Here is a 55,889-nt window from a genome sequence, read left to right as displayed (position 1 = left end):
GGAGCGCGACGCGTTTGCGGGCGGCGGGGGCGAGTTGCCAGGCCGCCGCGGCGGCGAGCACGCTGCCCTGTGAGTGGCCGGAGATGACGAGCCGTCCGCCGGTGGTCCGGGTCCAGGTCGCCATCCGCCAGGTCAGGTCGGGCACGGCGCGTTCGGCGTAGCAGGGCGGGGCGAAGGGGTGGGCGGCGCGCGGCCAGAAGGTGCCGACGTCCCAGAGGATGCCTATGGTGCGGCGGGCCGCCGCGTCCTTGTAGGCGCGCCGGCCCCAGGTGACGAACAGTATGAAGCCGAGGCCGATCAGCCAGGAGCCGAGGGCCTGGGCGGTCTCCGCGGCGCCGTGGACGACGGGGTAGGAACCCTGCGCGGCCTTCCCGGGTGTCTCGTCGGTGGTCAGGGCGCCCACCAGGGCTCCGGCGCCGAGCAGCAGGGTGACACCGGAGGTGACGGCGACGACGCGGGGTCCCCGGTCGGTGAGCGCCGCCATCGCGCGGGTGTAGGCGATACGGCGGGTCCGGGCGCGGTCCTGGGCCTCGTCCGGGTAGTCCCGTGCCACGGCGTCGCGCTCGGCGCGGGCGAGCTGCCAGGCGCGCCGGCCCAGCCAGCCGAAGAGCACCAGCAGCACCACGATCAGGGGCGGGATGACGGAGGCCTGCCAGGTCAGCAGGACCGGTGGGCCCTCGATCGACGTGCCGGTTCCGTCCAGCCAGTCGGACACGCGCTGGGACACGCCGCCGGACATCACCCCGCCCAGGGCGCAGGCCAGCATCGCGACGGCCGGTCCGCCGAGGCCGCGCAGCACGGCCCGCCGGTCGGGGTCGGTGCGATGCAGGGCGTGGGCGACGACGGCGAGGACGAGCACGAGCAGCCCCTGCACCAGGGCGATGCCGCCGAAGGTCATGTCGCCCGGCAGCCGCCCGGCCGACTCCCAGCCGGGGCGCTCCCACCCCGCGTACAGCAGGGTGAGACCGAGCAGGACGAGCGCGGCGACCGGCAGGCGTCGTACACAACGTTCGTCGAGTTCCCGGTCGAGGCGCCTCTCGCTGCGGCCCCGGCGGCACACGACCCACACCACGGCGACCGCGCAGGCCGCGAGGGCCGCCTCCAGGAGCAGGCCCAGGATGTTCAGTACGGCGGGGCCGCCGGGCTCGCGGTCGCGGCGGGCGGCGGCGCCGGCGACCGCGGCGGCGACGGTGATCAGTCCGGCGGCGGTGTGCGCGGCGCGCAGCCGGGCCACCAGCCGGCGTCCGTACCAGAACCCGGGCCGGCCCAGCGCGGTCGGGCTGCCGTCGTCGGGCTCGGGGGCGCGTTCGATCGGCTGCTGGGACTCGTAGTCGGTCCAGGTGCGCTTGGACAGGTACCACAGCAGCGCGGTCAGGGCGGTGGGGACGAAGGCAGCGAGGGCCAGCCTGCGGCCGGGGCTGCTCCACCAGCCGCCGTCCGAGACGGTGGGCGAGAGGAAGCCCAGCCAGGAATGGCGGTCGGCGCAGGCGGTAGTGCCGGCGCACTGCCAGGCCGCCAGGTCGAGGGCGACCTCGCAGGCCGCCGCGACGAGCAGCACCGTCAGGGTGAGCCCGGCCAGCCGTACGAGGAGGCCGTAGAGGCGCACCGTGCGTCTTCGGCCGCGGGCGGTGGGGCGCATCCAGTGGGCGAGGTTGACGACCATGAACGGCAGCAGCAACAGCCACAGGGCGCGGGTGCCGTTACCGGAGGTGAGGTTGCACCAGACGTAGGCCTCGGGCACGGGTCCGTCACGGCGGTGGGCGTCGGGGCTGGTCTCCGCGTCGACGTCGTCGGCGCGCCGGAAGACGGCCGCGATGTTGTCGCCGGTGATCCGCACCGTCCGCGGATCGTTGAGCATGTCCTGCGGCGTGGTGCCGCCCACGCCGTGGACCAGGAGTTCCAGGGCGGTCCCGGTCTCGCCGGGCCGCCCGCCGGGCTGGTCCGGCCCGCCGGTAGAGACCTGTTCCTGCGCACGTTCCACTGATTCGCACTTCCCCCGTGACACGCCGTCGGCTCTGTCCGTGCGGGCACAAGGATCTCCGCTTTCGGGGCGCCGCACACCTCCTGTCACGGAATCTCCCCGATCCGTGACCCTGGGAAGCGACGGATGAGCCACAAGTGACATGTGCGCGACGAGCAGTCGGTGGCGCCGCCGACTCCGCGACATGCGAGGATGAGACGTCCGCGCATCGGCGCCCGGGGAGAATGTCCTAGTGGGGGCGGGTGTGCCGGGCGAGTCGGACGGCATTGAGGCGAAAGGACCGGAGCGTACGTGAGCGAGAATCAGAACCTCCTCGCGGAGCAGCGGCGATCCCTGATCCTCGACGAGGTCCGCCGCCGGGGCGGCGTCCGGGTCAACGAGCTGACCCGCAAGCTCGGCGTGTCGGACATGACGGTCCGCCGCGATCTCGACGCGCTGGCCCGCCAGGGCGTTCTGGAGAAAGTGCACGGCGGCGCGGTCCCGGTGGTCGAGGCGAGTACGCACGAACCGGGCTTCGAGGCCAAGTCGGGCCTGGAGCTGACCGCCAAGGAGGACATCGCGCGGGCCGCGGCCAAGCTGGTCGCGCCGGGCGCGGCGATCGCCCTGTCGGGCGGTACGACGACCTTCGCGCTCGCGCACCAGTTGCAGGACGTGCCGGATCTGACGGTGGTCACCAACTCGGTGCGGGTGGCGGACGTCTTCCACGCGGCGCAGCGCACCTCGGGCCCGAGGCAGGGCGCGGCCACAGTCGTGCTGACCGGTGGTGTGCGCACTCCGTCCGACTCGCTGGTGGGGCCGGTGGCCGACCAGGCGATCGCGGCGCTCCACTTCGACCTGCTGTTCCTCGGTGTGCACGGCATATCGGTCGAGGCCGGTCTGTCGACGCCGAACCTCGCGGAGGCCGAGACGAACCGGCGGCTCGTGCAGTCGGCCCGGCGGGTGGTGGTGGTCGCCGACCACACCAAGTGGGGCAAGGTGGGCCTGAGTTCGTTCGCCTCCCTGGAGCGGATCGACACACTCGTGACGGACGCCGGTCTGCCGGACGAGGCCCGCGGCGTGGTCGTGGAGCATCTGCGGCGGCTGGTGGTGGCCGGGGAGCCCGAGGACGGGGCAGACAGCTGACGGACCGCCAGCTAGGGTCTGCCTGACAAATCCCCGTCGTCCGCCCGAAGGACGGGCTCCGCGGCGTCTGGTGCGTGCGATCGCAAGGCGCCGGAGCACCATCGTGGCGGAGCCACGTGGGCGTTTCGGCAACGCGGCGAGCGTGCGTGCCAGACGCCGCGGAGCAGGCGGGGGTTTGTCAGGCAGACCCTGGGGTGACGCTTCCGGTCATCGCCCGTTCCGTGCGAGGAGGGCTTCGTCCATGGCTCACCGTCTGCGCCCGGTCGGGCTCGACTTCGCCGGGATCGCGCCCGTGCGGCATGTCTCCGAGCTGGTGATCTCGGCTCCGGTGGAGGCGGTCTACCGCGCGCTGGCGGACGTGCCCGGCTGGGTCGACTGGTTTCCGCAGGTGACGGTCGCCCGCGCGGTCGACGGGGGCGCCGGCCGCGACATCACGCTCAGCGGGGGCGTCCGGTTCCGCGAGTCCGTCATCGCGGCGGAGGAATCCGAGGTGTACGCCTACCGCGTCGACGTCACCAACGTGCCCGGGGTGCGCGCGATCGTCGAGGAGTGGCGGCTCGCGCCCGCCGGCGACGGCACCCGGGTGCGGTGGACCTTCGCCACCGACGGGACGGCGGCGTACCGGCTCGCCATGAAGCCGATACGCATCGGCCAGGCGCGTGCCTTCCGGGACGCCGTCTCCGCGCTGGAGCGGAGGCTGGCGGCCTGACTCTGGGGCCCCTGGCGGCCTGACTCCGCGGGCCCGGCCTCAGTCGGGCCAGACGCCCGTCTCCAGCAGCGAGTCGATCGCGGTGGTGTAGGGCGCGATGTCCAGCCCCTGGGCGGCCAGCCAGGTGTCCGAGTAGTACTTGTCGAGATACCGGTCCCCCGGGTCGCACAGCAGGGTCACGACACTGCCCTGCCGGCCCTCGGCCACCATCTCGGCGACGATCTTCAGCGCGCTCCACAGACCCGTGCCCGTCGAGCCGCCCGCCTTGCGGCCGATGGCGCGCTCCAGAGCCCGTACGGCGGCGACACTGGCCGCGTCGGGCACCTTCATCATCCGGTCGATCGCGCCCGGCACGAAGCTCGGTTCCATACGGGGCCGGCCGATGCCCTCGATACGGGAGCCGGAGTCGCACGCGACGTCCGGATCGCCGGTGGTCCAGCCGGCGAAGAAGCAGGAGTTCTCCGGGTCGGCCACGCAGACGCGCGTGTCGTACTGCATGTAGTGGATGTAGCGCGCGAGGGTCGCGGAGGTGCCGCCGGTGCCCGCCGTGGCGACGATCCACGCCGGCTCGGGATACCGCTCCAGGCGCAGCTGGCGGAAGGTGGATTCGGCGATGTTGTTGTTCCCGCGCCAGTCCGTGGCCCGTTCGGCGTAGGTGAACTGGTCCATGTAGTGGCCGCCGGTCTCCGCAGCGAGACGGGCGGACTCCTCGTACATGGTGCGAGGGTCGTCCACGAAGTGACATCGTCCGGAGTGGAACTCGATGAGGCGGATCTTCTCGGTGCTCGTCGTGCGCGGCATGACGGCGATGAAGGGAACGCCGATGAGCTTCGCGAAGTACGCCTCGGAGACGGCCGTCGAACCGCTGGAGGCCTCGATCACGGGCCGGCCCGGCCGGATCCAGCCATTGCACAGGCCGTAGAGGAAGAGGGAGCGGGCGAGCCGGTGCTTGAGACTGCCGGTGGGGTGGGTCGACTCGTCCTTCAGATACAGGTCGATGCCCCATCGCTCCGGCAGGGGGAACTGGAGCAGGTGTGTGTCGGCCGAGCGGTTGGCGTCGGCCTGGACCCTGCGGACGGCTTCTTTCAGCCACGCGCGGTAGCCGGCGTCGCTGTGGTCGACGTCGAGGGTCACGCCGGTCCGGGTCTTCTGGGGAGTGCTCACGAGGTGCTCCTAACGGTGCGCGCCGACGGCACGTCGCGCGGCCGACACCTCGATGATAAGCAGCTTCCACACGCTTCTCACCTGCATAAACGCATCTTTGAGCCCCCCAAAGCGCCCCCAGGGGCAGAGGCCGGGGCAAGGGGGCGCGCGGTCCCGGGGGCGCATTCGCGTGTGTGCTGCGGGCGCCCCCCGGCGAGGGGGTCGCACGTACTGGTGCTCGACGCCGGGTGCGGGCAGACTTCACCGCGGGACCGAGGACCCGCACGGGATACCGGCTAGAGGTACCGAGGGGTACGACGCACCGCCGGAGCAGGCTTCCGAGGCACACTGGATCAGGGCAGAGCCCGTACCGGGCGCCGCGGGGAGCGCGGGCCGGTACACCGAGCGCACAAGGGGGCGGGTGGCATGGCGGAGCCGGAGTTCAAGGCCACGGGCGTGCGGATCGGGAAGCGGCTGCGTTCGCTCACCCGGGCCGGGCAGGTCCGGATCAGCGACGGCCGGGTCGAGCTGCTGACCAGCTACGGCAGTGAGATCGACAGCGCGCCGGTACAGGCGGTGCGCGCGTCCAAGCCCTGGTTCGGTCCCGACGACCGGGCCACGGCGGATCTCAACGGCAATCGGTACCTGCTCACCCTGGGCGATCACGACCCCGCCCCGGGCGAGCCGGGGCCGCCCGCGGCACGGCGGTTCATCGAGGCCGTGCGCCGAGCGGCGGGGCGTGGCGACTGAGATGTCCGCGAGTTGCGGTACCTCACCCCCTGCGTCACTCTGGTCTCACGTCACTCTGGGTTTACCGGCGATAACGCTGCGAACCAGCCCGCCGGCCACGACAGCGGGCGGCAGCGTCCTGAAGGCGCCCTGCTGGATCCGAACTCCGTGTTCTTCCGGACCTCACGTCGGGGAGTCGCAGCCGTGATCAGCTACCCAAACAGACACTGCACGGTGGAGCTCCAAGCTCTGCCGTCGCGGATCGGCCAGGTCCGCAGAATCGTATCTGCGCAGTTGCGCTACTGGCATCTGGACGCCCTGATCGACCGGGCCTCGCTCGGCGTGACGGAGCTGTTGTCCAACGTCCACCGGCATGCCCAGCCCGACAAGACCTGCACGGTGGAGATAGAGCTCCTCCTCGACCGGCTCACGGTCTCGGTGCACGACCACGACCCGCGGATGCCCGTGGTGGACGACGCCGAGCCGCTGGCGACCTGCGGGCGCGGGCTGGCGATGGTGGCCGCCATGAGCGAGAGCTGGGGCGTCCGCCCGGACGGCGAGTCCGGCAAGGTCGTGTGGTTCACCCTGCCGACCGCCGTCGTGGCGGCACCCTCGCGCCGGGCCCGCCGCCCGGTGCAGGAGAAAACGGCGCGCAGGTTCGCGGAGGTCGGATCCTCCACCGACGGGCTGCGGCCCGACCATGCTCCCGCCCGGTCCGCCGTTGCCGGTTGACCGGGCGGTGACCACCCTTCGCACGGCGGTCACGCCGAGTTGACTCGTTCGGCCAGCATGCTCAGGCACCACCGCCCTTGGCCGAGCGCCCGAACTCCTCGTTCAGCACGGACAGCCGGCGCCAGTACTCGTCCTCGTCGATCTCGCCCGAGGCGAAGCGGTGGCCGAGTACGGCGATGGGTGAGTCGTTCGCGACGGCGGGCCGCCGCCAGGGTCCGCCGCCTCGACGGCCTCGCCACACGGTGCGGCGCAGCAGCACGACGGCGCCGCCGATCACCAGCGCCCAGATCAAGGGCAAGAACAGGATCCACGGGCCGGGCCCGCCGCCGTCGCCGAAGTTCGCCAGGGTCTGCATGTCGTCCAACTCCTCTGATGCGTTGCCGCGATGTTCTTTCCGTGCTTCCGAGAGTGACCCCGCGAGGGGTCACCGGTCGTCGTACGGCCAGCGGCAGTCTGCGTACTTCGTGGGGAGTAGGCGTCGAGTAGCAGGCCTCGACGTCTGTAACTACTGGTATGTACAGTAGAGGGCATGAACACCCCGGAACGGCTGATCGAGTCCACCCGTGAGCTGCTGTGGGAGCGCGGCTATGTGGGCACGAGCCCCAAGGCGATCCTGGAGCGCGCGGACGCCGGGCAGGGCAGTATGTACCACCACTTCAAGGGCAAGCCCGATCTCGCGCTGGCCGCGATCCGGCGGACGGCCGAGGAGATGCGGGCTACGGCCGAGGGAGTGCTCGACGGCCCCGGAACGCCGTACGAGCGTGTCGAGGCGTATCTGCGGCGCGAGCGGGATGTGCTGCGGGGGTGTCCGATCGGCCGGCTGACCATGGACCCGGATGTGATCGCGAGCGACGAACTGCGGGCCCCGGTCGAGGAGACCCTGGACTGGATCCGGGGGCGCATCGCCGGGATCGTCGAGGAAGGCAAGGAGCAGGGCCAGTTCTCGGCCTCGCTGGACGGGGCGGAGATCGCGGCGGCGGTCGTGGCCACGGTCCAGGGCGGTTATGTCCTGGCCCGTGCGTCCGGATCCCCCGCCGCTTTTGACGCGGGGGTGCGGGGGTTGCTCTCGCTGCTGGCATCCCGTCCCGCCTGAGGAGGATTCCGTGCACGCCATGCAGTACGAACTCACCTTGCCCGCCGACTACGACATGGGCGTCATCCGCGACCGGGTCGCCCGGGTGGGGCGGCTGCTCGACGACTGGGACGGGCTGGGCCTCAAGGCCTATCTGATGCGCGAGCGCGGCCTGCGTGGCTCGCCGGTCAATCAGTACGCGCCGTTCTATCTGTGGAACACCGTGGAAGGCATGAACTCCTTTCTGTGGGGCGGGGGTTTCCAGCGGCTCGGTGACGACTTCGGGCGGCCGTCCGTGCGGCAGTGGACGGGGCTCACGTACGAGGAAGGGGGCGGGTCTCGGGCGCGGTTCGCGGTGCGGCATCGCCGACCGGGCCCCGATGGAGGGCTGTTGGCCGATGTCGTGGCGGAGGCGGTGAGCGAGGCCGAGCGGCTGGCGAAGGAAGACGGGGCCCTGCTCGCGGCTGCCGCCGTCGACACGAGCCGGTGGGAGCTGGTGCACTTCTCGCTCTGGGAGCACGACACGCCCAAGGCCGACGGTGAGGTGTTCGAGGTGCTGCATCTGTCGGCGCCCGGCCGGGAGCGGCTGCCCCGGGGGCGCCAGTGGTGAGCGCGATACGCACGGTGCTGGGGGACGTAGGCCCTGCGGACCTGGGCGTGTGCGACGCCCACGACCATCTGTTCTTCGGCAGTCCCCGGCTGCCCGGCCAGGAGCTGCGCAGCGTGGTGGCGGCGCGGGCCGAGCTGGCCGCGTTCCGGGAGCAGGGCGGCGGGGCCGTGGTGCAGTGGACGCCGTACGGGCTCGGGCGAAGGGCCGCCGATCTGCCGCCGCTGTCCCGGGAGACCGGTGTGCACGTGGTGGCGGCGACCGGTCTGCATCAGGCCGTGCACTACGACGAGGACACACTCACCGGGCTGCGGGGGCGGCTCGCCGATGTCTTCGTCTCCGAACTCACCCAGGGCATAGGGGTGTCGGGGGTGCGGGCCGGGCTCGTCAAGGTCGCGGGCGGGTTCCACGCCCTGGACGCGCACGCCCGCTGGACGATGGAGGCGGCGGCCGAGGCGCATCACGCGACGGGGGCGGCCATCGCCGTGCACCTGGAGCAGGGCACGGGCGCGCTCGACGTACTGGACCTGCTGTGCGGGGAGTTGGGGGTGCCGCCGCACCGGGTGGTGCTCGGGCATCTCAACCGGTCCCCCGACCTCGTGGCGCACCGGCAGGCGGCGGAGTCCGGCTGCTATCTGGCCTTCGACGGGCCGTCACTCGCCCATCACGCCACGGACTGGCGGATGCCGGACGCCGTACGGGCCCTCGCCGACGCCGGGTTCGGCGACCGGGTGCTGCTGGGCGCGGACACCACCACGGCCGCCGCCCGCTCGGTGGGCGGCGGCCCCGGGATGCCGTATCTGCTGCGCCGGGTGCGGCCCCGGCTGGTCCACGCCGTGGGCGAGGAGCTGGTGGGGCGCATCCTCACGGAGAACCCGGGCCGGGCGTTCGCGGTGGAGTGGCCCTGACCGGAGTGGTCGGCGGGATCAGCCTCCGGCCTGGTCGCTGTCCTTCAGCTCGCCCCAGCCGTGCCAGCGGTCGACCTCGATCCAGGCGCTGACCCGGGGGCGTACGCGGTCCGGGTAGGGCTTGCCGATGTAGTGCCCGGCGAGGCGGTCGATGTCGGCCAGGCCCTCGTCGTCGTACATCTCGGTGACCCGGCCGATGAGGGTGACATGGGTGTACCAGTTGTCGTCGGCGAGGACGGTGAGGGTGACGCGCGGGTCGCGGCGCAGGTGCTTCAGGCGTACGCGGCCCTCGTCGAGATTGATCAGGACACGGCCGTCCTGCCACAGGTACCAGGTGGCGGTGGAGACGGGAGTGCCGTCGGAGCGCAACGTGGCCATGACGCACGGGTTGGGCCGGCTCAGCAGGGCGTCGGCCTCGGGCGGCAGCGGCGGCTTGGACATGCGGGGACCTCCTAGGAGTTGGGCTTCTCGTCGAAGCTGGCGAAGTAGGCGGCGACCATGTCCTCGTCGGCGTGGCCCTGGGCGGCGGCGCGCTCCATGCGGGTGGCGGCCGCCTCGGCGACGTCCAGGCGGACGCCGTTGTCGGTACCGGCCTTGACGATCAGGCGGGCGTCCTTGGCGGCGGTGGTCACCGAGAACTGGGGCGGTGTGAGCCGGTCGTCGAGGACCAGCTCGGACTTGGCGCGCAGATAGCCCATGTCGAGCGGGCCACCGGCGACGAGGTCGAAGAAACCGTGCGGGTCGACGTCGAGGGCCTTGGCCAGTGCCAGGGCCTCGCCGGCGGCGGCCGTGACGGCGAGGACCCAGCTGTTGGCGACGAGCTTCAGCCGGGTGGCCCCGCCCGCCGCCCCGTCCTCGCCGGTCCACACGGTGCGGGCGCCGACGGCGTCGAAGACCGGCGTCACCCGGTCCCGCCCTTCGGCGGGCCCGGCGGCGAGCACGGTCAGCTGCCCGGCCTCGGCGGGCTGACGGGTGCCCAGGACGGGCGCGTCGTAGAAGACCAGGCCGTGCTCGCTGGCGAAGGCGGCCAGGTCGGCGATGCCCTCGATACCGGCGGTGGTGGACTGCACCCAGGCGGTGCCGGGACGCAGGGCCGGCGCGGCCTCGCGCATCGTCTCCAGGGCGGCCGGACCGTCGTAGAGCATGGTCAGGACGACATCGGTGTCCTGGACCGCCTGCGCTGGGGTGTCGTCGATGTGCACGCCCTCGGCGGCCAGCGGCTCGGCCTTGGCACGCGTGCGGTTCCAGGCGCGGACGGTGTGTCCGGCCCGGGCGAGGTTATGGGCCATGGCGGCGCCCATGATGCCGGTGCCCAGGACGCTCACGGTGAGCTTGTCGGTCATTGCGCGTCTACTTCCTCGGTGGTGCGGTGCGGCGGGCGTACTGCCTGCGAACCAGCCTGCCCGCTCGGGGCTCGCCTGCCCGGGAGCGGCGCGGGCACTCCTATGGGGCGTGCCCTCTAGGCCAACGCCCCCAGCGGATCGTCCAGTACCGGCTGCCACGCCAGTTCCGCCGCGCCGACCAGGCTGTTGTGGTCGAGGGTGCACGGGAGGATGGGGACGCCGCCGCTCTGACCCCAGAGGCTGCGGTCGGCCACGACGGCGCGGAGGCGGTCGGGGTCGGCGTCCAGGAGGGTGCGGTGGAGGCCGCCGAGGATGATGCGGTCGGGGTTGAGGATGTTGACCAGGCCGGCGAGGCCGAGGCCGAGGCGGTCGATGAGGGTTTCGGTGGCGGTGCGTACGCCCGGGTCGTCGTAGTGGTGGCGGACGAGGTCGATGGACTGCTGGAGCAGGGAGACCTCGGGGCCGGGGGCGCGGTCCGCCGCCGTGAGGAAGGCCAGGGGGTCGGTCTCGACGTCGAGGCAGCCGCGGCTGCCGCAGTGGCAGGGGCGGCCCACGGGGTGCACGGTGAGGTGTCCGACCTCCAGGGCCAGGCCCGAACTGCCCCTGTGGAGGCGGCCGTCGAGGACGAGCGCGCCGCCGACGCCCCGGTGGCCGGTGGCCACGCACAGCAGGTCGCGGGCGCCCCGGCCGGCGCCGTGCCGGTGCTCGGCGATCGCGGCGAGGTTGACGTCGTTCGCGGCGAAGGCGGGTCCGTCGATGCCGGCCGCGCGCACCTGTTCGGCGAAGATGTCGCGGACGGGCGCGCCCGCGGGCCAGGCCAGGTGGAGGGGGTTGAGGGCGAGGCCCTCGGGTTCGGCGACCGCGGAGGGGACGGCGAGTCCGGCACCCACGCATCGGCGTCCCGTCTCGCGCAGCAGTTCGGCGCCCGCCGTGACGACGGAGGCGAGCACCTTCGCCGGGTCCTCGTCGACGACCTCGCAGCCGGGCGCGGTGGCGACGATGCGGCCGCCCAGCCCGACCAGTGCCGCCCGGAATCCGTCGGCGTGCACCTGCGCGGCGAGCGCGACGGGCCCCTCGTCGGCGACGGACAGCTTGTGCGAGGGCCTGCCCTGCGAGCCGGCCGCGGCGCCCGGGCGGGCGTCGACGCGGATCAGCCCGAGCGCCTCCAGTTCGGCGGCGACCGCGCCGGCCGTCGCCCGGGTCACTCCCAGCTCGGCGGTGAGGACGGCCCGGGTCGGCGCGCGTCCGGTGTGGACGAGTTCCAGCGCGGGTCCGAGCGCCGCGCGCCCCCGGTCCAGCCGCGTCCTCGAGGTGCTCCCGTCCCCCGCCTGCCGGGGGTCCGCCTTCCCGCTCATGAGGGCGAGTCTCCCATGATCCGCCGGACCGGCGGCCTACAGGCCGCTGACCCGGAGCGTGATGTTGAGCCGTCCGGTCAGACCGAGACCGGGCGGTGCCGTGCCCCCGTGTACCCGGGGAACGCCGTGGTAGGCGAGCCGGGAGGGGCCGCCGAAGACGAACAGGTCGCCGCTGCGCAACTCGACGTCGGTGTAGGGCCGGGTGCGGGTCTCGGTGTTGCCGAAGCGGAAGACGCAGGTGTCGCCGAGGCTCAGCGACACCACCGGGGCGTCGGACTTCTCGTCGCCGTCGCGGTGCATGCCCATGCGGGCGTCGCCGTCGTAGAAGTTGATCAGTGCGATGTCGTAGGGAGCCGGTATCGGGGTGCCCAGGGCGTCCCGGACCGCTCGGCGGCCCAGGTCTCCGAGCCACTCGGGGAACGGCTTGACCGGGGTGCCCTCGCCGTCGGCCACCGTGCGGGCGTAGGCGTACGGGTACCAGTGCCAGCCGAGGCACACCTGCCGGGCGGTCATCGTGCCGCCGCCGGGGGTGCGGACCGTGCGCAGTCCGGCGGGTGGGCGGGCCCATGCGCGGCAGGCGTCGAGCAGCGCGCGCTGGTGTTCGGCGTCCAGCCAGTCCGGCAGGTGCACCGCGCCGGGTGCCACCTGCGTCCGGGCCCTGGGGAACAGCTCGCCGTCCATGCTTCCCATCCTGCCCGACACGGCCTGAGCTGCGGCTCGGCTAGCCTTGACGCACGATGAACGACCGTATGACGACACCGTGGGGCGAGTTCGCGCTGACCCGCTTCCCCGAGGATCCGCGGGACAGGCTGCGTGCCTGGGACGCTTCCGACGAGTACCTGCTGAGGCATCTGGCGCAGGAACGGGTCCCGCTGTCGGGCACGGTCGTGGCCGTCGGGGACCGGTGGGGCGCGCTGGTGACGGCGCTCGCGGAGCACGGGCCGACGCAGATCACGGATTCCCATCTGACGCAGGAGGCGACCCGGGCGAACCTCGCGCGGCACGGCGTGGAGCCCGGCGCGGTCGGGCTGCTCACCACGCAGGATCCGCCGCCCGACCGCGTCGACGTCCTGCTGGTGCGGGTGCCGAAGAGCCTGGCGCTGCTGGAGGACCAGTTGCTGCGGCTGGCGCCGGCGGTGCACGCGGGGACCGTGGTCGTGGGCACGGGGATGGTGAAGGAGATCCACACCTCGACGCTGCAGTTGTTCGAGCGGATCCTCGGCCCGACCCGCACCTCGCTCGCCGAGAAGAAGGCGCGGCTGATCTTCTGCACGCCGGATCCCGCGCTGGAGCGGCCCGCGAGTCCATGGCCGTACGTCTACACGCTGCCGGACGGCATCGGCCCGGCCGCGGGAGGCACCGTCGTCAACCACGCGGGTGTCTTCTGCGCCGACCGGCTCGACATCGGCACCCGGTTCTTCCTCGGGCATCTGCCGGGCAGCGGGGGTCGACGGGTGGTGGACCTGGGATGCGGCAACGGCGTGGTCGGTACGGCGGTGGCGCTGGCCGACCCGGAGGCCGAGGTGCTGTTCGTGGACGAGTCGTTCCAGGCGGTGGCCTCGGCGGAGGCGACGTACAAGGCGAACGGGGTGCCGGGGCACGCCGAGTTCCGGGTGGGCGACGGGCTGGACGGGGTGCCGTCGGGCAGTGTCGACCTGGTCCTCAACAACCCGCCGTTCCACTCCCACCAGGCGACGACGGACGCCACGGCCCGGCGGATGTTCACCGGGGCGCGGCGCGCGCTGCGGCCGGGCGGCGAGCTGTGGGTGATCGGCAACCGGCATCTGGGCTACCACGTCACGCTGCGGCGGATCTTCGGCAACAGCCGACTGGTGGCCAGTGACTCGAAGTTCGTGGTGCTGAAGGCCGTCAAGCGGTAGCCGGGCCTAGGGCCTTAGGGTCCGCAGGGCTCTACGGTCCGCAGGGCTCTAGGGTCCGCAGGGCTCTGGCCACCGCCCGTGTCATCGCCTCTCGCGCCACCGTGAGGTAGCCGCGCGGGTCGACGGCGTCGGGGCGCTCGGCGAGGAAGTCCCGGATGGCGCCGGTGAGCGCGATGTTCAGGGCGGTGCCGATGTTGACCTTGGCGATGCCGCCCGCGACGGCCGCGGTGAGTTCGTCGTCGGGGACGCCGGAGGAGCCGTGCAGGACGAGCGGGACGTCCAGGGCGGCCGAGAGGCGTTTGAGGAGGGCGTGGTCGAGGGTCGCGGTGCGGGTGGTCATGGCGTGGGTGCTGCCGATGGCGACGGCCAGGGCGTCCACGCCCGAGTCGGCGACGAAGGCCCGGGCCTCGTCGGGGTCGGTGCGGGCGCCGGGGGCGTGCGCGTCCAGCGGGGGCCTGCCGTTCTTGCCGCCGATCTGCCCCAACTCGGCCTCGATCCAGAGGCCTTGCGCGTGCGCCCAGTCGACGGCTGCCCGGGTCGTGGCGAGGTTCTGGGCGTAGGGCAGCCGGGCCGCGTCGTACATCACGGAGCTGAAGCCGGCCTCCGCCGCCTGGTACAGCAGGGCGTCGCTCTGTACGTGGTCGAGGTGCAACGCGACCGGGACGGCTGCGCGTTCGGCCTCGGCGACGGCAGCGCGGGCGAGCGGGAGCAGCCGACCGCCGCGGAACTTGACCGCGTTCTCGCTGACCTGGAGCACGACGGGGGCGTGTACGGACTCGGCGCCCGCGATGACGGCCTCGACGTGTTCCAGCGTGATGACGTTGAACGAGGCGACGGCCGAGCGGGCGGCGACGGCGCGGGTGACGAGCTCGCCGGTGGTGGTGAGGGGCACGGTGCCTCCGGGGTCAGTGGACGAGGGTCACCGAGGTCAGTGGGTGAGGATGACCGAGCGGGTGAGATGGCGGGGGCTGTCCGGGTCGAGGCCGCGTGAGGCGGCGACCGCGACGGCGAGCCGCTGGGCGCGGACGAGTTCGGCGAGCGGGTCCAGGGCTCCGGCGATCCACAACGCGCCCGTGCCGCGCACCTGTTCGGCGAGGCCGTCCGGCGCGTCCCCGAACATCCAGGTCGCGGTACCGCTGGTGGTGACGCTGATGGGCCCGTGCCGGTACTCCATCGCCGGGTAGGCCTCGGCCCAGGACAGCGACGCCTCGCGCATCTTCAGTCCGGCCTCGTTGGCCAGGCCGACGGTCCAGCCGCGCCCGAGGAAGGCGAACTGGGCGCATTCCACCAGGCCTTCGGGCAGGGGCTCCGCCAGGGCCGTGCGCGCGTCGGTGACAGCCTCGTCGGGGTGGAGTCCCAGATGGGCGCGGAGCAGGGTGAGGGCGGTGGTCGCGAACCGGGTCTGCACGACGGAGCGTTCGTCGGCGAAGTCGAGCACCGCGAGCTCGTCGGCCGCCGACTTCACGGGCGTGTCCGGGTCGGCGGTGATCGCGGTCGTGCGGGTGCGGCCCTTCAACCGGCCCAGCAGGTCCAGGACTTCGGTCGTGGTGCCGGAGCGGGTGAGGGCGACGACCCGGTCGTAGGCCCTGCCGTAGGGGAACTCCGAGGCGGCGAACGCGTCGGTCTCGCCCTGGCCGGCGTCCTCGCGCAGGGCCGCGGCGGCCTGCGCCATGAAGCACGAGGTGCCGCAGCCGACGATCGCGACCCGCTCCCCCGTCGCCGGCAACACCTCCGCGTACCCCGCCGCCTCCGACGCGGCGCGGGTCCAGCACTCGGGCTGGCTGATCAGCTCGTCCTCGACATGCGTCATGCCACACACTCCGCTCTGATTGTTCCTGCAAGATATCGCCACCTTTCGAGCAACATCAAGCATCGGGGGAGATCGGGTGCGCTAGGGTCGCCCGGAGATCGAGACGTGGAGGTGCGGATGTCGCGCGACGCCCGCTGGAAGGCGCTGCTGGACCTGCTCGTGGAGCGCGGCCGGCTGGACGTCGAAGAGGCGGCCGGGGAGCTCGGGGTGTCGGCCGCGACGATCCGCCGTGACTTCGACGGGCTGGCCGAGCAGCAGATGCTGGTGCGGACCCGGGGCGGCGCGGTCGTGCACGGTGTGTCGTACGAGCTGCCGCTGCGCTACAAGTCGGCCCGGCACGCCTCCGAGAAGCAGCGCATCGCGAAGGCGGTGGCGGATCTGGTCGCCCCCGGCGAGGCGGTGGGACTGACCGGCGGGACGACCACCACCGAGGTGGCGCGGGCCCTGGCCGTGCGCGGTGACCTGACGTCCGGGTCGCCCGCTCTCACCATCGTGACGAACGCGCTGAACATCGCCAACGAGCTGGCCGTCCGGCCCCAGTTCAAGATCGTGCTGACCGGCGGGGTGGCCCGGGCCCAGTCGTACGAGCTGGTCGGGCCGCTCGCGGACGGGGTGCTCGGGCAGATCACCGTCGATGTGGCGGTGCTCGGCGTGGTCGCCTTCGACGTCACGCACGGGGCGGCGGCGCACGACGAGGCGGAGGCCGCGATCAACCGGCTGCTGTGCGAGCGGGCGGAGCGCGTGGTCGTGGCCGCCGACTCCAGCAAGCTGGGGCAGCGGGCCTTCGCCCGGATCTGCGCGGCCGAGGCCGTGGACACGCTGGTGACGGACACGGCGGCCGACGCGGAGACGCTGCGCCGCTTCGAGGAGGCCGGGCTGCGGGTCGTCACGGTGTGACACCCGGCCGCTTCCCCTCGGCGGGCCTAAGCTGAAATCCAGGCGCTCAGCGGGGCAGGGAGGCTGCCATGCCGAGAACAGCGGACGGGCGGCGGTATCTGCCGATCGCCGAGCACGGGCTGATCGGTGATCTGCGCAGTGTGGCCCTGGTGGGGACGGACGGCACGATCGACTGGTACTGCTGCCCGGCCTTCGACGCGCCCAGTGTGTTCGCCTCGATCCTGGACGCGGAGCGCGGCGGCTGCTTCGAACTGGCGGCGACCGTGCCGGCGCGGACCAAGCAGTTCTACTTCCCCGACACCAATGTCCTGATGACCCGGTTCTTCACCGAGGACGGGGTCGGCGAGGTGCAGGACTTCATGCCGGTGGACGGCGAGCCGGCCGAGGCCGAGCGGCACCGGCTGATCCGGCGGGTGGTGTGCGTCCGCGGCTCGGTCCCGTTCCGTACCCGTGTCGCTCCCCGCTTCGACTACGGCACCCGGCCGCACACCGTCCGGCTGAACGGTGAGTCGGCGCTCTTCGAAGCCGACGGGATGGCGCTCGCGCTGACCGCGACCGTGCCGCTGGAGGTGGACGGCCTTGACGTGCGCGGGGACTTCAAGCTCGGCGAGGGCGAGTCGGCGGTGTTCGCGCTGGACAAGGTCGGGGGCGAGGTGTCGCCCCGGCGGTGTGCGCGTACGGAGGCGGAGGAGCAGCTCGCGGCGACGGTGACGTACTGGCGGACCTGGCTGGCGTCGTCGCGGTACCGCGGCCGCTGGCGGGAGATGGTGCACCGCTCGGCGCTGACGCTGAAGCTGCTGACGTACGCGCCGACCGGGGCGATCGTGGCCGCGCCGACGACGAGCCTGCCCGAGCGGCTCGGCGGCGAACGCAACTGGGACTACCGGTACGTGTGGGTGCGCGACGCGGCGTTTTGCGTCTACGCCCTGCTGCGGCTGGGCTTCACCGGCGAGGCCGAGGCGTTCATGGACTTCGTGACCCGGCACATCAGCCCGGGCGACGGCAAGCACTCCGGCCCGCTGCAGATCATGTACGGCATCGACGGGCGTGCCGACCTGCCCGAACGCACCCTCGACCATCTGGAGGGCCACGAGGGCTCCGCACCGGTACGGGTCGGCAACGCGGCGGCCGACCAGCTCCAGCTCGACATCTACGGCGCGCTGATCGACTCCATCTACCTCTACGACAAGTGGGCCAAACCCATCTCCAGCGGCCAGTGGGACGATGTGACCGCGCTGGTGGACTGGGTGTGCGCGCACTGGGACCAGCCCGACGAGGGGGTCTGGGAGACCCGGGGCGGCCGCAAGAACTTCCTGTACTCGCGGCTGATGTGCTGGGTGGCGATCGAGCGGGCCATCCGGATGGCCACCCGGCGCGGACTGCCCGCCGATCTGCCGCGCTGGCGGGAGTGCCGCGACACCATCTACCGGCGGATCATGAGCCGGGGCTGGTCCGAGGAGCGCCGGGCCTTCGTCCAGCATGAGGACGGCGATGTGCTGGACGCGGCCGTGCTGATGATGCCGCTGACGAAGTTCATCGCCCCGACGGATCCCAAGTGGCTGTCGACGCTGGACGTCCTCACCGAGGAGCTGGTGTCGGACTCGCTGGTCTACCGCTACGACCCGGAGTCCAGCCCTGACGGGGTGCGCGGCGACGAGGGCACGTTCTCCATCTGCTCGTTCTGGTACGTCGAGGCCATGGTGCACGCCGGCCGGATCGACGAGGCCCGCCTCGCGTTCGAGAAGATGCTGACGTACGCCAACCATCTCGGCCTGTACGCCGAGGAGATCAGCCACACCGGGGAGCAGCAGGGCAACTTCCCGCAGGCGTTCACCCATCTGGCGCTGATCAGCGCGGCCTTCAACCTGGACCGGGCGCTCGGCTGAGGGTCAGTGCCCGTGACCGTCGCCTGCATGCCCCTCAGGGGTACCCGGCCTGTCGGACGGGGCTCCGCCTGCCCGGACCGTGAACGCCGCCGTGTGGACCTTTCCGTCGTGCTTGAAGTCGAGGAACAGGCGGTAGGAGCCGGTGCTGGGTGCCGTGGCCGTGAACGAGACGTCCGGGCCGGGCCGGGTCTTTCCGTCGCCGGGTTCGCCGTTCGGGTGGACGTGCAGGTAGGCGAGGTCTCCGGAGCGCAGGGCGACCAGGTGGCCGTAGGCGCCGAGGTAGGGCTGGAGGTCGGTGACGGGCCGGCCGGCCCGGGAGACCTTCAGTTTCAGTTCGCTCGCCTTGCCCGGGCGCAGGGCGCCGGCCAGCTCGACGTCGTAGCCGTTGGTCTCGGCCGTGGTGCCCGGTGCGGGGAGTTTCTGCGGCTGGTACGGGCCGGAGGCGGCGAGGTCCGCGCCGAGGGTGAGGTTCCGGGCGTTCTTCTTCGCCGGGGTGAAGTCGGCGAAGACGCGGTAGCCGCCCGCGCGGGGCAGGTCGACGGGGATGCTCCAGGTGCCGTCGGCGGCGCGGGTGGGGTGCAGGTGGCGGTAGGTGACCAGGTCGCGTGAGGCCACGATGAGGTGGAGTTCCTTGTCGTGTTCGCGCTGGTAGGCGGTGACGGCCCGGCCGCCGCCGTCCCGGACGGTGAAGCGCAGGTCGGCCCGCTGTCCGGCGGTGACGCGCGGGGTCTCGAGGTCGAGGGTGTAGCCGCCCTCGGAGATCTGGAGTCCGCCGGCCGGGGGTGTTCCTCGTCCGGCGTGGCCGCCGCCCTCCTCCGGCTCCGGTGCGGGCCGGGTGTGCTCGTCCTCCTCGTGTTGCGGCGGGGCTTCGGCGACGACGGGGTCGATGCCCTGTCCGACGCCGTAGGCCGTGCCGAACGTGGCGGCCAGGGCGGCGGCGAAGGTGGTGATCTTCAGTCCGGTGTTCATGGCCGTCGGCTCCTTCGGCTGCCGGGGCTCGCGCTCGGATGCGGGGCCTCCATGCACTTCACCATACCCCTAGGGGGTACCCAGTCAAGCTGTCGCCGCACTTGCCGATGATACCCCTAGGGGGTATACAGGGAGCATGACCACCGGAACGATCGGCACCGACACCGAAGTCGAACTCGTCATCGGAGGCATGACCTGTGCCTCCTGCGCGGCGCGCGTCGAGAAGAAGCTCAACCGCATGGACGGGGTCACCGCCACCGTCAACTACGCCACCGAGAAGGCGAAGGTCAGCCACTCCGGTGACGTCTCGGTCGGGGATCTGATCGCCACCGTCGAGGCCACCGGGTACACCGCTCACGAGCCGGCGCCGCCCGAGCGCCCCACCGAGCCCGAGGAGACCGACGAGCTCCGTCCGCTGCGCGAGCGGCTGGTCACGGCCGTGGTGCTGGCGGTCCCCGTCGTGGCCATGGCCATGATCCCGGCGCTGCAGTTCGCGTACTGGCAGTGGCTGTCGCTCACCCTGGCCGCGCCCGTCGTGACCTATGCGGCCTGGCCCTTCCACAAGGCGGCGTTCACCAACGCCCGGCACGGTGCGGCCACCATGGACACGCTGATCTCGGTGGGTACCTCGGCCGCGTTCCTGTGGTCGCTGTGGGCGCTGTTCCTCGGCACCGCGGGCACGCCGGGCATGACGCACCCCTTCGAGCTGACCATCGAGCGCACGGACGGCGCGGGGAACATCTACCTGGAGGCCGCCGCGGGCGTGACGGCCTTCCTGCTGGCCGGGCGGTACTTCGAGGCCCGTGCGAAGCGCACGGCGGGAGCGGCGCTGCGGGCGCTGCTGGAGCTGGGCGCGAAGGACGTCACCGTGCTGCGGGACGAGGGCCGCGAACAGACCGTTCCGGTAGCGGAGTTGAGGGTCGGTGACCGCTTCCTGGTCCGGCCCGGCGAGAAGATCGCCACGGACGGGACGGTCGTCGAGGGCTCCTCCGCCGTGGACGCCTCGATGCTCACCGGCGAGTCCGTACCGGTGGAGGTCGGCATCGGCGACCCGGTCACGGGCGCCACGCTCAACGTCGGCGGGCGGCTCGTCGTACGCGCCACCCGGGTCGGCTCCGACACGCAACTGGCACGCATGGCCCGGCTGGTGGAGGACGCGCAGAACGGCAAGGCCGCGGCGCAGCGGCTCGCGGACCGGATCTCCGCCGTGTTCGTGCCGGTCGTGATCGCCCTCGCGCTGGGCACGCTGGGCTTCTGGCTGGGCAACGGCGTCGGTCTGACGGCCGCCTTCACGGCCGCGGTCGCCGTCCTGGTCATCGCCTGCCCGTGCGCCCTCGGTCTGGCCACGCCGACCGCGCTGATGGTCGGCACCGGGCGGGGCGCCCAGCTCGGCATCCTCATCAAGGGCCCGGAGGTGCTGGAGTCGACGCGCCGGGTCGACACCGTCGTCCTCGACAAGACCGGCACCGTCACCACGGGCCGGATGACCCTGCTGGCCGTGCACACCGCCGACGGCACCGACGAGGCCGAGGTGCTGCGGCTGGCCGGGGCCCTGGAGCACTCCTCCGAGCACCCGATCGCCCGTGCCGTCGCCGACGGGGCGCTGGAGCGGCTGGGCGGCGCGCTGCCCACGCCGGAGGACTTCGCCAATGTGCCCGGACTCGGCGTGCAGGGCGTCGTCGAGGGCCACGCCGTGCTCGTCGGGCGGGAGCGGCTGCTGGCCGACTGGTCGATGGAGCTGCCGGAGAGCCTGACCGAGGCCAGGGCGGTGGCCGAGAAAGCCGGACGCACCGCCATCGCGGTCGCCTGGGACGGCGAGGCGCGTGCGGTGCTGGAGGTCGCCGACGCGGTGAAGGAGACCAGCGCGGAGGCGGTCGAACGGCTGCGTGCCCTCGGGCTCACCCCCGTCCTGCTGACCGGCGACAACGAGGCGGTGGCCAGGTCCGTCGCCCGCGAGGTCGGTATCGCCACGGAGGACGTCGTCGCCGAGGTACTCCCGCAGGACAAGGTCGATGTCGTCAAGCGGCTTCAGGCCGAGGGCCGTTCGGTGGCGATGGTCGGTGACGGTGTCAACGACGCGGCGGCCCTCGCCCAGGCCGATCTGGGGCTGGCCATGGGCACCGGCACGGATGCCGCGATCGAGGCCGGGGACCTGACCCTCGTGCGGGGCGACCTGCGGGCCGCGGCGGACGCCATCCGCCTCTCCCGCCGCACCCTCGGCACCATCCGCTCGAACCTGTTCTGGGCCTTCGCCTACAACGTGGCGGCCCTGCCGCTGGCCGCGGCCGGACTGCTCACGCCGATGATCGCCGGGGCTGCGATGGCCTTCTCCTCGGTCTTCGTCGTCGGCAACTCGCTACGGCTGCGCACCTTCCGAGCCGCCGGCTGAGCACGCGGGTCAGCGGTGGTGCCACACCAGCGTGCAGCGCCAGAACAGGCGGCGGCGCAGACGGGCACCGGGCAGGACGGCACGGGCCTCGCGGAGGATCTCGGGGAAGGTCATGTCCGCCGGTCTCGTGGGGGCGGTCATCGAGGCCGGGCGTGCTGCCCGGCGGCCGCGGTTCTTGACCAGGGCCATGACGATGTTGAGCGGGATCGACGCGATGCCGAGGACGTGGTCGACGGGGGTCCGTTCCCGGGAGACCCCGACGACGACCAGCGTGCCGCCGGGGGCCAGACGCTCACGGAAGGCCTTGAGCGTCTCCGCGAACGGCAGGTGGTGGAGCACGGCGACGCAGGTGATGACGTCGTACGGCCCGTCGGAAAGCCCGGCCGGCGCGTCGGCCACCGCGTAGGTCACCGGGACCGCCGCCGGGGTCAGCTCCCGCGCCCGGGCCGTGATCGCCGGGTCGGCGTCGATCCCGTGCACCTGTTCGGCCCGGCCGGCCAGCAGCCGGGCGAGGTCACCGCTGCCGCACCCCACGTCCAGGGCGTTTCCCGCACGCGCGGGGAGTTGCCGCAGGATCCAGCGATGGAAGTGGGCGTTGTGGTCCCAAGGGCGGGCGGAGTGGAAGCGGTCGAGTGCGCGCAGGGCCCGGTGGAGCGGTGACGTCATGCCGCAAGTTCAGCAGGTCGCCCGGGCGGCGGTGCCGGGGCCGGCTCACGGATGGCCGTCCGCCGCGTGGGCACTCGGCGGGTACCGGCCCGCGGGGGCGCCGAGCGTGCGCCCGGCGTGAGCCGGTACCTTGCTGGGGAAAGGCCACTGCGGGGAGAAGCAACATGACCGATCCGACGATCACAGACGCGGACGCCCCCCGTCCGCTGCCGAGCGAAGGGAAGCCCGCGAGCGGACCCGGCCGGCTCCTGGCCGCCGCACTCGGCGATCTCAGGGCCGTGGACGGCGCCCTCTACGCGGCCGTGGCCGCCACCCCCACGCCCACCCTCGACCGGACGCTGCGCCATCTGTCCCACGCGGCGGACCACTCCAAGATCTCGTTCGGCATCGCCGCCGCCCTGGCGCTGGCCGGGAAGCGTCCGCGCCGGGCCGCGGTCGTCGGCGTCGGGGCGATCGCCGTGGCGTCGGCCTCCGCCAACCTGCTCGGCAAGCGCTTGGTGCGCCGGGCCCGGCCGGACCGGGAGGCGGCCCGGGTGACGGTGGACCGGCATGTCCGGATGCCCACGTCGGCCTCGTTCCCGTCCGGGCACACCGCGTCGGCGGTCGCGTTCGCCACCGCCGTCGGTGTGGTCCTGCCGCCCGCCGCGGTGCCGCTCGGGGCGCTGGCGAGCGCCGTCGGCTACTCCCGTATCCACACGGGCGTGCACTACCCGGGCGACGTGGCCGCCGGCGCGGTCCTCGGCATCGCCAGCGCCGCGGCGGCACTGGCCGCGGCGGCGGCCACTCCCTCGGCACGGACCCAGGCCCTGCTGACGGCGGCTCGGTCGTGGCCGCGGATCAGCATCGGTTCCATCGGCCGTTGAGGTTCCGGAGATCCTGGACGGGCGGAGACCGTTGAGGTTCCGGAGATCCCGGACGGCCTGAGACCGTTGAGGCGCCGGAGACCTTTGAGGCGCCGGAGCCCATCCGTGCGCTGCGAGCCGTTGAGGCGCCATGGGCCATGGACGCGCCTCAACGGCCCCTGATCTCAGGAACGTTCCAGGAGAACCACAGCCGACCGGCGCACATCTACGGCCGTGAGCGCCATGGCCAGCGGCCCCGGGGCCAGGAAGGCCAGGGGCAGCAGCATCCAGGCGCACAGCGCGGCCGTCGCCACGGCCAGCAGGACCAGCCCGCTGCCGCCCACGTCCGCCACGGCGTCCCGGGCCGCCCCGCGCACCGCCGCGCGCCAGTCGGTGAGTGACTCGGGGCGTGCGCAAGCTCGCAGGCCGATCACCAGCGCGCCGGCGCCGATGGCGGCGGCGGCCACCGCGAACAGCCGCGCCCCCGGCAGCCCCGCCCCGGCCAGCGCCAGATCGGCCGCGAGGAGCAGCAGGCCCGCCAGGGCGACGAAGCCCGCCAGCAGGTCACCGGCCCTGAGCCGCCGTCGCAGCAGGGCGACGTACCGCCCCGCCGTGACGGGCCGGTCCTGTCCCGCGCCACGCAGTACGGCGCAGGCCGTCGACAGCGCGGCCGGTGCGGTGAGCAGCGGGAGACAGGCCGCCGCCGTGGCGAGGCCGACACTGAGCACGTCGGCGAAGAGGGCCGTGCGCGGTCCGAACACCTCGCCGGGCTCACGGGTCCGCACCCCGCTCATCCCTTGACTCCGGAGCTGGCCATGCCCTCCACCAGGAACCGCTGGAAGGCGAGGAAGAACAGCACGATCGGCAGCAGCGCGATCACCGACAGCGCGAACATCGGGCCGAACGCGGAGGTGCTGGAGGCGTCCACGAAGGAGCGCAGCGCGAGGGTCAGTGTGAACTTGTCCGGGTCGAAGAGGTAGATGAGCTGGGTGAAGAAGTCGTTCCAGGTCCAGATGAAGGTGAAGATGGCCGTGGTGATCAGGGCCGGGCGGGTGAGCGGCAGTACCACCTGGAAGAAGCTGCGGAAGGGCCCGCAGCCGTCGATCCGGGCGGCCTCCTCCAGTTCGCGCGGCAGTCCGCGCATGAACTGCACGATGAGGAAGACGAAGAACGCCTCGGTGGCGAGGAACTTCGGCAGGATCAAAGGCCAGTAGGTGTTCACCAGGCCGAGCTGGTTGAAGATGATGTACTGCGGGATCAGCACCGCGTGGTGCGGCAGCATGATCGTGGCGATCATGAAGGCGAACAGCGGCCCGCGGAAGCGGAACCTCAGGCGCGCGAAGGCGTAGGCGGCGAGCGAGCAGCTGAGGACGTTGCCGAGGACGGCGCCGCCCGCGATCAGCAGGGAGTTGGAGAGCAGCCGCCAGATGGAGACGTCGTTGACGCCGTCCAGGGCGGTGGAGTAGTTCGACCACTCCAGGTGACCGGGCAGCAGGTTCAGGCTCGCGATGACCTCGTCGGCGGGCTTGAGCGAGGTGGCCAGCAGCCAGGCCAGCGGGTACAGCATGACCAGCAGCGCGGCCAGGCAGCCGAGGTGCACGGCGACACGGCCCCAGCGAACGGGCTTGTGGGAAAGGGCAGTCGAGGTCATCGGTCCCCCTCGGAGGCGTAGAAGACCCAGGAGCGGGAGGTGCGGAACAGCACCGCCGTGACGACGCCGATCACGACGAGCAGCACCCAGGCCATGGCGGAGGCGTAGCCCATGTGGGAGGCGACGAAGCCCCGGTCGTAGAGGTACATGGTGTAGACGAGAGTCGAGTCGGCGGGCCCGCCCTTGCCGCCGCTGACCGCGAAGGCGGGCGTGAACACCTGGAAGGCCTGGATGGTCTGCAGGACCAGGTTGAAGAACAGCACCGGGGACAGCATCGGCACGGTGACCGACAGGAACTGCCGCCACTTCCCGGCCCCGTCCACCGCCGCCGCCTCGTACAGCTCGGCGGGGATCTGCTGGAGCCCGGCGAGGAAGATGACCATCGGGGCGCCGAACTGCCACACCGTCAGCAGCGCGACGGCCAGCAGCGAGAAGCCGGGCTTGTTGACCCAGCCGCCGGTGCCGAGCAGGTTGTCGACCGTGCCGCCGTCGTTGAAGACCGCCCGCCAGACCAGGGCGATGGACATCGACGCGCCGAGCAGCGAGGGCGCGTAGAAGGCGGAGCGGTAGAAGCCCTTGCCACGTTTCATGCCCTTCAGGGCGAGCGCGACGACGAGGGCGAGCGCGAGTTGCAGGGGCACGGCGATGACGACGTACGTCAGGGTCGTCAGGACCGAGCGCCAGTAGCGCGGGTCCTCGGTGAACATCTGCGTGTAGTTGCGCAGGCCGACCCACTGCGGCGGGTTGAACAGGTCGTAGTCGGTGAACGACAGGTACAGCGAGACGGCCATCGGCAGCAGCGTCAGGACGGTCGCGCCGAGCACCCACGGGGACAGGAACACCCAGGCGGCGCCCTCGCGTTCGCGTTTGGGGCGGCGCTTCGGGGCGGTGGCGGGGGCGTGCTTCGCCTCCGGGGGGATCGCGGTGGTGGTCATGACCTCAGCTCCGCCTTCGCCTCGGTGACGTAGTTCTCGGCCGCCTCGCGGGGCGACATGCGCGCGTAGGACACCTGGTCGTAGTCGCGCTGGAAGGTGGTCTGCAGGGCGTTGTCACCCGAGGGCGGGGCCTGGGGCGGGTCCTTGAGCTTGCCGTCGAGGGATGCCTGGAAGTCGGCGATGGTCTTGTCGAAGTCCTTGAGCTCCGGGCCGATCTCGTCGCGGATGGTCTCGTTGACGGGGATGCCGCGGCCGGCGCCGAGGATCTTCGCGGCCTCCCGGTCGTTGATCATGAAGTCGACGAGCTGGGCCGCCTCCTTGGGGTGGCCGGTGTTGGCCGAGACGCCGAGGAACATGGACGGCTTGAAGTACTGGCCGGGGGTGCCGTCCTCGCCGGACGGCATGGGGGCGAGGGCGACTCCGCTCGGGACGAGCGCGAGGTAACCGCTGGACGGGGCGTCCCAGTTGGTGTCGGCGGTCGCCTTGCCCCGGCCGAGCGGGGTGTTCTCCACGGAGCCGTCGAGCTGGGTGGTCTGCTCGGCGGGCGAGACGGCGCCCTCGCGGCGCAGCTTGTCGGTGAAGGTCCACCAGCGGGTCAGGTCCCCGGCGGTGAAGCCGAGCCCGCCGTCCTCGGTGTAGAGGGACTTGCCCCGGCCGCGCAGCCAGACCTCGAAGGCGTCCTCGCTCTGGCCGGGGTCGGTGGCCCCGGGCCTGCCGGTCTTCTTGGCGAGGGCGCGCATGGCGTCGGCCCACTGGCTCCAGGTCCAGCTCTCGCCGGGGAGCGGGACTCCCGACTTCTTCCAGGTCGTGACGTCGTGGACGACGGTCTCGGTGCCGCGGCCTTGCGGGATGGCGTACTGGATGTCGTCCACGCGGCCGGTGGCGAGCAGGCCCTGGTCGATCTCGGAGGTGCGCAGGACGGACTTCTGCTGCGCCAGGTCGAGCAGCACTCCGCCGGAGGCGTACTGGTCGATCTGGCGGTAGTCCAGCTGCATCACGTCCGGGGCGTCACCGCCGGCGGCCTGGGTGGCGAGCTTCTGCTTGTAGGCGTCGTAGCCGGAGAACGACGTCGTGACGTCGACGTTCGGGTGCTGTTTCTCGAACAGCGCGACGGCCTGCTCGGTGCGTGCCGCACGGTCGGGGTTGCCCCACCACGTGTAGCGCAGCACGACCTTGCCGCCGCCGGCGGTCTCCCCGGATCCTGAGCAGCCTGCCAGCATGACGCACAGTGCCAGTGCGGCGGCCGACGCGCAGAACCCCGTTGTCCTGTGTCCGGGCATGCCGAGGTCACCTCTCCTTTCCTCGGACTTCCTGTTGGCCCCCCTCGGCCTGTGGCCCCCCTTGGCGCCCTTGCCGGGTTACTCGCCCTGGTACGGCAGCGTGGTACCCGGCAGGTTGTACTCGTCGCGCCGGCCGCACATGCCGAAGCCGCCGAGCCGGGTGGGCGCCGCCTCGTGGGCGGTGGCCTCGTCGAGGTGGAGGGGCTCCCCCACCTCCAGCGCGTCGAGCTGGGCGCCGGTGCGTTCGGCGGTGGCCAGCGCACCCGCCCGCCACAGCTCACGCCAGGTGGGCACCTTGTCGCGCACGAGGCGCGCGGCGGCCCGCTGGAACTCCAGGTACGGGGCGTTGTCGCCTGCTTCGAGGGCCTCGCGCAGGACGACGTAGCCCTCGACGGCGAGGTCCCTGCGGCGCCGGGCGGCAGCCGCCGTCTCCGGTCCCGTGCCGGGCGGCAGCTTCGCGGCGGCGGCGTACTTCTCGGGGTCGGCGAGCACCTCGGGCGGGAAGGTGAACACGGCGTCCCCGGCCTCGGGCAGGCCGCTGTTCTGCATCAGGACGGTGATGCGCAGGTCGCCGCCCTGCACCATGCGGTGGACGGTGCCCGGGGTGAACCAGGCGAGGGAGCCGGCCGCGAGGGGGATGTCCCGGTAGCCGTCGGGGCTGAGCGTCTGGACCGCGCCCCGGCCGCCGGTGACGACGTACGCCTCGGTGCACACCAGGTGCAGATGCGGGCTGCCGCCGCAGACGCCGTCGGCGGCCTCCCAGTCGTAGGCGCTCAGATGGGACAGGCCGATCGCGCCGGGCAGCGGGTGCGGCAGGGCGGGCTCGGTGTCGCTCACCACGGCAGGCTCTCCATGTGGGTGCCGACCCGGTCGCGGTCCCAGGCGCCGTCGGCGACGACCAGCCGGTAGCGGTAGGCGAAGGACTCGCCCGGCGGGAGTGCGAACTCCTCGAAGAACGCCCAGGAGAAGGCGACCGTCGGGAAGGGCTCGGCGCGGACGAACCAGTGCGACTCGTGGATCGCGGACGACTCGTCGAGGTTCTCGGGCGCGTGCGCGAAGACGAGGGTGGAGTGGCCGTCGACGTCGTCGTGCTCGGTGGTGAAGGCGAGCCAGGGGCCCTGGGTGCCCATGAGCTTGCCCACGTCGGCGTCGGTGTCCGGGGCGAAGACCGTGCCGCCGGTGAAGTCGCGCGGGCCGCGCCACTGCAGTCCGGTGTAGCCGGCCATCTCACGGCCCGCGGTGGTCGGTGAGCCGAAGGACAGAGGCTCGGAACGGAGGTTGGTGAGGCGGATCGACCAGTCGAGGGCCCAGGATCCGGCCTCCTCGTCCACCGAGTGGACGGTCAGCCCCCGCACCTCGCGGGCCCACTCCTCGCCGCCGTTCTCGACCCACGTGAGGTTCTCGGTGAAGGCGAGCCGGTCGTCCTCGACCGTGAAGTCCGGGAAGCCGTCGTGCCGCATCGAGCCGACGCGCTCGGGCAGGGGCAGATAGCCCTGGCCGTGGACATAGCAGTTGCCGCCCCAGAAGTTCTGGCCGGACAGATGGCTCGAGGTCATCTGCAGGCCCTTGTGCCAGCGGTGGTCGTTCGGGCGGTAGCCGGTGACCGTGCGGCCGGAGAGGGTGCGTACGGGGTGGGCGTACGGCTTGCGGGACTCGAAGGGATCCGGGTCGGGGCGGTAGACGTAGCGGAGGATCTCCGTGCCGCCTGCCGCCGTGACGGCGATGTCCTCGCCGTGGGTGTGGGTGACTCGGATGCTCATGCGCGCTCCTTGGGGGCCCAGTCGGGGTACTGGCCGTGCATGGCCTCGTAGAAGGGGTCGCCGGGGCCGATCTCCCCCGCGTGCACCGAGCGGCCGGTGAACGCCGCCTTGTACAGGGCGGCGGCGAACTCGAGGGTGGCGCGGGCGTCCTGGCCGCTGCCCGGTGGCCGGGCGCCGGTGTCGTAGGCGTCGAGGAGCGCGCCGAGCTGGGCCGTGTGGGAGCTCGGCACGTCGTGCGCGGGGGTGCGCCAGGCGGTGGCGCGCTCGGAGGCGACGTGCGGGGCCGGGGTGTAGGCCCAGCTGTCGTTGCTGTGGCCGTACAGATGGGTCAGCTCGACCGTGGCGTCCGCGCAGTCGACGCGGATGCGGCTGACCTCGTCCGGGGACAGCACGCTGTTCACGACGGTCGCGAGGGCGCCGCCCCGGAAGCGCACCAGCGCGGTGGAGACGTCCTCGCTCTCGGTGTCGTGGACGAGGCGGGCCGCCATGGCCTGGATCTCCTCCCACTCGCCGAGCAGGTGCAGCAGCAGGTCGTACTGGTGGATGCCGTGGCCCATGGTGGGGCCGCCGCCCTCGCTGGCCCACTTGCCGCGCCACGGCACCGCGTAGTACGCGGCGTCCCGGTGCCAGGTGGTCTGGCAGTGCGCGACCAGCGGGGCGCCCAGCTCGCCGCTGGTGATCAGCTCGCGGGCGTGCACGGCGCCTGAGCCGTAGCGGTGCTGGAAGACGACCGCCGCGTACGCCCCGGAGGCCTCCTCGGCGGCGGCGATCTCGTCGTACTCGGAGAGTGACAGGGTGAGCGGCTTCTCGCACAGCACCCAGGCGCCCGCCTTGAGCGCGGCCACCGTCTGCTCCCGGTGGAGGGAGGGCGGTGTCCCGATCAGGACCAGGTCGGGGCGTACGGCGTCCAGCATCGCGTCCATCGAGGTGTATCCGGCGACCTGGTCGCCGGCCAGCTCGCGGAAGGTGTCGAGCCGCTCCTGGTCGACGTCGACGGCGGCGACCAGCTCCACCCGGTCGGAGTGGGCCCGCAGCGCGGGCAGATGGCTGCCGCTGACGATGGCTCCGGTGCCGACGACGGCCACGCGGCGGCGGGTGGGAGACCCTGGGGACACGGACATGCGGCGCTCCTCGGACGGCCGGTGGACTCACGCTTGGAAAGCGCTTGCACTCGGAAGGTGACCCTAGGCGCGGGACCATGTCTGGACAACCCCCCTGCGGCGACCTGCACAAGGTCTGCGCGAGCGTTCTCCCAGCTTGGGGCGGATATTCCGGTTGTTGTCGGCGCCATGGAAACGGCATTCCCCCGCATCCTCCCGGGGGTTGGCCCCACCGTGAACGGGCTGCCAGCCGGAGTGATCGGACGGCGGCCCGTCCCTAGCGTTCTGTCCCACAGCAACCCCTTCCGCATGTCCATGCCGGACGGCCGAGGGGAGTTCCGCCACAGAAGGGACACCCACGTGTTACCCCGTTCCCCGGCAGCCCCGGGACGAGCCGCCCTGGCGCTGACGGCCGCCGCCCTCGCCCTCACCGTGCTGCCCGCCACGGCCGAGGCGGTCCCCGGCCCCGACCCCCTCGCCCGCTACCAGCAGCAGCGCCTCACCTGGAAGAGCTGCGTGCTCGGACCTCAGGACACGACCGGCAAGGAGCTGGAGCAGTCGGGCGCCCGCTGCGCCGACGTCACGGTGCCGCTGGACTACTCGGACCCCGGCGGCCGCACGATCACCGTCGCGATATCCCGGATCCGCGCCACCGACACCGACCGCCGCGTCGGCCCGCTGCTGCTCAACGGCGGCGGCCCCGGCGGGCCGTCGCTCGGCGATCCGCCGTGGGTGCGCAAGGCGATGAAGGACGTCGCCGCACGGTACGACGTGGTGGGCGTCGATCCTCGCTTCATCGGCCGCAGCACACCGCTGGACTGCCGCTGGCCGACCGGCTCGGCCTGGCGCGGGGCGGGTGCGGACCGGGCCGGGTTCGACCGCACGACCGCGTTCGCGAAGGACCTCGCCGCGCGCTGCCGCGCCAACGCGGGCGATGCCCTGCCCCACGCCACCACCCGCAACACCGCGCGCGACATGGACGTCGTCCGGGCCGCGCTGGGCGAGCGGCGCATCTCCTACCTGGGCTACTCGTACGGCAGCTACCTCGGCGAGGTGTACACCACGATGTTCCCCGGCCGCACCGACCGGGTCGTCCTGGACGGTGTGATCGACCCGGACCGGTACGGGCCGAGGCTGCTGCGGGGCGTCGAGCGGGCCAACCGGCACGCGCTGGAGGGCTGGGCGTCCTGGGCCGCCGCGCGCGAGGCGACCTACAGGCTGGGCGGGACACGGGGTGAGGTGCTGGCCGCCGTGGACCGTGTCCGGAAGGCCTCGGCCCGGACACCACTGCGGCTCGGCGACCACCGGCTGGGCGAGCATGTGATGCCCATGGTCGTCTTCAACGGCCTCTCCCAGCACAACGACGCCGCCTACGGTGACTTCGCGCAGGGGATGCGGGACATGCTGCGGGCGTCCGAGGGGCAGCGGGTGACGCCGTCTCCCTGGCTCGCCGGGGTGCTCGAGTTCATGCTGACGGGCACCGACTCCCCTTACGGCAGCGCGCAGACGGCGATCCTGTGCGGCGACGGGGCCGCGCCTCGCAACCCGGAGGTCTACTGGCGCGACGTCCAGCGCGGCCGGGCGCAGGACCCGCTGTTCGCGCCCGTCACGCACAACATCAACCCGTGCGCGTTCTGGGACCGGCCGCGCGAGCGCCCGACCACGATCCGCGACGATCTGCCGGCCCTCCTCGTCAACGCCACCGGGGACCCGCGCACCGACCAGGACGGCGCCAGGACCGTGCGTGGCATGTGGCCGTCCTCGCGTCTGGTGACGCTGAACGGTGCCGATCAGCACGCGGTGTACGGCGTCTACGGTGCGCCGTGCGTCGACGACACGGTCAACGCGTACCTCGCGACGGGCCGCCTGCCGGCGAAGGACGTCGACTGCGCGGCGAGGTAGCGGGACGCTCGCCGCTGCTCCGGCCGGCGACCAGAACAGCGCGCGTACCTCCGGGCCACGGGCCTCTCGGGCCGGGCGAACCTGCGGCTCGGCAGGGCGCTCGGAGTCGTCGCGCCCCGTGCGAGCCCGGCTCCGCCGCCGCCCCCTGCGCAGCCGCTCCCGATAGGCCTAGGCCCGCGCCTCGCCCCCGGGCCGGAGCGCGGCGGGGCCGCGGAAGCGGTAGCGGCGTTCGGGGCGGCCCGCCACGCCGTAGCGCAGGGAGACCTCCACGCGGCCGACGGTATGGAAGTGCTCCAGGTAGCGGCGGGCGCTCACGCGGGAGACGCCGGTCATCGCGGCGCACTCGCTGGCGGACAGGGTGCCGTCCGTCTCGCGCAGGGCCCGCTCGACCAGCTCGGCGGTCTCCACGCTCATGCCCTTGGGCAGGGCGGCGACGGGCGAGGACCCACCGGAGGCTCCGGCCAGCACCCGGTCGACGTCGGCCTGGCTGCGCACGACCGTGCCGAGCAGCCGGCCGCGCCGGTCGGCGTAGCGCTCCAGCCTGGCGCGCAGTTCCTCTGACTCGAAGGGCTTGAGGAGGTAGTCGACGACCCCGTGCCGGACGGCGCCACGGACCGTCTCGGCCTCCCGGGCGGCGCTGACGACCATGACGTCGCAGTCGTGGCCCGCGGAACGCAGCCGGGGGATGACGTCGAGGCCGAAGATGTCCGGCAGGTGCAGGTCGAGCAGCACGAGGTCGGGGCGCAGCGCGTCGGCGGCGCTGACGGCCTGGGCGCCGGTACCGGCGACGCCGACGACGCGGAAGCAGTCGACGCGCTCGACGAAGGCCCGATGGACCTTGGCCACCATGAAGTCGTCGTCGACCACGAGGACGTCGATCGTGCCGCTGGTGGCGGACGTGCGGGGCTCGCTGGTCATCGGGTCGCTCCTTCCGTGCCGGGGCCGCCCATCATGGCGTCCACCTGCGGTGAGGGAAAGGGATGTGCACGGTTGCGGTCCAGGGGGCCGGGGTGCGCACGGCGTTCCGCCGACCACAAAGACCAAAACCTCCGTTGGTTCCGCAAGAGAGACAGCCCGTCGGCACCCGGTGCAGCATGTGGCCCACATCACCCTCCCCCACAGGGCTCTTACCTACCCGCATCGACGTACCGACAGGTGGTGGCACTCGTGCGCCTGCGCACTCCCCTCGCCCTGCTCGGGGCCGCCGTGCTCGTGCTCGTCGGACCTCCGCTGCTGACCACCGGCAGCGGCGCCGAGACCGGCACACAGATCCCGGGCCTGCGTTTCATGGTCCCCAACACGCCCGGCGGCGGCTACGACATCACGGCCCGTACGGCCGCGAAGAACGCCGAGGACGCCGGACTGACCCACAACATCGAGGTGTTCAACCTGCCCGGAGCCGGCGGCACGGTGGGCCTCAGCCGGCTGGTGAGCGAGCACGGCAACGGCAAGCTCGCCATGTCCATGGGCCTCGGGGTCGTGGGTGCCGTCCGCTCCAACGACGCGCCCAAGACGCTCGGCGACACCACGCCGATCGCCCGGCTCACCGAGGAGCAGGACGTCGTCGTGGTCGCCAAGGACTCCCCGTACAAGACGATCGACGACCTGATCGGCGCCTGGAAGGAGAACCCCGGCAAGCTCCCGGTGGGCGGCGGGTCCTCCCCCGGCGGGCCGGACCATCTCGCGCCGATGCTGATGGCGCGGGCCGCCGGGATCCCGCCGAAGCAGGTGAACTACATCCCCTTCGACGGCGGCGGCGAGCTGCTCGCCTCCATCCTCGGCAACAAGGTCGCCTTCGGTGTCTCCGGTGTCGGCGAGTACCTGGACCAGATCAAGTCGGGCGAGCTGCGTCTCCTCGCGGTCACCGGCCCGAAGCGGGTCGCGGGGCTCGACGCGCCGACGCTGACCGAGGCCGGGTACGACGTGAACTTCACCAACTGGCGCGGCATCGTCGCCCCGCCCGGCCTCACCGACGGCGAGCGGGACAAGCTCGTGCGGCTCGTCGAGGAGCTGCACGGCTCCGACGAGTGGCGGAAGTCCATGAAGCAGAACGGCTGGGACGACGCCTTCCTCACCGGTGACAAGTTCGGCGCGTTCCTCGACGCCGAGGACAAGCGCGTGGTTTCGGTGCTGAAGGAGCTGGGACTGTGACGACGCAGACCGACATTCCCCCCGCCGAGACCGGCGGCGGACGGCGCTCGTGGCTGCGCGAGCACTCCGAACTCGGCGTGTGTGTGCTGCTGCTGGCCCTGGGCGTGCTCGTCCTGACCGACGCGCTCACCATGGACGTGGACATCGCCCAGCGCGGCCCCGTCGGCCCGAAGACCGTGCCGATCGTGGTCGGGGCCGGGCTGCTGGTAATCGCCGCGCTGCTCGCCGTGGACGTGCTGCGCGGCGGCCGGGGGCAGGCCGAGACCGGCGAGGACGTCGACTTGTCCGAGCCCGCCGACTGGCGCACGGTGCTGCTGCTCGCCGGGGTGTTCCTCGGCGCGGCCGTCCTCATCGAGCCGCTCGGCTTCCCGGTCGCGGGCGCACTGCTGTTCTGGGGCGCGGCGTACGCGCTCGGCAGCCGCCGGATCGACCGCGATCCGCTCATCGCGGCCGGGCTGTCCCTCGTCACCTACACCGTGTTCAACAATCTGCTCGGAGTGCCCCTGCCCGGCGGTCCGCTGATGGGAGTGCTGTGACATGGATGCCTTCAACTCCCTTCTGGACGGCTTCGGTACGGCCCTCACGCCGATCAACCTCCTGTGGGCCGTCATCGGTGTGCTGCTGGGCACGGCGATCGGCGTGCTGCCGGGCATCGGCCCGGCGATGGCGGTCGCGCTGCTGCTGCCGGTGACGTACGGGCTCGACCCGATCGGCGCGTTCATCATGTTCGCCGGCATCTACTACGGCGCGATGTTCGGCGGTTCGACCACCTCCATCCTGCTCAACACGCCCGGTGAGAGCGCGGCGGTGGTGGCGGCCATGGAGGGCAACCCCATGGCCAAGTCCGGGCGCGGCGCCCAGGCCCTCGCGGCGGCCGCCGTCGGGCACTTCGCGGGCGGTCTGATCGGCACGCTCCTGCTGGTGGCGCTCGCGCCGACGGTCGCCAAGCTCGCCGTGGACATCGGCGCGCCGGACTACTTCGCCATCATGGTGCTGGCGTTCATCGCGGTGACCTCGGTGCTGGGATCGTCCCGCATCCGCGGCCTCGCCTCCCTGCTCATCGGTCTCACCCTGGGCCTGGTGGGCCTGGACCAGATGACCGGCCAGCAGCGTCTGACGTTCGGCTCGCTCCAACTGGCCGACGGTATCGACGTGGTGATCGTCGCTGTCGGACTCTTCGCGATCGGCGAGGCCCTGTGGGTCGCCGCCCATCTGCGGCGCAGGCCGCCGGAGCCGATCCCGGTCGGCCGGCCGTGGCTGGGGCGCGACGATGTGAACCGGACCTGGAAGTCATGGCTGCGCGGCCCGTTCATCGGCTTCCCGTTCGGCGCGATCCCGGCGGGCGGCGCCGAGATCCCCACCTTCCTGTCGTACGTGACGGAGAAGCGTCTGTCCAAGCACAAGGACGAGTGGGGCAAGGGCGCGATCGAGGGCGTCGCGGGGCCGGAGTCGGCGGCGTCCGCCTCGGCGGCGGGCACTCTGGTGTCGATGCTGACCCTGGGCCTGCCGACCACGGCCGTCGCGGCGGTCATGCTGGCCGCCTTCCAGCAGTACGGCATCCAGCCCGGCCCGCTGCTCTTCGAGCGCGAACCCGACCTGGTCTGGGGCCTGATCGCCTCCCTGTTCGTCGGCATGGTGCTGCTCCTCGCCCTCAACCTGCCGCTGGCGCCGGTGTGGGCGAAGCTGCTGCGCATTCCGCGGCCGTACCTCTACGCCGGGATCATGTTCTTCGCGGCGGTCGGCGCGTACGCGGTCGGCGGCGAGGTGATCGACCTGGTGATCCTGCTGATCATCGGCCTGATCGGCTTCGGCATGCGCCGCTACGGCCTGCCGGTGCTCCCCGCCGTCATCGGCGTCATCCTCGGCCCGAACGCCGAGCAGCAACTCCGGCGTGCCCTCCAGATCAGCGACGGCAGCGTGACGGGCCTGGTCAACACACCGTTCGCGGTGACCGTGTACGCGGTGATCCTGGTGCTGCTGGCGTGGCCGATGCTGGCGAAGGCGGTGAGGCGGGGGCGCGTGGAGGCCTGACGCGCTTCAGGTCCTGAGGGCGTGGCTCACCATCCGGGCCACGCCCTCTCGGCATGTCACGGCGCGACCGACTCCCGCGTGCCGTCCGGGAACCGGATCTCCACTCCCCCGTCGCCCCCGGCCCGTACGCGGGTCCCCTCGACCTGGGCGTGCACCGCGGGGTCGGCACTGAGTACGACCAGTGTCACGAGGAGGTGGGTGCCGCCGGGGTGGGACGGCAGGGTCAGAACGGGCGTCGCCGAGTGGTGGCCGTACGCGTTGCCGCCCACTGCCGCTACGACCGTGCCCTCGTCGTCGCTCCAGCCGTGCAGGCCGACGAGCGCGCTGGTCAGGCCGTCCGTGCGCCGGGCCAGGGCCAGGCCCGGGCCGGTGCGGGGCGTCGGGGGCGTGGTGTCGTCGGCCACGGCCCAGCCGCCCTCGCGCACGGGCGTGCCGGGGGGCGCGTCGACGCGGTGCACTCGGACCTCCCAAGGGCCGTGCACCACGCTGACCGTCTCGATGCGGTGGCCTTCGCCGCTGCCCGGGAGGAGGGCTCGGTGCCAGGAGGCGGCCCGGGCGCCCTCGATGCCGAGGGGGTGGATACGGCCGCGCGGGGTCGGTGTGCCGTCGGGGGCGAGCAGGGCGATGTGCTGGTCGGGGCCCGTGTGCGGGGCCGGAGGGGTCTCGGGTGCCGTGGCACTGGAGTAGGCCAGCCGGGCGTAGTGCGGGCTGTCCTGGGCCTCGGCGGGTGGAGGCGGCAGGCGGTCGCTGCCGTGGTTGACGAGCCGTACGATCCCGTCGGCCGCGGTGGAGTGCAGCAGCCAGCCCGGGGCGGGTAACGCGAGGCGTACGTCGGCCGATTCGACGGGGCCGGGTTCCTCGGGCGCCGTCCACACAGGGTGGTCGGTGGGCAGGAGCAGGCCGAGGAAGGCCTTGCTCGCCCAGTACGGGGAGGCCGGGCCCGAGTATCGCTGGGTGACGGGCAGGAAGGGGCCGTACCAGCCGAGCGTGAGCAGCCCCTGCTCGTCGGGCACGCCCCGCTCGGCGAAGTGCTTCAGCGCGCCGGAGGCGAGGCGGCGCGTGCGGCCCGGCGGCAGCGGAGTGGCGTCGGCGAGGACACCCGCCCACAGGGGCGCGGTCGTGGCGAATCGGTAGGTGAGCGAGCGGCCTTGATGGACGGGCCCACCGTCGGCGCCGAAGAAGTGCTGATGATCGTGGAGGAATCTCCGAAGGCGTGCGCGGTGAGCCGTGACCGGCCCCGGGTCGGCGCGCGGTCCGGCGATACGGGCCCAGAGCACCGGATACAGGTGCAGGGCCCAGGCGTTGTAGTAGTCGAACTTGCGGCCGTCGCCGTCGGTGTACCAGCCGTCGCCCCGGTACCAGTCCTCCAGGCGTGCCAGCCCGTCCTCGATCTCCCGGCGGCTGTGCGGGGCGCCGACGGAGGCGAGGAACTCCTCGGCGATGACCTGGAACAGCCGCCAGTTGGAGTCGTTGACGACGGCTCCGACGAAGCCGCCCAGCCAGTCGGCGATCCGCTGCCGTACCCGGTCGTCGAGCCGGTCCCAGATCCACGGACGGGTCTCGTGCAGGGCGATCGCGAGGGACGCGGCCTCGACCATGGGCTGGCCCCGGTCGGTGATGGGCGGCCAGCGGTCGGGGCCGCGCGGGTCGGTGCCCGCGGCGAGCCCGGCCGCGTACCGGTCGATGAGACCCGGATGGTGTCCGCCCGAGCCGGCGATACGGAAGGCCGCCAGCAGGAAGGAGCGGGCGAAGCCCTCGAGGCCGTCCGACCAGGGCCCGGAGTGGCTGGGCGGCCCGGGGAGCCGGTACTGGGCCAGGCCCGGCGAGGCGTAGGGCAGCAGGGCGTCCAGGAGGCGGTCGGCGATCGCCTCCCAGTGGGCGCGGGTCCAGCCGGTCAAGGGTGAGGTCAGCGGGTCGGGGGGCGGCAGTTGGGGAAGGTGGGGGAAGGGCGTCGGGCCGGGGAGCGACACGTGCGGCGCGCTCATACGGGTACGGTTCCTCCGTTGGTCACAGGGCACGCCCGGGCGGGGGCGCGCCGACGCTGTCGCGGACGACGATGTGGGTGCCGAGCAGATGGTGGGCCCCGGCGGCGTGCTCGGGGTCGCGCAGCGCGATGCGCACGGCGGCGCGGCCGAGTTCCTCGGCGGGGGTGCGGACGGTGGTGAGCGGCGGATTGAAGTCCTCGGCGAGCGGGATGTCGTTGTAGCCGACGACGGAGATGTCGCCGGGGACGCTCAGTCCGCTCTCGGCGATCGCCCGCAGGACACCGGCGGCGACCATGTCGTCCCCGGCGAAGACGGCCGTGAACTCCCGTGTCCGCTTGAGGAGTTCGGTCATGGCGCGATGCCCCGGGGCGCGGCCGAGTCCGCAGTCGACGACGTGGGCGGCCTCGGGCGGCAGCCCGTGCTCGGCGAGGGCGGCGCGGTAGCCGGCGACACGGGCGTCCAGGGCGGTGTTGCCGGGCAGCCCGCCGAGAAAGACGATCCGGCGATGCCCGGCCGAGAGCAGATGGGCGGTGACAGCGCGGGCCCCGGCCTCGTTGTCGAACTCCACGACGAGCGCCGGGATCTCCGGGTCGGGCGCGGGCCGCCCGCAGAGCACGAGCCGGGCTCCGGAGGAGTCCAGGGCGTGGGCGTAGTGGGCGACGCGCTCGCGGTAGGCGTCGTCCTCGACGACCCCGCCGACCAGGATCACCAGCCGGGCGCCCTCCTCCCGCATGAGCCGCACGAAGTCCATCTCGCGCTGGGCGTCCCCGCCGGTGGCGCCGACCACGCAGAGCCAGCCGCGGTCGGCGGCCTCCGCCTCCACGCCCTCGGCGACCTGGGCGTAGAAGGGGCTGGTGACCTGGCGGACCACGACGGCGGCCATCTTGCGGCCGCCGCCGACCAGGGCGCGGGCGTGCGCGTTGGCCACGTAGTCGAGGTCGCGGGCCGCGCGCAGGACGCGGGCCCGGGTCGCGGCGGGCACCGGGTGGTTGCCGCTGAGCGCGCGGGAGGCGGTGGCGGTCGACACGCCCGCCCGCTCGGCGACCTCGCGGATCGTGACCCGCCCCTTGGACACCATGTCGTTCCCCATCCCCCGCGTCTCCTCTTCCGCCCACCGCTGTTCAGGTGTTGGCCTCGTGGTCCTTCGCGTACTCCTCGGCCATTCTGTCGCCGCCCCGGCTCCGCCACTTCTTCACCGTCGCGTCCCACTCGGACAGCGGCAGCCGCCCGGCGATGATCCCGGTGGCGGTGTCGTCGAGGAGGGTCTTGAGGGTGGCGCCCTGGGAGTTGTTCGTCGCGGACTGCAGCCCGAACGAGGCGTTGCGTACGGCGTGCGGTACGACCTCGCCCTGCCAGGTGTGCAGGGCCCGAACGGCGTCGGGCATGCCGGGCACGAACAGCACCTGGGGGCCTTCGGCGAGGTACTTCAGCGGCAGGTTGGTGTTGTTCTCCACCTCGCCGAGCTTGGTGTACTCGGGCGAGCCGTCCTTGGCGCGGGTGAAGTGGACGCCCTCGACGCCGTAGTGGACGAGTTCCCACTCCGCGCTGCCGAAGGGCGCGGCGAGGTAGTCGAGGACGCGCAGGAGGAGTTCGACGCGCTCCTTCTTCGCCTGCTTCAGGATCGTGTAGCCGAAGGAGCGGCGAGCGGCGACGATTCCGCCGGGTTCGCCGCCGACGCTGTACGGGAGGGCGGCCGCCGGGCTCATCTTGCCCTGGGACTCACGGTACTTGGGCAGGTAGGCGCCGAACCCGTCCTGCATGGAACCGACGGTGCCGTTGTAGTAGAGGGTCGTCAGGTCGATCTGCGAGATGGACGTGGCGTCGGGGTGGTAGGAACCGTTCTTGCGCAGCTGGGCCTGGAACGCGATCGCCGCCTTGTACCGTTCGTCGGCCGCCCCCGCGAGGAAGGTGCCGTCGTCGGTGACGGCCCAGCCCTGGGGCGCGTTGTGGGCGGCTCCGTGGTAGGCGTTGCCGAACAGGGACTGGGCGGCGGCGCCCAGCATGTACGTCTTGCCGCGGGTGCCCCGCCGTGCCACGGCGGTGAAGTCCTCGGTCGTCCAGCCCTCCTTCATGCCCGCGTCGGCGAACATGTCCTGGTTGATCCAGAGGGTCGACCCGGGCAGCGGGCGCTCCAGCGGGATGCCGTAGATCCGTCCGCCGATGCGGCCCATGTCGCGCCAGGCATGGGTGGGGATATTGGCGAGGTTCGGGTAGTCGGTGATGGCGTCGCCGGACAGATACGGGGTGAGGTCCTGGGCGCGGCGCTGCACGAACTGTGCCTCGCGGGGCAGGGTGAAGCCGGAGAACATGTTGATGACGTCGGGCAGGGCGTCGGCGTCGCCGGCCATGACCGTCGCCATCTTCTTCTGGTAGTCGGCCTGGGAGATGATCGTGTACTCGATCTTCACGCCGAGGGCCTTCTCCACGGCCGCCCAGAACCGGTTCGCCGAGGCGGGCTTGGGCGGTGTGCCGAACGAGACGGTCATGACACGGACGGTGGAGCCGTCGCCCGGGGTGCGGGAGACCGACTTGGCCAGGTCGGAGGGGTAGGACGTGTACCCGGCCTGGACGCCCTCCTCGGTCGGGGCGAGATCCGGCTTCGGTCCGGTGGCGGGGCGGTGGGCCGGCCAGGGGGCGAGCTTCTTCCCGGCGTTGGAGACGTCGCCGTCGCCGGAACCCGAGGAACAGGCGGTCAGCAGACCGGGGACGGAGACGGCGGCACCACCGGCGGCCACGGAACGCAGCAGGGTACGTCGGGACATGCTGGGCATGGGTGAATCACCTCGTGTCGGCTTGAGTCGGCTCTTGCCTGAGTCAGCTCTTGATGGCGCCGGTGAGCACGCCCTTGGTGAAGTACTTCTGCAGGAACGGGTAGACCAGCAGGATCGGCACGGTGGCGATCACGAGCACCGCCATCTGCACGGTCTGCGGAGCGGTCACGGTCGCCTCGCCGGTCGTCGCGTCGGTGAGCCCGGCCCCGGCCACCACATAGGTGCGCAGCACCTGCTGGAGCGGCCAGTGGTCGCTCTCCAGGTACAGCGAGGCGTAGAACCAGGAGTTCCAGTAGGCGACGGCGTAGAACAGGCCGACGACGGCGAGCGCGGCCTTGGACAGCGGCAGCACCACCGACACCAGCACCCGCCAGTCCCCCGCCCCGTCCAGCCGTGCCGCCTCGTACAGCTCCTCCGGGATCGACTGGAAGAAGCCGCGCAGCACGACCAGGTTGAACACGTTGACCAGGACGGGCAGGACGAGCGAGGCGTACGAGTCGAGCAGGCCGAGTTCCTTGACGAGCAGGAAGCTCGGGATCATGCCGGGCGGGAAGAGGAACGTGAACAGCACCAGCAGCAGCACCGGTTTGCCGCCGAAGACGCCCGGGCGGGACAGCGCGTAGGCCAGGGTCACCGTGCAGACGAGGCTGAGCAGGGTGCCGACGATCGTCACGCCCGCGCTGACGCCGAGGGCGTGGGTGACGATGCCGCCGTCGAAGATGTCACGGTAGGCGTCGAGCGTGGGCTCGCTGGGCCACAGCACCCAGCCGCCGTTGTCGACGACCTCCCGGGTGGAGGCCAGGGACGTCGACACGATCACCAGGAACGGCACGCACACCAGCAGCACGACCGTGGCCAGGGCGAGCGCCTTCGCGGTCTGGGTGAGCGGCCGGGGCTTCTCCATCCACCCGGGCCGGGCGGACGCGCTCATCGGTAGACCCCCTGTTCGCCGAGCCGGTGGGCGGCCTTGTTGGCCGCGTAGACGAGGAGGGCGCCGACGAGCCCCTTGAACAGGCCGGCGGCCGCCGCGAAACCGTAGTCGCCGCCGACGATGCCCTGGTAGTAGACGAAGGTGTCGATGACCTCGGCGGTCTCCGGTCCGACCGCGTCGCGCTGCAGCAGCATCTGCTCGAAGCCGACGGAGAGAATGTCGCCGAGCCGCATGATGAGCAGCAGCACCACGACCGGGCGGATGGCGGGCAGGGTGACGTGCCAGAAGCGCCGCCAGGGTCCGGCGCCGTCGATGGCGGCCGCCTCGTACTGCTGCTCGTCGACCTGGGCGAGCGCGGCGAGGAAGATGATCGTGCCCCAGCCGGCGTCCTTCCAGATGACCTGGGCGACGACGAGCGGCCGGAAGGCGTCGGGGTTGCCGATGATGTCGACGGTGTGCAGACCGGCCCCGCTCAGGCCGCTGTTGAGCAGGCCGGTGTCCCCGAGCACCTGCTGGAACAGCGCGACGACGATCACCCACGAGATGAAGTGCGGCAGATACGCCACCGACTGCACGAACCGGCGCACCGAGCTCCAGGTGAGGGTGTGCAGCAGCAGGGCGAGACCGAGCGGCACCGGGAAGTAGAAGACGAGCTGGAGGACGGCGATCCAGAGGGTGTTGAGGACCGAGTCCCAGAACGCCGCGTCCTCGAACATGCGCTGGAAGTTGCCGAGCCCCACCCAGGGGCTGCCCAGGAGACCGTCGAACGGCACGTACTCCTTGAACGCGATGACGTTCCCGGCGAGGGCGCCGTAGTGGAACAGCAGGAAGTAGGCGACACCGGGCAGCATGAGCAGGAAAAGCGTCCGGCTCTGAAAACCTTTACGCTCACGCCGCACTCCGTCGGGACCGGGGTGGGAAGGACTCACCCCCTTCGCACCTGCTCGTTCCCGTAACTCGGTTGCCACGGCTCCCCCTCACCTCGGCCTGTCCGGTGAAGGGAAGTTAAAACGCTTTCACGACTCGGTCAACACTTCTGACAGAGCCGGGACTTCACGCCGAGAGTGATCGAACGACGTTCGAACCTATAGTGGTGATGACTGAGTGTGATGAATCGACTACACACGCTCCACGCGGGCGACGGGGGAACAAGTGCTGCCGCAAGACGCTCTGTTCGAGGCGGTCATGCGCCGCCGGGCACGTGACGGCGCGCCCGAGCGCTGGCGCGAGGCCCTCGCAGGCTCCGCCGCCCCGCCCTTGCGGTTGCGGTGGGCCCGCCGGTCCAACCTGTTCGCCATGATCACGCCGCCGGTCGCGGTGCCGCTGCTGCCGACGCTGCCCGCGCCGCTCTTCCCGCTCGCCATGGTCTGCGCCGTACTGATCTCGCTGCGAATGGCACTGAGCACCTGGGCCACCCGGGAGTTGCTCCGTCCGGCTCTCCTGCGACGGCGGCTGCGTCCGCTCGCCGTCGTCCCCGCCGTCGCGGTCGCGGCCACCCCGCCCGGCGAGTGGCTCGCGGACGTCTGGTCCTCCGTCCCGGTGCTGACCGGTGTCGGAGGAGGCGTGCTGCTGGCAGGCGCCACCGTCATCGGGCTGGCCCTCGCCGCATCGGCCCCTCATGTGCCGTCGAAGGGAGGGCAGTTGCTGCTGCGGGCGCCGCGCGTCGTCCTCGGTCGGGGCAGCATGATGTTCCTGCTCGCCGGGGTGTTCCAGCCCCGCCGTGAACTGCTGGTCGCCACGGTCTTCGTCCTCGCCGTGGAAGTCCTCGCGGCCTGGGCCATGGGCCGAGTGGACCGAAGCCTCCTGTGGCGGCCCGCATGGGCCCGCCTGCGCGGCGGCAGCGGTCCCGCCTACGACTCCGCACTCGCGTCCTGGGCCTTCGACCGCGTCCTGGCCCGGCCGATCGGGCCCGACTACCGGGCCGTCGTCGCGCTGACGACGTACGCCTGGCAGTCCTACCGCGGCGCGCTGACCGAGAAGACGCGGGACGTCCGGACGGACTTCCTGCTGCACGAGGGCGCGCAGGAGACCTTGGAGTGGTTGATCCTGGCCGACAACGCTCTGCTCGCCGTGGAGATGAACGCCGACGCCGTGCTGCGGGGAGCCAGGCCCTCGATGCTGCGCGCCCACCTCACGGCCACCGTCCTCGTACAGGCCACCGCAGTCGTGACCTGGGGCAATCTCGACCGGCCGGAAGAGGCCCACGAGGAGGCGCGGGGCGCGGCACAGGACTTCGGGCTGCTCGGCAAGCCTCAGTGGGCGGAGCTGTACCGGGTGTGCGCCGCCGCGGTGAGCGCACGGCGCGGGGACAACCCCAACCGGGCGGCGGCCGAACTGCGTGCCCTGCTGCGCGAGCGCACGGCGGCCGGACGGCACGACGGACCGGCCCAGCACAACGCGATTCTGACGGCCGCCATGGTGGCCCACCACGTCACCATGCGGGAGGAGGCACTCGAACTGCTCGCCTCCCTCCGGGGTCTGCCGGCGGACGGGGGTCTCGCCGACCTGGAGACCGACGGCATGACGCCCTGGGTCGCGGGCGCGCTGTGGGACGCCGCCGTCTACGACGTGAACCGCTACTTCGTCGAACGCGACCTCCGGGAAGCGTCGGGCGGGCCGTCGTACTTCCGGACCGCCCAGTCGACCAAGGGGGTGGAGTTGACGCCCGGTACCGGCAGACGGCTGACCGAGGACGTCGCGGAGGTGAGGACGCCGCCAGGTGAGGGACCGGCCGATGTGACGCGTCGCGCCCTCGTGGTGCTGGAAAGGATCATCGAGCGCTACGGCCCGGACCAGCCCGGGACCCGCATCGAGCGGCAGCACATGAGCGCGGCGGAGAGCATGATGGCGCTCGGCGAATCGGTGCACGCCCTGGACCGGTTGCACGACCAGATCGACCGGAGTCTGCGCTCGATGGGCAAGACGCCCGCCCCACGCTCCCCTGCCCCGCCGGGGCCGTCCGGCCTCGCCGCCAAACGTCTCTACGCCGGCGAGACGCTGCGCCTGCTGCTGTCCGACCCGGACACGGACAGCGGACTGCGGAAGGCGTTCAGCCACACCGAGAACGTACGGGCCATGAAACTCAGTGCCGAACTGGCCCGGCGCACCATGGCCGATGGGCCGAAAGCTCCGCCTTCGTCCCTGTACCAGCGACAGGACCGGCACGCCTCTCCGGCTCGGGCCGTGCTGACCCCGCAAGCCATCGCCCGGGCCCGGACAGGCAGCCTGGGGCACGCGGAGCTGAACCGGCAACGCGGCGTGTCGGAGTTCGGCCAGGTGAGCGAGTTGCTCGCCACGATCGGCCCGGAGACGCTCCTCATGGCGTACTGGCACGACGAGGACGAAACGCTCGTCTTCCTGCTGCGCGCCGACGACTCGGCTCCCCGACTCGTCACCATCGCCCACACCCCGGCGGACCATGCCGCACTGCGCGACGCCCTCAGGGGCATCGAACCGGACGACCGGCACCTCGCGCCGACCCCGTGGGACACGCCCTTCCGTCCCTTGGTGGAGGCGGCGGTCCGCCACAGCCGCCCCGGGGAGACGGTGTGGCTGGTGCCCGACGGGCTCCTCCACCACGTGCCCCTGCACGCCGTCGGACTGCCCGACGGCGGGGCCCTGAGCGACCGCAACCCGGTGTGCTTCTCGCCGAGCGCCTCCCTGATGCGACTCTGCCTGGGCGACGCCGAACCGCCCGCCACCCCCGCCTCCGCCCTGCTCATCGCGGACCGCACCTCCGAAGACGCCCTGGTCTTCGCCTCCCTGGAGACCCACGCCGTCACCGCGCACCTCCCCGACGCCACCACCGTGTCCGGAAAGCGCCAACTGCTCGCGCAGTTGTCCGCCCGCCCGTACGACGTGCTCCACCTGGCCTGCCACGGAGAGTTCCGGCCCGGCCGGCATGAGACGTCCGCCGTCGTCCTGGGCCGCGACGAGAGGCTGACCGCGTACGACGTGGTGGATCTGCGGCTGCGCGTCGGGCTGGTCACGATCGGCGCCTGCGAGAGCGGCTTGGGCTCCCTCGACCTCGCCGAGGAACGCTTCGGGCTGGTACGCGCCTTCCTCCAGGCGGGCGCGAGGTCCGTGCTGGCCACGCTCTGGAAGGTGGACGACCTGTCGGCGGCCCTGCTGCTGGACGACTTCTACGCCCGGCTGAGCCGAGGTGTCGCCCGGGCCGAGGCACTGCGGCAGGCCCAGCTCGCCCTACGCCGGACCCCCGCGCGGGCGGTGCGGCAGTACTGCCTGTCCAAGCGGCCCCTGGTCGTGGCCCCGGAGGAGCGGGCAGAACTGGACCAGGTCCTCTCCGGCCTCGACGAACTGCCCCCGGACCGGCTCGTCTTCGACGACCCCTACCACTGGGCGCCGTTCCAGTTGTACGGCGACTGGAGGTGACCGCGTGCCCACGACCTTCGTCCAGCTCGCTGTCGTGATCGTCGCCGTACTGCCGGGCGTGACCTACCAGTTCACCCGGGAACACGCCCGCGGCCCGTCCGTGCGGCACGCCGACCTCGGCGAGCGGCTGCTGCGGGCCCTCGCCGCCTCCCTCGTCCTGGACATCGCCTACGTCCTGGTCTTCGGGAGGGTGCTCACCGACCGACTGCCCCTGTCGGCGGCACGGTGGGAGAAGCTCTCCGCGTCCCCGCGTCCGGCCGCCGTGCTCGCGCTGCTGCTGCTCATCGTCGTCCCGGCCGCCGCCGCGTGCGCGGTGTCGCTGTGGCAGCGCCGGGGCCGCCCGGCCCGGTACGTCGCCGCCCCCTCTGCCTGGGACCACGTCTTCGCCGGCCTGGGGCCGTGCTTCCTCCGCGCCCGCCTCAAGAGCGGTTCCTGGGTGGGCGGTTGGTACGGGGCGGGCTCCTACGCGTCCTCCCACCCCGCCTCCACCTACGACCTGTTCCTGGAGTCGGCCTGGCGGCTCGCCCCCGACGGCAGGTTCCTGTCGAGGGTGGACCGGACCCAGGGTCTCTACATCCGTCTCGACGACATCGAAGTACTGGAATTCCTCACCTCGGAGCAGCGATGAACGACGGCATCTTCCGGTCCCGGCCCCGTGGTTACCGGCCGCGCGCGGTACAGGCCGAGCCCACCACGCCCCCACCCGGCGCGGCCGGTCCGAGCGCTCCCGACGCACCGCTCGAACAGGACGACGAGGCGACCACGACAGACCCGCCGGGTCTCGACGACACATCGGGCGCATCCGCCTAGGCCGCGTCCTAGGTAGTGGGTGAGTCTTGGGCGGACAGTTCTTCCGCCAGTTCCATACAGCGCTGGCGGGCCGGGGAGAAGTCGTACGGCATCTTGCGGGTGGCTTCGAACACGCTCATGGAGTCGGCCTCGCCCTCGCCGTCATCGGCGGTGGCAGGGTGCACAGTGTCCCAGGCATCGAAGAGGGCATCGTCGTCCTCACCCAGGCCGGACTCCTCGATGACGGCCTGCAGGGCGGTTTCGAAGGCATGCCGCTCGACGGCCACTTGAGCCACCCGTGGATCATCGACGGCGACGCTGTCATCGAGCGCCTCCTCGGCGTCATCGATGCGGTCGGAATCCTCCCGCAGAGCGGGATGCGTGGCCAGGACTACGAAGCGGGTGGCCTGGACGGCCGCGCCGAGCGGGCCGAAGATCCGCTCGGTGACCAGCAGACTGTCCAGGTCCGCCTGACGCAGGGAGCCCTCGGGCAGGCTCTTGAGGCGTTCGGTGACGAAGTCGGAGAGCAGGCCCATCCGGCTGCCCTCGGTGCGCATCCGCTGCACGGCGGTCCGTTGACGCCGCAATTCCGCCTCCTGCTCGGCGAGGGTCTCCTCCAACCGCTCCAGGATGCCCGCGATCCCTTCTCCGCTGTCCGCACGGGCGGAAGCGGTGCCGGTGGTGAAGGCGTCACGGATGTCGTCCAGGGCGATACCGGCGTCGGCCATCTTGCGAATCCACAGCAAGCGGATCATGTCCTCGTACCCGTAGCGGCGGCGGTCGTCGCCGCCCCGCTCAGGCTCGGGGAGGAGGCCGATCTCGTGGTAATGGCGAATCGCCCGTGGCGTGCTGCCGACGAAGGCCGCCGCGTCCCCGATCTTGACCTGACGGGGTGGCATGAAAGACGAACGCATGAGCAGGGACCTTTCCTCAAGGCATCGGCACGTAAGTCCACCGGACCACATGCCGCTACGGAAGGTGCAACCCCCTGCACACCGCGCCGCGACCTGAACCGCCGCCTCGAACCGAACCCACCCTCAAGTGGTCGGCCCGGCCCGCCCACCTCTTGACGCGTCAATGACAACAGTGGCTTGATGTCATGGGAGCGCTCCCACCTCACCCAGGGAAGGGACCACCATGCGCAGAACCGCCCGCTCGTCCCCGCACTTACGGATCGTCACGGTTCTCGGCCTCCTGGCCACCCTGCTCCTCCCCCTCGGCCTGACCGTCGCACCCCGAGCGACGGCCGCCCCGGCCGCGGACCCCGTCCGCGTCATGCCGCTCGGCGACTCGATCACCGGCTCGCCGGGCTGCTGGCGGGCGGTGTTGTGGAACCGGCTGGTGAACAGCGGCTACAAGGACATCGACTTCGTCGGCACCCTCCCCACGCAGGGGTGCGGGCAGGCGCACGACGGCGACAACGAGGGTCACGGCGGCGAGTTGGTGACGAACGTCGCCGACCAGAACCTGCTGCCGGGGAGGCTGGCCGCCACCCGCCCGGACATCGTTGTCATGCACTTCGGCACGAACGACGTGTGGAGCAGCATCGCCCCCGACCGCATCCTCGCCGCCTACACCAAGCTCGTGGCGCAGATGCGGGCCTCCGATCCGGACATGCGGGTCCTCGTCGCGCAGCTCATCCCGATGAACCCGGGCAGTTGCGCGGCCTGTGCGCAGCGCGTCGTCGACTTCAACGCGGCGATTCCCGCCTGGGCGCGGGCGACCAGCACCGACCGTTCCCCGGTCACGGTGGTCGACCAGTGGACGGGGTTCAGCACGGCCGCCGACACCTATGACGGCGTGCACCCCAACGCCTCCGGCGACGACAAGATCGCCGCCCGCTGGTACCCGGCCCTGGCGGCCGTCCTCGACGGGGGCGTCCCGCAGGACCCGGGTGATCCCGGTGACCCCGGCGAGGAACCCGGGGCCTGCACCGCGCGGTTCCGGGCCGTCTCCTCCTGGCAGGGCGGCTATCAGGGCGAGGTGACGGTGACGAACGCGTCCGCCTCCGCCGCCTCGGGCTGGACCGCGACCGTCGTACCGGCGGGCGGCGCGCGTCTCACCCAGGTCTGGAACGGCACCCACACGACGGCCGCCGACGGCACGGCCACCGTCACGAACGCGGCGTGGAACGGCGCACTGGCCCCCGGTGCGAGCGCCACGTTCGGCTTTGTCGCCACCGCACCGGCAACGGCCGGGACCCCGGCGGCGACCGTCACGTGCACGGCGAAGACCCCGGCCGCCTGACACCCGGCGCGGGCCCGACTGTCCGTCAACTCCTCTTCTCTGGAGCCGCTATGAGATCTCGCACCGCATCCGTCCCACGAGTGGCCGGAGTGGCCGCCGCCCTCCTGGGACTTCTGCTCTCCTTACTCTCTTTCAGCACTCCGGCACAGGCCGCCGCCACCGGCCTGCGTATCGAGAACGGCCGTCTCGTGGAGGCCTCCGGGAACGACTTCGTGATGCGCGGCGTCAACCACGCCCACACCTGGTACCCGGGTGAGACGCAGTCGCTGGCCGACGTCAAGTCGCTGGGCTCCAACACCGTCCGCGTCGTCCTCTCCGACGGGCACCGCTGGACCAAGAACAGCGCGCAGGACGTGGCGAGTGTCATCGCCCGGTGCAAGGCCAACCGGCTCATCTGCGTGCTGGAGGTGCACGACACCACCGGCTACGGGGAGGAGTCCGCGGCCGGGACCCTCGACCACGCCGCCGACTACTGGATCGGACTGAAAGAGGTGCTCGCCGGTCAAGAGGACTACGTCATCATCAACATCGGCAACGAGCCCTGGGGCAACACCAATCCCGCGGGGTGGACCAATCCCACCATCGCCGCCGTCAAGAAGCTGCGCAACGCCGGATTCGCGCACACGATCATGGTGGACGCGCCCAACTGGGGCCAGGACTGGCAGGGCGTGATGCGCGCCAACGCCAAGTCCGTCTACGACGCCGACCCCACCGGCAACCTGATCTTCTCGATCCACATGTACAGCGTCTACGACACCGCCCAGGAGATCACCGACTATCTGAACGCCTTCGTCAACGCCAAACTCCCCATCCTCATCGGCGAGTTCGGAGGACCGGCGGACCAGTACGGCGACCCCGACGAGGACACCATGATGGCCGTGGCCCAACAGCTGCGGCTCGGCTACCTGGCCTGGTCCTGGAGCGGCAACACCGACCCGATCCTCGACCTGGCGATCGAGTTCGACCGCACGCGGCTCAGTTCCTGGGGTCAGCGCGTCTTCAACGGCGCCAACGGCATCGCCGCGACCTCGAAGGAAGCCACGGTCTTCTCCTCGGGCGGCGGTGACACCACTCCCCCGACGGCTCCCGGCACACCGACCGCCTCGGAGGTGACCTCGTCGTCCGTGAAGCTGGCCTGGTCCGCCGCCACGGACGCCACCGGCGTCACGGGCTATGACGTCGTCCGGGTCAGTGGCGCGACCGAGACCACCGCCACCACCACGACGGGCACCTCCGCCACCGTCACCGGCCTCTCCCCGTCCACCTCCCACACCTTCGCCGTCTACGCCCGTGACGCCGCGGGCAACAAGTCGCCCCGCTCGGCCACGGTGACGGTCACGACCTCCCCCGGCGGCTCACCGTCGGCCTGCGGTGTCGGCTACCGGGTGACGAGCAGCTGGCCCGGCGGCTTCCAGGGCGAGATCGTCCTGCGCAACACCGGCACGTCGGCGATCAACGGCTGGACGCTGCGCTGGGCCTTCCCGGACAGCCAGCGCGTCACCAACCTCTGGGGCGGTACGGCGACGCAGAGCGGCTCCGCGGTCAGCGTCGCGGCCGCCTCGTACACGGCGACGATCCCCGCGGCGGGCTCGGTCACCCTCGGCTTCACGGCCACCCGTGGGTCCGCGAACCCCAGTCCCACGGCGTTCACGCTGAACGGCAACGCCTGCTCGGTGAGCTGACACGCCGCGTGCGACGGTGCCGGCACGCTTCCCGGCGTCCGGCGTGGCGGCATCGTCGCCGTGGCTGTGGCTGTGGCTGTGACCGTCGCCGTGGCTGCGGCTGCGGCTGCGGCTGCGGCTGCGGCTGTGATCCATACGACATCGCACCGGAAAGCGGTTTACCGCGCCCCGCAGCGGTGAGGCGGCGGGGATGTCTCACCGGCACCCCACTGCCGTATCTCCGGCAAGATGCGCCCGCGCCCGTTCCGGTTCCCCCCACCGTGTGCGGGAGGCGCGATGAGCGAGGACACCCTGCGCATGCGCGCCGTCGCGCCGGCCGACGGCGGGCGGGGACGGAAGGACGCCTCCGAGGCCGCCGCCCCCGCGCAGCGGTCCGGGCAGCGGGACGCGTTCTTCGACAACGCCAAGTATCTGGCGATCGTGCTGGTGGCCATGGGGCACTCCTGGGAGCCGTTGCGGGACGGCAGCCGGGCGGCGAGCGCCCTGTACATGGTGGTGTACGCCTTCCACATGCCGGCGTTCATCATCATCTCCGGCTACTTCTCGCGCTCCTTCGACGCCGCCCCGGGGCGGATCAGACGTCTGATCACCGGGCTGGCCGTGCCGTATGTCGTCTTCGAGACGGCGTACACCCTGTTCACCCGGTGGACCGACCAGGAGCCCGACCGGCCGATCAGCCTGCTGGACCCGCTCTATCTGACCTGGTTCCTGGTGGCGCTGTTCGTCTGGCGGCTGACCACGCCGGTGTGGCGGCATGTGCGGTGGCCGCTGCCGGTCGCGCTCGCCATCGCGATGCTGGCGACGCTCTCGCCGGACATCGGCAACGACCTCGATCTGCAGCGCACCCTGCAGTTCCTGCCGTACTTCGTCCTCGGCCTGTGCCTGAAGCCGGAGCACTTCCGGCTGGTGCGCCGCCGCAAGGTGCGCATCCTCGCCGTGCCGGTCTTCGCCGCCGCCCTGGCCGTGGCCTACTGGGCGGTGCCGCGGATGACGGGCGCCTGGTTCTACCACCGCGACAGCGCGGAGGAACTCGCGGCGCCCTCCTGGTCCGGGCCCCTCATGACGCTGGTGATCTTCGGCTGCTCGCTGGTCCTGGTCGCCTGCTTCCTCTCCTGGGTACCGGGACGCCACGCCTGGTTCACGGTTCTGGGCGCGGGCACGCTGTACGGCTATCTGCTGCACGGCTTCGTCGCCCAGGGCTCCAAGTTCTGGGGCTGGTACGACCCGGCGTGGATCCACGGGCCCCTGGGCGCAATCGTCGTCACGGCCGTCGCCGCCGTCGTCGTGACCGCGCTGTGCACCCCGCCGGTACAGCGGCTGTTCCGCTGGGTGATGGAGCCGGACATGGCATGGGCGTTCCGCCGTGACGCCCGCGATCAGGCCCGGGAACGCAACGCGGCACGCGAGCGGGCTGCCGTTCGGGAGTGACGCGCGGCGCCGCCCCGCCTAGTCGTCCTGCGTGAGCCGGATCAGCAACGCCCCGGGCGTGCGCGGCACCGTCACCGACAGCACGTCCCCCTGCCACACCGCCCGGCCGGCCCCGGCCATGGTCGGGTGCAGGACCTCCGCCCGGACGGCCCGGCCCGCGAGGTGCCGTAGGGGGACGCGTAGTTCGGCCGGTCCGCCGCGGCGCCAGACCGAGAGGTAGGCCGTGCGGTCGCCGGGGCCCCTGAGGCCCAGGGCCAGCCACTCGTCCGTCCAGCCGGGCAGGCCGAGCGGCCAGAAGGGCAGGGCCCGGGCGAGGTCGCCGCGGATCGACTTGTAGACCGTGACCGCGTCCCGTACGAGGGCCAGTTGGTGCTCGGACATGCGGTTGAGGTGGCCCGAGAGGTGGATGCGGCCGAGCAGGGCCCCGCCCAGGGTCCAGGTGATCAGGTCGTCGTCGAACCCGGGCTGTGGGTAGGCCCAGACGGCGCCCTGCTCGGGCGGGACCGCGCTCGGCGCTGCGGCGGCGATGGGCGCGTAGCGCAGCGGGTCCTGCTGGTCGCTGGTGGACTGAAGCTGGGCGACGGCCAGGGTGGCGCCGTCCATGCGCATGCCGCCCGAGGCGCAGTTCTCGACGACGAGGCCGGGGTGGCGGTCCAGGACGGCGGAGAGCCAGTCGAGGTACGCGTGGGCGTGGCCGAGGAGGCCCGCTCCCGGTGCGAGGTCGCCGGGTGCCTGGGTGCCCGGGTCGACCAGGATGTTGTAGTCGAGCTTGAGATAGCCCACGCCCCAGTCGCCGACGATCCGGTCGACCGTCTTGTCGAGGTGGGCCCGGGCGGCCGGATGCCGCAGGTCGAGCTGGTGACGGCCCTGTTCGGTCAGGCGTACGCCGTCGCGCTGGAAGAACGCCTCTGGGGGGAGTTCGGACGCGACGGGGCTGCGCACACCGACGACCTCCGGCTCCAGCCACAGCCCGGGCACCATGCCGCGCTCCCTGATCCGGTCCAGGACCGCCTGGATGCCGCCGTCGGGGAAGCGGCGCGGCGAGGGCTGCCAGGCGCCGACGCTGTCCCACCAGCCTCGGGTGTCGTCGTCGTACCAGCCCGAGTCGATGCAGAAGTACTCCGCGCCTGCGTCGGCGGCGGCGTCGATCAGCGGCAGGAGTTTGGCCGTGGTCGGGTCGCCCATGAGGGTGTTCATGTAGTCGTTGAAGACGACGGGGAGGGCGGTGTGGTCCGGGTGGGGGCGGCGGATCGCCCGGCGGTAGGAGGTGAGGGCGCCCATCGCGGTGTCGAGTCCGGAGCCGAGTGCGAGGGCCCCTGGGACGGTGGTGAACTCCTCGGCCGGTGCGAGCCGGAGCCGCCACTGGTGCTCCGCGTCCGTGGGGCCGTTCAGGGCCAGGTAGGTGCCGTGGGCGCGTTGGCCGACGTCCCAGCGCCAGCCGGCCGGGGACTCCACCTGCCACACCCAGGCCCGGCCGCCGTCCCGCTCGGTCAGCGCCCCCATGGCCAGATGGCCGTCGGTGGGCCAGCTGCCGCGCCCGGTGAGGGCGAGGGCGGCCCGGCTGTCGTGCTCGTGGACGTCCATGTTGATGTCGGCGACGGCGGCGCGCAGCGGCTCGGCGTACCAGCGGCACTCGGCGAGCCAGTCGTTGCGGGCGCGGTGGACGTCGAGGGCGTCCGGTGAGGGCAGACCGCCGAGCAGCAGGCTGCTGACGGACTGGACGACCAGGGGCTCCCCGCCCTCGTTGCGCAGCCGGACGCGGGAGCGCAGGACGGGCAGGCCGGTGGGTGACGTCAGCTCGGCGAACGCCGTCAACCCGGTGGCCGGGTCGTGGAGTTCGACGGTCAGCCAGTCCCAGCCGTCGCGGCTGCCCGTGCGGTGGGCCCGGTAGGCGAGCCGTGCGCCGAAGGCCGTGCCCGTGAAGCGGGGGCCGGACCAGCCGCTTCCGTGGCCGAGGGCGGTGAGCTCCACGAGCGGGAGCGCGGAGTCAGGGGCGGCGGGACCTTCGCCGTCGGGCCCGGCCAGTTCGACCAGGCTCAGGGTCCCGTCGGCGGCGACGGCGAACCGTGCCCGGAGGGTCTCATGTCCCCAAGTGAAGTCGTTCTGCCGCTGGTTGGAGGCCATGTGCGCCGCTTCCGCCGTGCCGGTCAAGGTGCTCCCCCTCCTGACCCCGCCCCGTTCTCCGGGAGCGGAGGTCCGCGTGAATCCCTCGTTACGGTCTCTTGACGACCCAAGTGTGACCGGTCACAATCCTCGCATGAATGTGACCGGTCACACAAGGCGCCCGGCGAGCATCAGGGACGTCGCGACCGCGGCGGGGGTCTCCTATCAGACGGTCTCTCGGGTGATCAACGGCCATCCGAGCGTCCGGCCGTCCACCCGGGATCGGGTGCTCGCCGCCATCGACGAACTGGGCTTCCGTCGCAACGCGACCGCCCTCGCCCTGGCCAGCGGACGCAGCCGGGCCGTGACCGTGCTGACCGCGAACACCACCCACTACGGCTACGCCTCGATCCTCCAGGGCATCGAGGAGGCCGCCCGCGCCGCGTCGTACGCGGTCGGGATCGGGGTGCTGGAGTCCGCCGACGACGCGGCCGTGGCCGCGGAGGTGCAGCGCGCGGCGGACGCGGGCGGCGGGCTCATCGTGATCGCCTACGATCCGGCCGGTGTCCGGGCGCTGGGAGCCGTGCCCGCGACGCTGCCGGTGGTCGGCGTGGTCGAGACCCCGGCGAGTCCGCCCGGCGGCGACCTCCCGTGGGTGTGGACCGACGACCGCGAGGCCGCCTACCAGGCGACCCGGCATCTGCTCTCCCTCGGCCACGAGACCGTGCACTATGTCGCCATCCCGTCCAGCACGCGCCGCACCAGCGCCCGCACCAGCGGCTGGCGGCAGGCGCTGAAGGAGGCCGGTGCCCAGGAGCCCCGCCCCGTACAGGGCAGTTGGGGACCGGCGGGCGGCCACGCGGCCGGGCTGAAGCTGGCGGGCGACCCGTCCGTCACGGCGATCCTGTGCGGCAACGACGATCTCGCGCTCGGCGTGCTCCGCGCCCTGCACGAGGCCGGCCGCTCGGTACCGGGCGAGGTCAGCGTGGCCGGTTTCGACGACGCCCCGCACTCCGCCTTCCTCACCCCGTCCCTGACGACCGTACGCCTGGACTTCACCGGCCTCGGGCGGTCCGCGTTCGCCCTGCTGCACGGGGTGCTGGAGGAGTCGGCGCAGGTCGCCCCGCACCCCGTGTCCGTACCCGAGCTGGTGGTGCGGGAGAGCTCGGGGCCACCGCCCGCCGGTCACTGAACACCGCACATCCGCCCAGCAGTTGTGAGTACCGCTTCCTGAACCGCACCGCCTGCTCCGGAAAGGCTCGTGATGAAGAGAAGAGTTCTCCCCGCCCTGGCACTGATATGTGCCGCCGGCCTGGCCGCCACCGCGTGCAGTGACCCGACCGCCGGGGACTCCGGCGACTCCGGTTCGGGCGGGAAGAAGGCGGAGGTCGACCCCACCGCCCGCCTCGACGGCGTGAAGCTGACCATGTGGACCGCGCAGAACACGGTGAACGCGCCCAAGCAGGTCATCGACGCCTTCGAGAAGGCCACCGGCGCCCAGGTCGACACCCAGGCCATCCCGGACCTCTACGAGCAGAACGTGCCGACGAAGCTGGCGTCCGGCGACCGCCCCGACCTGATGTTCTGGCAGCCCTCGATCTCCACCCTGCCGTTCATCCAGCCGAAGCAGAACCTCCTGACCCTGGACGGGGAGCCGTGGGAGGCCGAGCTCGGCGAGACCGAGAAGTCGCTCGGCATGATCGACGGCAAG

General features: G+C 72.3%; 50 protein-coding genes (2 of these 50 cut by a window edge). 24 read left to right on the top strand and 26 right to left on the bottom strand.

Features of this window, described 5'->3' with window-relative positions; all coding sequences use genetic code 11:
* Nucleotides 1-1,981 carry the 5' portion of a hypothetical protein gene (locus NNW99_RS35950; protein ID WP_215123355.1) on the bottom strand. Its footprint begins 407 nt before the window's first position, so only the first 1,981 of its 2,388 coding nucleotides appear in the window; the start codon lies at nt 1,979-1,981; its stop codon lies off the left edge, out of view.
* Nucleotides 1,982-2,272: 291 nt separating this feature from the next.
* On the opposite strand from NNW99_RS35950, the gene NNW99_RS35945 reads away from it, so the two are divergent.
* Both NNW99_RS35945 and NNW99_RS35940 read left to right on the top strand, forming a co-directional pair.
* Nucleotides 2,273-3,103 (top strand): DeoR/GlpR family DNA-binding transcription regulator, encoded by an 831-nt coding sequence (locus NNW99_RS35945; RefSeq protein WP_215123354.1) that lies wholly within the window; start codon nt 2,273-2,275, stop codon nt 3,101-3,103.
* Nucleotides 3,104-3,344: 241 nt separating this feature from the next.
* Nucleotides 3,345-3,812 carry an SRPBCC family protein gene (locus NNW99_RS35940; protein ID WP_215123352.1) on the top strand — a complete coding sequence of 156 codons (468 nt, stop codon included), beginning with the start codon at nt 3,345-3,347 and terminating at the stop codon, nt 3,810-3,812.
* Between the two features lie 39 nt (nt 3,813-3,851).
* On the opposite strand, the gene NNW99_RS35935 is transcribed toward NNW99_RS35940, so the two are convergent.
* Nucleotides 3,852-4,976 carry a PLP-dependent cysteine synthase family protein gene (locus NNW99_RS35935; protein ID WP_215123351.1) on the bottom strand — a complete coding sequence of 375 codons (1,125 nt, stop codon included), beginning with the start codon at nt 4,974-4,976 and terminating at the stop codon, nt 3,852-3,854.
* A gap of 405 nt (nt 4,977-5,381) precedes the next feature.
* On the opposite strand from NNW99_RS35935, the gene NNW99_RS35930 reads away from it, so the two are divergent.
* Both NNW99_RS35930 and NNW99_RS35925 read left to right on the top strand, forming a co-directional pair.
* Complete coding sequence (locus NNW99_RS35930; protein WP_215123349.1) at nt 5,382-5,705, top strand: hypothetical protein; 324 nt, start codon at nt 5,382-5,384, stop codon at nt 5,703-5,705.
* A 213-nt stretch (nt 5,706-5,918) separates the two neighbouring features.
* Nucleotides 5,919-6,416, top strand: coding sequence for an ATP-binding protein (locus NNW99_RS35925; RefSeq protein ID WP_255961323.1), 498 nt, complete (start codon nt 5,919-5,921; stop codon nt 6,414-6,416).
* A 61-nt stretch (nt 6,417-6,477) separates the two neighbouring features.
* Here NNW99_RS35925 and NNW99_RS35920 read toward each other — a convergent pair whose 3' ends face one another.
* The gene (locus NNW99_RS35920) at nt 6,478-6,771 is read right to left on the bottom strand and encodes an SHOCT domain-containing protein (protein ID WP_215123346.1); all 294 of its coding nucleotides are present in this window, start codon (nt 6,769-6,771) and stop codon (nt 6,478-6,480) included.
* Between the two features lie 174 nt (nt 6,772-6,945).
* Here NNW99_RS35920 and NNW99_RS35915 point away from each other — a divergent pair, with 174 nt between their 5' ends.
* Genes NNW99_RS35915 through NNW99_RS35905 form a run of 3 tightly spaced genes read left to right on the top strand, consistent with a single transcriptional unit; the run spans nt 6,946 to nt 9,003 of the window.
* Complete coding sequence (locus NNW99_RS35915; RefSeq protein WP_215123345.1) at nt 6,946-7,509, top strand: TetR/AcrR family transcriptional regulator; 564 nt, start codon at nt 6,946-6,948, stop codon at nt 7,507-7,509.
* A 10-nt stretch (nt 7,510-7,519) separates the two neighbouring features.
* Nucleotides 7,520-8,098: a DUF4865 family protein gene (locus NNW99_RS35910; RefSeq protein ID WP_215123344.1), complete on the top strand. Its 579-nt coding sequence runs from the start codon at nt 7,520-7,522 to the stop codon at nt 8,096-8,098.
* The gene (locus NNW99_RS35905; RefSeq protein ID WP_215123343.1) at nt 8,095-9,003 is read left to right on the top strand and encodes a phosphotriesterase; all 909 of its coding nucleotides are present in this window, start codon (nt 8,095-8,097) and stop codon (nt 9,001-9,003) included. Before NNW99_RS35910 ends, NNW99_RS35905 begins: the two co-directional genes overlap by 4 nt.
* 18 nt (nt 9,004-9,021) lie before the next feature.
* Here the strand turns inward: NNW99_RS35905 and NNW99_RS35900 are convergent, their stop codons facing one another.
* From NNW99_RS35900 to NNW99_RS35885, 4 genes are all read right to left on the bottom strand, one after another.
* Nucleotides 9,022-9,444 carry a PPOX class F420-dependent oxidoreductase gene (locus NNW99_RS35900; protein WP_215123342.1) on the bottom strand — a complete coding sequence of 141 codons (423 nt, stop codon included), beginning with the start codon at nt 9,442-9,444 and terminating at the stop codon, nt 9,022-9,024.
* An 11-nt stretch (nt 9,445-9,455) separates the two neighbouring features.
* Nucleotides 9,456-10,346 (bottom strand): NAD(P)-dependent oxidoreductase, encoded by an 891-nt coding sequence (locus NNW99_RS35895; RefSeq protein WP_215123341.1) that lies wholly within the window; start codon nt 10,344-10,346, stop codon nt 9,456-9,458.
* A 116-nt stretch (nt 10,347-10,462) separates the two neighbouring features.
* On the bottom strand, nt 10,463-11,701 hold the full coding sequence (locus tag NNW99_RS35890; RefSeq protein ID WP_215123340.1) for an ROK family protein: 1,239 nt from the start codon (nt 11,699-11,701) through the stop codon (nt 10,463-10,465).
* Between the two features lie 36 nt (nt 11,702-11,737).
* Nucleotides 11,738-12,382: an alpha-ketoglutarate-dependent dioxygenase AlkB gene (locus NNW99_RS35885; RefSeq protein ID WP_215123339.1), complete on the bottom strand. Its 645-nt coding sequence runs from the start codon at nt 12,380-12,382 to the stop codon at nt 11,738-11,740.
* Between the two features lie 68 nt (nt 12,383-12,450).
* Here NNW99_RS35885 and NNW99_RS35880 point away from each other — a divergent pair, with 68 nt between their 5' ends.
* Nucleotides 12,451-13,581: a methyltransferase gene (locus NNW99_RS35880; RefSeq protein ID WP_215124573.1), complete on the top strand. Its 1,131-nt coding sequence runs from the start codon at nt 12,451-12,453 to the stop codon at nt 13,579-13,581.
* A 31-nt stretch (nt 13,582-13,612) separates the two neighbouring features.
* Here NNW99_RS35880 and NNW99_RS35875 read toward each other — a convergent pair whose 3' ends face one another.
* The gene (locus NNW99_RS35875) at nt 13,613-14,473 is read right to left on the bottom strand and encodes a class II fructose-bisphosphate aldolase (RefSeq protein ID WP_215123338.1); all 861 of its coding nucleotides are present in this window, start codon (nt 14,471-14,473) and stop codon (nt 13,613-13,615) included.
* 36 nt (nt 14,474-14,509) lie between these two features.
* The gene (locus tag NNW99_RS35870; RefSeq protein WP_215123336.1) at nt 14,510-15,391 is read right to left on the bottom strand and encodes an SIS domain-containing protein; all 882 of its coding nucleotides are present in this window, start codon (nt 15,389-15,391) and stop codon (nt 14,510-14,512) included.
* Between the two features lie 117 nt (nt 15,392-15,508).
* Between NNW99_RS35870 and NNW99_RS35865 the strand changes: the two genes are divergently transcribed.
* Both NNW99_RS35865 and NNW99_RS35860 read left to right on the top strand, forming a co-directional pair.
* Nucleotides 15,509-16,288 carry a DeoR/GlpR family DNA-binding transcription regulator gene (locus tag NNW99_RS35865; RefSeq protein ID WP_215123335.1) on the top strand — a complete coding sequence of 260 codons (780 nt, stop codon included), beginning with the start codon at nt 15,509-15,511 and terminating at the stop codon, nt 16,286-16,288.
* A gap of 68 nt (nt 16,289-16,356) precedes the next feature.
* On the top strand, nt 16,357-18,174 hold the full coding sequence (locus tag NNW99_RS35860; RefSeq protein WP_215123334.1) for a glycoside hydrolase family 15 protein: 1,818 nt from the start codon (nt 16,357-16,359) through the stop codon (nt 18,172-18,174).
* A 3-nt stretch (nt 18,175-18,177) separates the two neighbouring features.
* Here the strand turns inward: NNW99_RS35860 and NNW99_RS35855 are convergent, their stop codons facing one another.
* Nucleotides 18,178-19,143, bottom strand: a complete 966-nt coding sequence (locus NNW99_RS35855; protein WP_215123332.1) for a hypothetical protein — start codon at nt 19,141-19,143, stop codon at nt 18,178-18,180.
* A gap of 136 nt (nt 19,144-19,279) precedes the next feature.
* Here NNW99_RS35855 and NNW99_RS35850 point away from each other — a divergent pair, with 136 nt between their 5' ends.
* A complete protein-coding gene (locus tag NNW99_RS35850) occupies nt 19,280-21,532 on the top strand; it encodes a cation-translocating P-type ATPase (protein ID WP_215123331.1) in 2,253 nt (750 codons plus the stop codon).
* Between the two features lie 9 nt (nt 21,533-21,541).
* Here NNW99_RS35850 and NNW99_RS35845 read toward each other — a convergent pair whose 3' ends face one another.
* The gene (locus tag NNW99_RS35845; protein WP_215123330.1) at nt 21,542-22,198 is read right to left on the bottom strand and encodes a bifunctional 2-polyprenyl-6-hydroxyphenol methylase/3-demethylubiquinol 3-O-methyltransferase UbiG; all 657 of its coding nucleotides are present in this window, start codon (nt 22,196-22,198) and stop codon (nt 21,542-21,544) included.
* Nucleotides 22,199-22,362: 164 nt separating this feature from the next.
* On the opposite strand from NNW99_RS35845, the gene NNW99_RS35840 reads away from it, so the two are divergent.
* A complete protein-coding gene (locus NNW99_RS35840; RefSeq protein ID WP_215123329.1) occupies nt 22,363-23,061 on the top strand; it encodes a phosphatase PAP2 family protein in 699 nt (232 codons plus the stop codon).
* Nucleotides 23,062-23,225: 164 nt separating this feature from the next.
* Here NNW99_RS35840 and NNW99_RS35835 read toward each other — a convergent pair whose 3' ends face one another.
* The 7 genes from NNW99_RS35835 to NNW99_RS35805 form a co-directional block, all read right to left on the bottom strand.
* Complete coding sequence (locus NNW99_RS35835; RefSeq protein ID WP_215123328.1) at nt 23,226-23,834, bottom strand: hypothetical protein; 609 nt, start codon at nt 23,832-23,834, stop codon at nt 23,226-23,228.
* Nucleotides 23,831-24,691 (bottom strand): carbohydrate ABC transporter permease, encoded by an 861-nt coding sequence (locus NNW99_RS35830; protein WP_215123327.1) that lies wholly within the window; start codon nt 24,689-24,691, stop codon nt 23,831-23,833. The genes NNW99_RS35835 and NNW99_RS35830 overlap by 4 nt, the downstream gene beginning before the upstream one ends.
* Nucleotides 24,688-25,626, bottom strand: a complete 939-nt coding sequence (locus NNW99_RS35825) for a carbohydrate ABC transporter permease (RefSeq protein WP_215123326.1) — start codon at nt 25,624-25,626, stop codon at nt 24,688-24,690. Before NNW99_RS35825 ends, NNW99_RS35830 begins: the two co-directional genes overlap by 4 nt.
* Nucleotides 25,623-26,906, bottom strand: coding sequence for an ABC transporter substrate-binding protein (locus NNW99_RS35820; RefSeq protein WP_215123325.1), 1,284 nt, complete (start codon nt 26,904-26,906; stop codon nt 25,623-25,625). Before NNW99_RS35820 ends, NNW99_RS35825 begins: the two co-directional genes overlap by 4 nt.
* Nucleotides 26,907-26,984: 78 nt before the next feature.
* Nucleotides 26,985-27,746: a cupin gene (locus tag NNW99_RS35815; RefSeq protein WP_215123324.1), complete on the bottom strand. Its 762-nt coding sequence runs from the start codon at nt 27,744-27,746 to the stop codon at nt 26,985-26,987.
* The gene (locus NNW99_RS35810; RefSeq protein WP_215123323.1) at nt 27,740-28,666 is read right to left on the bottom strand and encodes a PmoA family protein; all 927 of its coding nucleotides are present in this window, start codon (nt 28,664-28,666) and stop codon (nt 27,740-27,742) included. Before NNW99_RS35810 ends, NNW99_RS35815 begins: the two co-directional genes overlap by 7 nt.
* On the bottom strand, nt 28,663-29,787 hold the full coding sequence (locus tag NNW99_RS35805) for a Gfo/Idh/MocA family protein (protein WP_215123322.1): 1,125 nt from the start codon (nt 29,785-29,787) through the stop codon (nt 28,663-28,665). Before NNW99_RS35805 ends, NNW99_RS35810 begins: the two co-directional genes overlap by 4 nt.
* Before the next feature lie 339 nt (nt 29,788-30,126).
* Between NNW99_RS35805 and NNW99_RS35800 the strand changes: the two genes are divergently transcribed.
* Entirely contained in the window at nt 30,127-31,668 is a 1,542-nt protein-coding gene (locus NNW99_RS35800) for an alpha/beta fold hydrolase (protein ID WP_251058019.1), read from the top strand.
* 168 nt (nt 31,669-31,836) lie between these two features.
* Here NNW99_RS35800 and NNW99_RS35795 read toward each other — a convergent pair whose 3' ends face one another.
* A complete protein-coding gene (locus tag NNW99_RS35795) occupies nt 31,837-32,586 on the bottom strand; it encodes a response regulator (protein WP_215123321.1) in 750 nt (249 codons plus the stop codon).
* A gap of 249 nt (nt 32,587-32,835) precedes the next feature.
* Between NNW99_RS35795 and NNW99_RS35790 the strand changes: the two genes are divergently transcribed.
* The 3 genes from NNW99_RS35790 to NNW99_RS35780 are packed head-to-tail and all read left to right on the top strand — an operon-like array spanning nt 32,836 to nt 35,850.
* On the top strand, nt 32,836-33,819 hold the full coding sequence (locus NNW99_RS35790; RefSeq protein ID WP_215124571.1) for a tripartite tricarboxylate transporter substrate binding protein: 984 nt from the start codon (nt 32,836-32,838) through the stop codon (nt 33,817-33,819).
* Complete coding sequence (locus NNW99_RS35785) at nt 33,816-34,355, top strand: tripartite tricarboxylate transporter TctB family protein (RefSeq protein WP_215123320.1); 540 nt, start codon at nt 33,816-33,818, stop codon at nt 34,353-34,355. Before NNW99_RS35790 ends, NNW99_RS35785 begins: the two co-directional genes overlap by 4 nt.
* A 1-nt stretch (nt 34,356) precedes the next feature.
* Nucleotides 34,357-35,850 carry a tripartite tricarboxylate transporter permease gene (locus NNW99_RS35780; RefSeq protein WP_215123319.1) on the top strand — a complete coding sequence of 498 codons (1,494 nt, stop codon included), beginning with the start codon at nt 34,357-34,359 and terminating at the stop codon, nt 35,848-35,850.
* 56 nt (nt 35,851-35,906) lie between these two features.
* Here the strand turns inward: NNW99_RS35780 and NNW99_RS35775 are convergent, their stop codons facing one another.
* Genes NNW99_RS35775 through NNW99_RS35755 form a run of 5 tightly spaced genes read right to left on the bottom strand, consistent with a single transcriptional unit; the run spans nt 35,907 to nt 42,388 of the window.
* Entirely contained in the window at nt 35,907-37,835 is a 1,929-nt protein-coding gene (locus NNW99_RS35775) for a DUF2264 domain-containing protein (protein WP_215123318.1), read from the bottom strand.
* A gap of 22 nt (nt 37,836-37,857) precedes the next feature.
* The gene (locus NNW99_RS35770) at nt 37,858-38,925 is read right to left on the bottom strand and encodes a LacI family DNA-binding transcriptional regulator (RefSeq protein ID WP_370869182.1); all 1,068 of its coding nucleotides are present in this window, start codon (nt 38,923-38,925) and stop codon (nt 37,858-37,860) included.
* A 31-nt stretch (nt 38,926-38,956) separates the two neighbouring features.
* On the bottom strand, nt 38,957-40,606 hold the full coding sequence (locus NNW99_RS35765) for an extracellular solute-binding protein (protein WP_215123317.1): 1,650 nt from the start codon (nt 40,604-40,606) through the stop codon (nt 38,957-38,959).
* Between the two features lie 43 nt (nt 40,607-40,649).
* Nucleotides 40,650-41,537: a carbohydrate ABC transporter permease gene (locus NNW99_RS35760; RefSeq protein ID WP_215123316.1), complete on the bottom strand. Its 888-nt coding sequence runs from the start codon at nt 41,535-41,537 to the stop codon at nt 40,650-40,652.
* Nucleotides 41,534-42,388: a sugar ABC transporter permease gene (locus tag NNW99_RS35755; RefSeq protein ID WP_215123315.1), complete on the bottom strand. Its 855-nt coding sequence runs from the start codon at nt 42,386-42,388 to the stop codon at nt 41,534-41,536. The genes NNW99_RS35760 and NNW99_RS35755 overlap by 4 nt, the downstream gene beginning before the upstream one ends.
* A gap of 301 nt (nt 42,389-42,689) precedes the next feature.
* Between NNW99_RS35755 and NNW99_RS35750 the strand changes: the two genes are divergently transcribed.
* From NNW99_RS35750 to NNW99_RS35740, 3 genes are read left to right on the top strand one after another with little or no spacing between them, the layout of a single operon-like run.
* Nucleotides 42,690-45,929: a CHAT domain-containing protein gene (locus NNW99_RS35750; protein ID WP_215123314.1), complete on the top strand. Its 3,240-nt coding sequence runs from the start codon at nt 42,690-42,692 to the stop codon at nt 45,927-45,929.
* Between the two features lie 4 nt (nt 45,930-45,933).
* Nucleotides 45,934-46,557: a DUF6338 family protein gene (locus tag NNW99_RS35745; RefSeq protein WP_215123313.1), complete on the top strand. Its 624-nt coding sequence runs from the start codon at nt 45,934-45,936 to the stop codon at nt 46,555-46,557.
* A complete protein-coding gene (locus NNW99_RS35740; RefSeq protein ID WP_215123312.1) occupies nt 46,554-46,739 on the top strand; it encodes a hypothetical protein in 186 nt (61 codons plus the stop codon). Before NNW99_RS35745 ends, NNW99_RS35740 begins: the two co-directional genes overlap by 4 nt.
* An 8-nt stretch (nt 46,740-46,747) precedes the next feature.
* Here the strand turns inward: NNW99_RS35740 and NNW99_RS35735 are convergent, their stop codons facing one another.
* Nucleotides 46,748-47,632: a MerR family transcriptional regulator gene (locus NNW99_RS35735; RefSeq protein ID WP_215123311.1), complete on the bottom strand. Its 885-nt coding sequence runs from the start codon at nt 47,630-47,632 to the stop codon at nt 46,748-46,750.
* A gap of 223 nt (nt 47,633-47,855) precedes the next feature.
* On the opposite strand from NNW99_RS35735, the gene NNW99_RS35730 reads away from it, so the two are divergent.
* The 3 genes from NNW99_RS35730 (at nt 47,856) to NNW99_RS35720 (ending at nt 52,075) form a co-directional block, all read left to right on the top strand.
* Nucleotides 47,856-48,965: a GDSL-type esterase/lipase family protein gene (locus tag NNW99_RS35730; protein WP_215123310.1), complete on the top strand. Its 1,110-nt coding sequence runs from the start codon at nt 47,856-47,858 to the stop codon at nt 48,963-48,965.
* A 50-nt stretch (nt 48,966-49,015) separates the two neighbouring features.
* Complete coding sequence (locus NNW99_RS35725) at nt 49,016-50,647, top strand: cellulase family glycosylhydrolase (protein WP_215123309.1); 1,632 nt, start codon at nt 49,016-49,018, stop codon at nt 50,645-50,647.
* Between the two features lie 276 nt (nt 50,648-50,923).
* Nucleotides 50,924-52,075 carry an acyltransferase family protein gene (locus NNW99_RS35720; RefSeq protein WP_370869181.1) on the top strand — a complete coding sequence of 384 codons (1,152 nt, stop codon included), beginning with the start codon at nt 50,924-50,926 and terminating at the stop codon, nt 52,073-52,075.
* Nucleotides 52,076-52,093: 18 nt separating this feature from the next.
* Here NNW99_RS35720 and NNW99_RS35715 read toward each other — a convergent pair whose 3' ends face one another.
* The gene (locus NNW99_RS35715; protein ID WP_215124568.1) at nt 52,094-54,199 is read right to left on the bottom strand and encodes an alpha-galactosidase; all 2,106 of its coding nucleotides are present in this window, start codon (nt 54,197-54,199) and stop codon (nt 52,094-52,096) included.
* A gap of 133 nt (nt 54,200-54,332) precedes the next feature.
* On the opposite strand from NNW99_RS35715, the gene NNW99_RS35710 reads away from it, so the two are divergent.
* Nucleotides 54,333-55,370, top strand: coding sequence for a LacI family DNA-binding transcriptional regulator (locus tag NNW99_RS35710; protein WP_215123308.1), 1,038 nt, complete (start codon nt 54,333-54,335; stop codon nt 55,368-55,370).
* A gap of 72 nt (nt 55,371-55,442) precedes the next feature.
* Nucleotides 55,443-55,889: the beginning of an ABC transporter substrate-binding protein gene (locus NNW99_RS35705; RefSeq protein ID WP_215123307.1), read on the top strand. The gene runs 885 nt beyond the window's last position; the window shows 447 of its 1,332 coding nt (coding positions 1-447); its start codon is at nt 55,443-55,445; its stop codon lies off the right edge, out of view.

The sequence above is a fragment of the Streptomyces sp. CRCS-T-1 genome (assembly GCF_024442335.1).
Classification (GTDB): domain Bacteria; phylum Actinomycetota; class Actinomycetes; order Streptomycetales; family Streptomycetaceae; genus Streptomyces; species Streptomyces koelreuteriae.
Note: the sequence above shows the minus strand (reverse complement) of the source record. Positions and strands in the feature narration are given on the sequence as shown.

Excerpts from the sequence above, each read along its gene's own strand:
- NNW99_RS35940 (WP_215123352.1), top strand. The coding sequence starts at position 3,345 with ATGGCTCACCGTCTGCGCCCGGTCGGGCTCGACTTCGCCGGGATCGCG.
- NNW99_RS35930 (WP_215123349.1), top strand. The coding sequence starts at position 5,382 with ATGGCGGAGCCGGAGTTCAAGGCCACGGGCGTGCGGATCGGGAAGCGG.
- NNW99_RS35920 (WP_215123346.1), bottom strand. The coding sequence starts at position 6,771 with ATGCAGACCCTGGCGAACTTCGGCGACGGCGGCGGGCCCGGCCCGTGG.
- NNW99_RS35915 (WP_215123345.1), top strand. The coding sequence starts at position 6,946 with ATGAACACCCCGGAACGGCTGATCGAGTCCACCCGTGAGCTGCTGTGG.
- NNW99_RS35900 (WP_215123342.1), bottom strand. The coding sequence starts at position 9,444 with ATGTCCAAGCCGCCGCTGCCGCCCGAGGCCGACGCCCTGCTGAGCCGG.
- NNW99_RS35895 (WP_215123341.1), bottom strand. The coding sequence starts at position 10,346 with ATGACCGACAAGCTCACCGTGAGCGTCCTGGGCACCGGCATCATGGGC.
- NNW99_RS35890 (WP_215123340.1), bottom strand. The coding sequence starts at position 11,701 with ATGAGCGGGAAGGCGGACCCCCGGCAGGCGGGGGACGGGAGCACCTCG.
- NNW99_RS35885 (WP_215123339.1), bottom strand. The coding sequence starts at position 12,382 with ATGGACGGCGAGCTGTTCCCCAGGGCCCGGACGCAGGTGGCACCCGGC.
- NNW99_RS35880 (WP_215124573.1), top strand. The coding sequence starts at position 12,451 with ATGACGACACCGTGGGGCGAGTTCGCGCTGACCCGCTTCCCCGAGGAT.
- NNW99_RS35870 (WP_215123336.1), bottom strand. The coding sequence starts at position 15,391 with ATGACGCATGTCGAGGACGAGCTGATCAGCCAGCCCGAGTGCTGGACC.
- NNW99_RS35865 (WP_215123335.1), top strand. The coding sequence starts at position 15,509 with ATGTCGCGCGACGCCCGCTGGAAGGCGCTGCTGGACCTGCTCGTGGAG.
- NNW99_RS35860 (WP_215123334.1), top strand. The coding sequence starts at position 16,357 with ATGCCGAGAACAGCGGACGGGCGGCGGTATCTGCCGATCGCCGAGCAC.
- NNW99_RS35855 (WP_215123332.1), bottom strand. The coding sequence starts at position 19,143 with ATGAACACCGGACTGAAGATCACCACCTTCGCCGCCGCCCTGGCCGCC.
- NNW99_RS35850 (WP_215123331.1), top strand. The coding sequence starts at position 19,280 with ATGACCACCGGAACGATCGGCACCGACACCGAAGTCGAACTCGTCATC.
- NNW99_RS35845 (WP_215123330.1), bottom strand. The coding sequence starts at position 22,198 with ATGACGTCACCGCTCCACCGGGCCCTGCGCGCACTCGACCGCTTCCAC.
- NNW99_RS35840 (WP_215123329.1), top strand. The coding sequence starts at position 22,363 with ATGACCGATCCGACGATCACAGACGCGGACGCCCCCCGTCCGCTGCCG.
- NNW99_RS35835 (WP_215123328.1), bottom strand. The coding sequence starts at position 23,834 with ATGAGCGGGGTGCGGACCCGTGAGCCCGGCGAGGTGTTCGGACCGCGC.
- NNW99_RS35830 (WP_215123327.1), bottom strand. The coding sequence starts at position 24,691 with ATGACCTCGACTGCCCTTTCCCACAAGCCCGTTCGCTGGGGCCGTGTC.
- NNW99_RS35825 (WP_215123326.1), bottom strand. The coding sequence starts at position 25,626 with ATGACCACCACCGCGATCCCCCCGGAGGCGAAGCACGCCCCCGCCACC.
- NNW99_RS35820 (WP_215123325.1), bottom strand. The coding sequence starts at position 26,906 with ATGCCCGGACACAGGACAACGGGGTTCTGCGCGTCGGCCGCCGCACTG.
- NNW99_RS35810 (WP_215123323.1), bottom strand. The coding sequence starts at position 28,666 with ATGAGCATCCGAGTCACCCACACCCACGGCGAGGACATCGCCGTCACG.
- NNW99_RS35805 (WP_215123322.1), bottom strand. The coding sequence starts at position 29,787 with ATGTCCGTGTCCCCAGGGTCTCCCACCCGCCGCCGCGTGGCCGTCGTC.
- NNW99_RS35795 (WP_215123321.1), bottom strand. The coding sequence starts at position 32,586 with ATGACCAGCGAGCCCCGCACGTCCGCCACCAGCGGCACGATCGACGTC.
- NNW99_RS35780 (WP_215123319.1), top strand. The coding sequence starts at position 34,357 with ATGGATGCCTTCAACTCCCTTCTGGACGGCTTCGGTACGGCCCTCACG.
- NNW99_RS35775 (WP_215123318.1), bottom strand. The coding sequence starts at position 37,835 with ATGAGCGCGCCGCACGTGTCGCTCCCCGGCCCGACGCCCTTCCCCCAC.
- NNW99_RS35770 (WP_370869182.1), bottom strand. The coding sequence starts at position 38,925 with ATGGGGAACGACATGGTGTCCAAGGGGCGGGTCACGATCCGCGAGGTC.
- NNW99_RS35765 (WP_215123317.1), bottom strand. The coding sequence starts at position 40,606 with ATGCCCAGCATGTCCCGACGTACCCTGCTGCGTTCCGTGGCCGCCGGT.
- NNW99_RS35760 (WP_215123316.1), bottom strand. The coding sequence starts at position 41,537 with ATGAGCGCGTCCGCCCGGCCCGGGTGGATGGAGAAGCCCCGGCCGCTC.
- NNW99_RS35755 (WP_215123315.1), bottom strand. The coding sequence starts at position 42,388 with ATGCTGCCCGGTGTCGCCTACTTCCTGCTGTTCCACTACGGCGCCCTC.
- NNW99_RS35740 (WP_215123312.1), top strand. The coding sequence starts at position 46,554 with ATGAACGACGGCATCTTCCGGTCCCGGCCCCGTGGTTACCGGCCGCGC.
- NNW99_RS35735 (WP_215123311.1), bottom strand. The coding sequence starts at position 47,632 with ATGCGTTCGTCTTTCATGCCACCCCGTCAGGTCAAGATCGGGGACGCG.
- NNW99_RS35730 (WP_215123310.1), top strand. The coding sequence starts at position 47,856 with ATGCGCAGAACCGCCCGCTCGTCCCCGCACTTACGGATCGTCACGGTT.
- NNW99_RS35725 (WP_215123309.1), top strand. The coding sequence starts at position 49,016 with ATGAGATCTCGCACCGCATCCGTCCCACGAGTGGCCGGAGTGGCCGCC.
- NNW99_RS35720 (WP_370869181.1), top strand. The coding sequence starts at position 50,924 with ATGAGCGAGGACACCCTGCGCATGCGCGCCGTCGCGCCGGCCGACGGC.
- NNW99_RS35715 (WP_215124568.1), bottom strand. The coding sequence starts at position 54,199 with ATGGCCTCCAACCAGCGGCAGAACGACTTCACTTGGGGACATGAGACC.
- NNW99_RS35710 (WP_215123308.1), top strand. The coding sequence starts at position 54,333 with ATGAATGTGACCGGTCACACAAGGCGCCCGGCGAGCATCAGGGACGTC.